This is a genomic window from Paraburkholderia tropica (genome assembly GCF_014171495.1).
Lineage (GTDB): Bacteria > Pseudomonadota > Gammaproteobacteria > Burkholderiales > Burkholderiaceae > Paraburkholderia > Paraburkholderia tropica.
In genome coordinates, this window is the sequence record NZ_CP049134.1 from 1,946,917 (window position 1) to 2,004,587 (window position 57,671).

48 protein-coding genes and 1 pseudogene (2 of these 49 only partly in view) are annotated in these 57,671 nt (G+C 66.8%); 17 read left to right on the forward strand and 32 right to left on the reverse strand.

All coding sequences use genetic code 11. The features are described from left to right. From rimP to G5S35_RS08830, 5 genes are all read right to left on the reverse strand, one after another. On the reverse strand, positions 1-307 hold the 5' portion of the coding sequence (rimP, locus tag G5S35_RS08810; RefSeq protein ID WP_065061251.1) for a ribosome maturation factor RimP. Its footprint begins 152 nt before the window's first position; 307 of the gene's 459 nt are visible here — the first part of the coding sequence; its start codon is at positions 305-307; the stop codon falls past the left edge of the window. 667 nt (positions 308-974) lie between these two features. Further along, positions 975-2,834 carry a 23S rRNA pseudouridine(2605) synthase RluB gene (rluB, locus tag G5S35_RS08815; protein ID WP_176081882.1) on the reverse strand — a complete coding sequence of 620 codons (1,860 nt, stop codon included), beginning with the start codon at positions 2,832-2,834 and terminating at the stop codon, positions 975-977. A 97-nt stretch (positions 2,835-2,931) separates the two neighbouring features. Next, on the reverse strand, positions 2,932-3,939 hold the full coding sequence (gene scpB, locus G5S35_RS08820; RefSeq protein WP_237181272.1) for an SMC-Scp complex subunit ScpB: 1,008 nt from the start codon (positions 3,937-3,939) through the stop codon (positions 2,932-2,934). Between the two features lie 324 nt (positions 3,940-4,263). Next, positions 4,264-5,532 (reverse strand): pyridoxal phosphate-dependent aminotransferase, encoded by a 1,269-nt coding sequence (locus G5S35_RS08825; protein ID WP_082992016.1) that lies wholly within the window; start codon positions 5,530-5,532, stop codon positions 4,264-4,266. Positions 5,533-5,737: 205 nt separating this feature from the next. Continuing rightward, entirely contained in the window at positions 5,738-6,661 is a 924-nt protein-coding gene (locus G5S35_RS08830; RefSeq protein ID WP_065061223.1) for a LysR family transcriptional regulator, read from the reverse strand. Between the two features lie 439 nt (positions 6,662-7,100). On the opposite strand from G5S35_RS08830, the pseudogene G5S35_RS08835 reads away from it, so the two are divergent. Together G5S35_RS08835 and G5S35_RS08840 are read left to right on the forward strand one after the other, a co-directional pair. Next, positions 7,101-7,496: pseudogene (locus G5S35_RS08835) on the forward strand (transposase); the annotation flags it as partial. Positions 7,497-7,850: 354 nt separating this feature from the next. After that, positions 7,851-8,150: a hypothetical protein gene (locus G5S35_RS08840; RefSeq protein ID WP_065061222.1), complete on the forward strand. Its 300-nt coding sequence runs from the start codon at positions 7,851-7,853 to the stop codon at positions 8,148-8,150. A gap of 298 nt (positions 8,151-8,448) precedes the next feature. Here G5S35_RS08840 and G5S35_RS08845 read toward each other — a convergent pair whose 3' ends face one another. Then, a complete protein-coding gene (locus G5S35_RS08845; protein ID WP_065061221.1) occupies positions 8,449-8,766 on the reverse strand; it encodes a hypothetical protein in 318 nt (105 codons plus the stop codon). Positions 8,767-9,081: 315 nt separating this feature from the next. Between G5S35_RS08845 and G5S35_RS08850 the strand changes: the two genes are divergently transcribed. The 3 genes from G5S35_RS08850 (at position 9,082) to G5S35_RS08860 (ending at position 10,747) form a co-directional block, all read left to right on the forward strand. After that, positions 9,082-9,780, forward strand: coding sequence for a YdcF family protein (locus G5S35_RS08850; RefSeq protein ID WP_074986303.1), 699 nt, complete (start codon positions 9,082-9,084; stop codon positions 9,778-9,780). Between the two features lie 171 nt (positions 9,781-9,951). Then, positions 9,952-10,188, forward strand: a complete 237-nt coding sequence (locus G5S35_RS08855) for a hypothetical protein (protein ID WP_183038215.1) — start codon at positions 9,952-9,954, stop codon at positions 10,186-10,188. Between the two features lie 298 nt (positions 10,189-10,486). Beyond that, the gene (locus G5S35_RS08860; protein ID WP_065061250.1) at positions 10,487-10,747 is read left to right on the forward strand and encodes a DNA-binding protein; all 261 of its coding nucleotides are present in this window, start codon (positions 10,487-10,489) and stop codon (positions 10,745-10,747) included. 110 nt (positions 10,748-10,857) lie between these two features. Here G5S35_RS08860 and arfB read toward each other — a convergent pair whose 3' ends face one another. Next, positions 10,858-11,262 (reverse strand): alternative ribosome rescue aminoacyl-tRNA hydrolase ArfB, encoded by a 405-nt coding sequence (gene arfB / locus G5S35_RS08865; RefSeq protein ID WP_183038216.1) that lies wholly within the window; start codon positions 11,260-11,262, stop codon positions 10,858-10,860. Between the two features lie 200 nt (positions 11,263-11,462). Between arfB and G5S35_RS08870 the strand changes: the two genes are divergently transcribed. Continuing rightward, positions 11,463-12,116, forward strand: a complete 654-nt coding sequence (locus G5S35_RS08870; protein WP_065061217.1) for a VC0807 family protein — start codon at positions 11,463-11,465, stop codon at positions 12,114-12,116. A 181-nt stretch (positions 12,117-12,297) separates the two neighbouring features. Beyond that, positions 12,298-14,751, forward strand: coding sequence for an FUSC family protein (locus G5S35_RS08875; RefSeq protein WP_183038217.1), 2,454 nt, complete (start codon positions 12,298-12,300; stop codon positions 14,749-14,751). A 22-nt stretch (positions 14,752-14,773) separates the two neighbouring features. Here the strand turns inward: G5S35_RS08875 and G5S35_RS08880 are convergent, their stop codons facing one another. Beyond that, positions 14,774-14,968, reverse strand: coding sequence for a hypothetical protein (locus G5S35_RS08880; RefSeq protein ID WP_183038218.1), 195 nt, complete (start codon positions 14,966-14,968; stop codon positions 14,774-14,776). Positions 14,969-15,088: 120 nt separating this feature from the next. Beyond that, complete coding sequence (locus tag G5S35_RS08885; RefSeq protein ID WP_167371424.1) at positions 15,089-15,547, reverse strand: Lrp/AsnC family transcriptional regulator; 459 nt, start codon at positions 15,545-15,547, stop codon at positions 15,089-15,091. 129 nt (positions 15,548-15,676) lie between these two features. Here G5S35_RS08885 and G5S35_RS08890 point away from each other — a divergent pair, with 129 nt between their 5' ends. Further along, positions 15,677-16,303 (forward strand): cysteine dioxygenase family protein, encoded by a 627-nt coding sequence (locus G5S35_RS08890; protein ID WP_110329344.1) that lies wholly within the window; start codon positions 15,677-15,679, stop codon positions 16,301-16,303. Between the two features lie 9 nt (positions 16,304-16,312). Here G5S35_RS08890 and G5S35_RS08895 read toward each other — a convergent pair whose 3' ends face one another. The 5 genes from G5S35_RS08895 to G5S35_RS08915 form a co-directional block, all read right to left on the reverse strand. Next, entirely contained in the window at positions 16,313-19,015 is a 2,703-nt protein-coding gene (locus G5S35_RS08895; RefSeq protein WP_408583666.1) for a mechanosensitive ion channel domain-containing protein, read from the reverse strand. Between the two features lie 117 nt (positions 19,016-19,132). Beyond that, positions 19,133-19,774, reverse strand: a complete 642-nt coding sequence (locus G5S35_RS08900) for an NAD(P)-dependent oxidoreductase (protein ID WP_124260809.1) — start codon at positions 19,772-19,774, stop codon at positions 19,133-19,135. A gap of 130 nt (positions 19,775-19,904) precedes the next feature. Beyond that, positions 19,905-20,372, reverse strand: coding sequence for an Rrf2 family transcriptional regulator (locus G5S35_RS08905; protein ID WP_074986307.1), 468 nt, complete (start codon positions 20,370-20,372; stop codon positions 19,905-19,907). 98 nt (positions 20,373-20,470) lie between these two features. Then, positions 20,471-21,067 (reverse strand): hypothetical protein, encoded by a 597-nt coding sequence (locus G5S35_RS08910; RefSeq protein ID WP_074986309.1) that lies wholly within the window; start codon positions 21,065-21,067, stop codon positions 20,471-20,473. Between the two features lie 2 nt (positions 21,068-21,069). Then, positions 21,070-21,609, reverse strand: a complete 540-nt coding sequence (locus tag G5S35_RS08915; protein ID WP_080180547.1) for a GNAT family N-acetyltransferase — start codon at positions 21,607-21,609, stop codon at positions 21,070-21,072. 86 nt (positions 21,610-21,695) lie between these two features. Here G5S35_RS08915 and G5S35_RS08920 point away from each other — a divergent pair, with 86 nt between their 5' ends. Together G5S35_RS08920 and G5S35_RS08925 are read left to right on the forward strand one after the other, a co-directional pair. Then, complete coding sequence (locus G5S35_RS08920) at positions 21,696-22,277, forward strand: DJ-1/PfpI family protein (protein ID WP_074986311.1); 582 nt, start codon at positions 21,696-21,698, stop codon at positions 22,275-22,277. 88 nt (positions 22,278-22,365) lie between these two features. Beyond that, on the forward strand, positions 22,366-22,692 hold the full coding sequence (locus G5S35_RS08925) for a hypothetical protein (RefSeq protein WP_065061208.1): 327 nt from the start codon (positions 22,366-22,368) through the stop codon (positions 22,690-22,692). Positions 22,693-22,736: 44 nt separating this feature from the next. Here the strand turns inward: G5S35_RS08925 and G5S35_RS08930 are convergent, their stop codons facing one another. Beyond that, a complete protein-coding gene (locus G5S35_RS08930) occupies positions 22,737-24,491 on the reverse strand; it encodes a sensor histidine kinase (RefSeq protein ID WP_110329347.1) in 1,755 nt (584 codons plus the stop codon). 439 nt (positions 24,492-24,930) lie between these two features. Here G5S35_RS08930 and G5S35_RS08935 point away from each other — a divergent pair, with 439 nt between their 5' ends. From G5S35_RS08935 to G5S35_RS08955, 5 genes are all read left to right on the forward strand, one after another. Next, positions 24,931-26,133 carry an ammonium transporter gene (locus tag G5S35_RS08935; protein ID WP_065061207.1) on the forward strand — a complete coding sequence of 401 codons (1,203 nt, stop codon included), beginning with the start codon at positions 24,931-24,933 and terminating at the stop codon, positions 26,131-26,133. Positions 26,134-27,050: 917 nt separating this feature from the next. Next, a complete protein-coding gene (locus G5S35_RS08940; protein WP_080180549.1) occupies positions 27,051-27,941 on the forward strand; it encodes an IclR family transcriptional regulator in 891 nt (296 codons plus the stop codon). Between the two features lie 412 nt (positions 27,942-28,353). Then, a complete protein-coding gene (locus tag G5S35_RS08945; RefSeq protein WP_183038219.1) occupies positions 28,354-29,724 on the forward strand; it encodes an MdtA/MuxA family multidrug efflux RND transporter periplasmic adaptor subunit in 1,371 nt (456 codons plus the stop codon). A 5-nt stretch (positions 29,725-29,729) separates the two neighbouring features. Further along, entirely contained in the window at positions 29,730-32,861 is a 3,132-nt protein-coding gene (locus tag G5S35_RS08950; protein ID WP_065061205.1) for an MdtB/MuxB family multidrug efflux RND transporter permease subunit, read from the forward strand. Between the two features lie 4 nt (positions 32,862-32,865). Beyond that, positions 32,866-36,174 (forward strand): efflux RND transporter permease subunit, encoded by a 3,309-nt coding sequence (locus G5S35_RS08955; protein ID WP_183038220.1) that lies wholly within the window; start codon positions 32,866-32,868, stop codon positions 36,172-36,174. 89 nt (positions 36,175-36,263) lie between these two features. Here the strand turns inward: G5S35_RS08955 and G5S35_RS08960 are convergent, their stop codons facing one another. The 5 genes from G5S35_RS08960 to G5S35_RS08980 form a co-directional block, all read right to left on the reverse strand. Then, entirely contained in the window at positions 36,264-36,512 is a 249-nt protein-coding gene (locus G5S35_RS08960; RefSeq protein WP_074986320.1) for a hypothetical protein, read from the reverse strand. A gap of 27 nt (positions 36,513-36,539) precedes the next feature. Next, a complete protein-coding gene (gene bamE / locus G5S35_RS08965; RefSeq protein ID WP_074986322.1) occupies positions 36,540-37,082 on the reverse strand; it encodes an outer membrane protein assembly factor BamE domain-containing protein in 543 nt (180 codons plus the stop codon). 290 nt (positions 37,083-37,372) lie between these two features. Next, a complete protein-coding gene (locus tag G5S35_RS08970) occupies positions 37,373-37,840 on the reverse strand; it encodes a hypothetical protein (RefSeq protein WP_183038221.1) in 468 nt (155 codons plus the stop codon). A 203-nt stretch (positions 37,841-38,043) separates the two neighbouring features. Further along, positions 38,044-38,607, reverse strand: a complete 564-nt coding sequence (locus tag G5S35_RS08975) for a peroxiredoxin (RefSeq protein WP_065061200.1) — start codon at positions 38,605-38,607, stop codon at positions 38,044-38,046. A 200-nt stretch (positions 38,608-38,807) separates the two neighbouring features. Further along, positions 38,808-40,076, reverse strand: a complete 1,269-nt coding sequence (locus G5S35_RS08980; protein WP_237181273.1) for an EAL and HDOD domain-containing protein — start codon at positions 40,074-40,076, stop codon at positions 38,808-38,810. A gap of 500 nt (positions 40,077-40,576) precedes the next feature. Between G5S35_RS08980 and G5S35_RS08985 the strand changes: the two genes are divergently transcribed. Continuing rightward, positions 40,577-42,544, forward strand: coding sequence for a putative bifunctional diguanylate cyclase/phosphodiesterase (locus G5S35_RS08985; RefSeq protein WP_074986327.1), 1,968 nt, complete (start codon positions 40,577-40,579; stop codon positions 42,542-42,544). A 48-nt stretch (positions 42,545-42,592) separates the two neighbouring features. After that, complete coding sequence (locus G5S35_RS08990) at positions 42,593-44,053, forward strand: HDOD domain-containing protein (RefSeq protein ID WP_065061247.1); 1,461 nt, start codon at positions 42,593-42,595, stop codon at positions 44,051-44,053. A 101-nt stretch (positions 44,054-44,154) separates the two neighbouring features. Here G5S35_RS08990 and G5S35_RS08995 read toward each other — a convergent pair whose 3' ends face one another. The 12 genes from G5S35_RS08995 to G5S35_RS09050 all read right to left on the reverse strand — a co-directional run. Then, positions 44,155-45,561 carry an EAL and HDOD domain-containing protein gene (locus G5S35_RS08995; RefSeq protein WP_183038223.1) on the reverse strand — a complete coding sequence of 469 codons (1,407 nt, stop codon included), beginning with the start codon at positions 45,559-45,561 and terminating at the stop codon, positions 44,155-44,157. Positions 45,562-45,916: 355 nt separating this feature from the next. Next, complete coding sequence (locus G5S35_RS09000) at positions 45,917-46,711, reverse strand: ABC transporter substrate-binding protein (RefSeq protein ID WP_065061197.1); 795 nt, start codon at positions 46,709-46,711, stop codon at positions 45,917-45,919. 279 nt (positions 46,712-46,990) lie between these two features. Then, positions 46,991-48,046: a succinylglutamate desuccinylase gene (gene astE / locus G5S35_RS09005; protein ID WP_183038224.1), complete on the reverse strand. Its 1,056-nt coding sequence runs from the start codon at positions 48,044-48,046 to the stop codon at positions 46,991-46,993. Further along, positions 48,030-49,394 carry an N-succinylarginine dihydrolase gene (gene astB / locus G5S35_RS09010; RefSeq protein ID WP_065061195.1) on the reverse strand — a complete coding sequence of 455 codons (1,365 nt, stop codon included), beginning with the start codon at positions 49,392-49,394 and terminating at the stop codon, positions 48,030-48,032. The genes astE and astB overlap by 17 nt, the downstream gene beginning before the upstream one ends. A gap of 9 nt (positions 49,395-49,403) precedes the next feature. Continuing rightward, a complete protein-coding gene (astD, locus tag G5S35_RS09015) occupies positions 49,404-50,867 on the reverse strand; it encodes a succinylglutamate-semialdehyde dehydrogenase (RefSeq protein WP_065061194.1) in 1,464 nt (487 codons plus the stop codon). Positions 50,868-50,910: 43 nt separating this feature from the next. After that, positions 50,911-51,942, reverse strand: coding sequence for an arginine N-succinyltransferase (astA, locus tag G5S35_RS09020; RefSeq protein ID WP_065061193.1), 1,032 nt, complete (start codon positions 51,940-51,942; stop codon positions 50,911-50,913). Beyond that, complete coding sequence (gene aruF, locus G5S35_RS09025) at positions 51,939-53,051, reverse strand: arginine/ornithine succinyltransferase subunit alpha (RefSeq protein ID WP_074986333.1); 1,113 nt, start codon at positions 53,049-53,051, stop codon at positions 51,939-51,941. The genes astA and aruF overlap by 4 nt, the downstream gene beginning before the upstream one ends. 31 nt (positions 53,052-53,082) lie before the next feature. Beyond that, entirely contained in the window at positions 53,083-54,300 is a 1,218-nt protein-coding gene (locus G5S35_RS09030) for an aspartate aminotransferase family protein (protein WP_074986335.1), read from the reverse strand. A gap of 286 nt (positions 54,301-54,586) precedes the next feature. After that, entirely contained in the window at positions 54,587-55,558 is a 972-nt protein-coding gene (locus tag G5S35_RS09035; protein ID WP_231957618.1) for a GlxA family transcriptional regulator, read from the reverse strand. Positions 55,559-55,691: 133 nt separating this feature from the next. Next, on the reverse strand, positions 55,692-56,480 hold the full coding sequence (locus G5S35_RS09040) for an ABC transporter ATP-binding protein (RefSeq protein WP_065061245.1): 789 nt from the start codon (positions 56,478-56,480) through the stop codon (positions 55,692-55,694). 50 nt (positions 56,481-56,530) lie between these two features. Next, positions 56,531-57,244 (reverse strand): ABC transporter permease, encoded by a 714-nt coding sequence (locus G5S35_RS09045; RefSeq protein ID WP_183038225.1) that lies wholly within the window; start codon positions 57,242-57,244, stop codon positions 56,531-56,533. A 19-nt stretch (positions 57,245-57,263) separates the two neighbouring features. Then, positions 57,264-57,671 carry the 3' portion of an ABC transporter permease gene (locus tag G5S35_RS09050; protein ID WP_065061188.1) on the reverse strand. Its footprint extends 282 nt past the window's final position, so the window shows 408 of its 690 coding nt (coding positions 283-690); its start codon lies off the right edge, out of view — the gene reads right to left on this strand; its stop codon occupies positions 57,264-57,266.

A 57,671-nucleotide genomic window follows, 5' to 3' on the forward strand; every position in this document is an offset into this window, starting at 1 on the left:
ATTTCCGTCCGTCCAATGGCTTTTTCAACGTGATAACCGCCTCGCAGCCCGCGAAGCGTTCGAAGTCCGCCAGCTTTTTCAGCGGCCGGTCGAGGCCGGGCGACGAGACCTCGAGACGTTCGTAGTCGATGTTCTCGACAAACAGAACGTGCTGCAGCTGACGCGTGACCTTCTCGCAATCCTCGATCGCGATACCCGCAGGCTGATCGATGTAGATGGCCAGCATGCCGCGCCCGGTGCGCTCGAGGTCGACCAGCTCGTAACCGAGCCCGGTGACCGTGGTTTCAATCAGTTCCGTCAGTTGCACAATGCCCACTCCAGATATTCGCGCAGCGAGCCGGCAACTTCCTGTTCCTGAGAGTCAAACGGGATTCGCGGGCCGCGCGCCAGATGAGCGCGCGCTCTTGCACCTACTTGCGCGTGACCCAGATGGCGAACCCACCCCGACGTGATGTCCGGCGATGCGATGCCCGGTTCTGCTGCCCGGGGGCTTCGACGTCGGATTCGACGCCTGCGCGATGGGTGTATTCGACTACTTTTTCACCGCACATCGCGCACTGCCTCGAAACCCGAAACCGTTACGAAACCGCTTCGATCACATACCGATCACATTCGGCCGAGCCAAAAAAAAATGGGCGAAACGCCCATCTTCTCACTTAGCCAGGTGGTCGCACCTGGGACGCAAATAAAAGCCGCACGCCCAGCGACTCCGAGATTGTAGCCTTTTTCCGGCTCTAACGCAAACCGCGCAAGGCGAACGGCCATGCGTTATGCACGGAATATGGGCCGCCCTGAGGCGTTTTCAAGGCGTTTTATGGCGATTTCCGCACTTTGCGCTTCGGGCGCCGTCGACGCGTGCGATACCGGCTATGTCACACGCATGTCGCATTCGCGCGACGGTCGTCGCCGTATCGACGAACGGCGGGGCACGGCGCGAGGACAGAGCCCCCGCGCCACCGACCCACGCCGTACGCTCAGTGCCCGCGCGTGCGGTTGCGCGGCGTGCCGCGCTGGCCGCCCCGGTTGCCCGGTGCGCGGTTGCCGCCGCCGTTGGCGTTCGCGTTGCCGCCCGGGCCACGGCGATTGCCGCCCGCACCGGCGTTGCCGCCCGCACGCTTGCCCGCTCCCGGTGCGCGATTGCCGTCGACGTCGCCACGGCCGCCGCGGTTGCCGTTGCCGCCGCCATTGCCGGCATTACCACCATTACCCCGGCCCGGACGATTGCCGCCCATGCCGCCGAAGTTACCCGAGCCGCCGCCAAAGCCACCCGCCGCCGCACCGCGGCGGCCTTGACCCGGACGGCCCTGGCCCTGACCCTGACGCGACTGTGCCATCGCACCATGCGAGCTCAGCACCGGCTCGCGGTTGATGAAGCCCATCGAGGTCTGCATCGGATCCGGCTGACGGCGCTCCTGCTCCTTGCCACCCCGGCCACCCTTCTCCTCGCTCGGCGCCTTCAGGCCAACCGACGCCATCAGCGCACGCACCTGGTTGTCCTCGAGCTCTTCCCAGCGGCCGCGCTTGAGGCCCTTGGGCAGCGCGATCGGACCGTGACGCGTACGGATCAGGCGGCTCACCATCAGGCCCGCCGCCTCGAACATACGGCGCACTTCGCGGTTGCGGCCTTCGGCCAGCGCGACGTGATACCAGTGATTCGTGCCTTCGCCGCCGCCGTCGCGGATGCGCAGGAAGCTCGCCGGGCCGTCTTCGAGCTCGACGCCCTTGAGCAGCTTCTGACGCATCCCTTCGCTCAGCTCGCCGACCACGCGCACCGCGTATTCACGCTCCACGCTGTAGCGCGGATGCATGAAACGGTTGGCCAGATCGCCCGAGGTCGTGAGCATCAGCAGACCTTCGGTGTTGAAGTCGAGACGGCCGACGGCCAGCCACTTCGCCGTCTTCATCGGCGGCAGGCGGTCGAACACCGAGGCACGGCCTTCGGGATCCGCATGGCTGACGATCTCGCCGGTCGGCTTGTGATAGATCAGCACGCGCGGCGGCTTGTTCTGCAGCTTGCGCTTGATCGGCTTGCCGTTGATGCGGACCTGGTCGGTCGGCAGAATGCGTTGGCCGATGTGCGCCGGTTCGCCGTTCACCGAGACGCGCCCGGCGATGATCAGCTCTTCCATGTCGCGGCGCGAGCCCATGCCCGCGTCGGCCAGCACCTTGTGCAGCTTCGGCGCGTCGTCGTCCGGGCTCAGCACGCGCTTGGGCTGCTGGGCGCGGCCACGGCGCAGCATCGGCGCGTTCACGCCCGAGCCCGCACCGTTGTCGGCGTCGAATGCCGGCGACGTCACGTACAGGAACAGATCGTCCTGATTGCCTTCGCCCGCAGCGGCCGCCGGCGCGTCGCCGCCAGCCTTGCGGCCACGGCCGCCCTTGGCGCCGGCCGTCTTGCCGCCCGCGCCGCCTGTGCTCTTGCCAGCCGGCTTGCCCGCCGGTGCATCCGCGCCGGCCTGTGCGGCGTTGGCCGGATTCGCGCGGCGGCCGGGCTTCTTCGCACCCGTCGCGCCGGTCTTGGCGCCCGCTTCCTTGCTGCGCGGCGCGCGCGCGGGAGCGGCGCTTTCCGGCGCGGCCTCGGCGCCCGTTTCGGCTTCGCCCGGCGCTGCTGCGCCTTCGGCGCCCTTGCCCTTGCCGCCAGCGCGGCGCCGGGCGATCAGGCTGCGCGGACCGCGGCGCAGGCCACGGCGCGGACGGTCCTCGCCGTCGGCCGAACCTTCGCCCGCGTGCGGCGCGGCGCTTTCGGCCGAGCGCGAGTCGTCGTCGCGCGTGGAGGACGCGCGACGCGCGGATTCGGACGCGTCGGCCGAATCGGTGTCGTGGATATCAGTCAAAACAACCTCGAAATGTCAGGTTGCGCGCCCGGCTGCGGGGGCGCGTCAAAAGTGTTCTTGCGTCAGACGCCGCGCGAGGCGGCTACGTTGTCCGTCCTCAGACGGGGTCGTCCTGCGCCGCGTCGCGGCGGTCTTCGTTTTCTTCTGCGGGCGTGCCGGCAAGGTGGCCGGCGGGCTCCGTGATGTGCGCGTCGGCGCGATCCGCGTGGACGGACGGCGTATGCGCCGCGTGTTCGTCCAAGGCATCGACGATGACGTCTGCCTCGGCGCCGGCTTCGTCTACATTCGCCGCGCTATCCATACTCTGCACGCCAGCTTGCGCTTCGGCCACGGCGTGGTCGCTGGCCGGCGCGTCCTGATGCGCCACCGCGATGTCATCCACCGCGTCTTCGACCGCTTCCACGCCGGCTTGCGCGTGTTCCACGCTATCCGGCGCACTTTCCTGCACGGACGCATCGGCCATGCCCGTTGCGTCCGCCGCGGCGGCTTGCGCCGCCTCGCCTTCGGGCGCACCCGCGGCGATCAGCTGTGCCACTTCGCTGTCCGGAAACTCGATCGCATGCTGCGCGAGCAACTGCTCGCCGAGCTGATTCGACGGATCGTCGAGCGGCGGCAGTTCTTCGAGCGACTTCAGGCCGAGATCGTCGAGAAACTGACGCGTCGTGGCATAAAGCGCGGGACGTCCGGGTACGTCGCGATGACCGATGACTTCGATCCAGTTACGGTCTTCGAGCTGTTTGACGACCTGCGTATTGACGGTCACCCCGCGAATCTCTTCGATATCGCCGCGCGTGACCGGCTGCCGGTACGCGATGATCGCGAGCGTCTCGAGCACCGCGCGCGAATAACGCGGCGGCTTTTCGGGATGCAGGCGGTCGAGGTAAGTGCGCATGGCCGGCTTGCTCTGAAAGCGCCAGCCGGACGCGAGGCCCACCAGTTCGACGCCACGCCCGGACCAGTCGTGACGCAGGTCTTCGAGCAGGTTACGGACCGTGTCGGCCGAAATATCGTCGGCAAACAGTTTGCGCAGATCGCCGATTTTCAGCGGCTCCTGCGTGCAGATCAATGCAGTCTCGAGGACGATTTTCGCCTCTTGGGTATTCATGCAGCCAGCTCAGACCCTAAGTAAGGTAAACCAGGTTCAAGGAACCGGATCAGACAGACAGAGACGAAGTGGAACTGGAGACGCGCTCGCCCGATTCTGATCGGTCATATTGATGGGAGCACGCACCGGGGGGCCGCAAACAACGCAGAAGCAGGCAAAGTGCCAGACCCAGCCGGACGGAGCAGCGAAATTCCCGCAGGGAATCGCGTGACTGAGCGCCATCTTACGCAAAAACGCCGGGTGCGTAAAGACGGCTTCAGGCGCGTTTTAACCCGTTTGCGTCAATAGCGTATCGAGCGATGCGACACGCATGACCGTGCAATTTCAGCGTGCGCCCTGCTGATCGGCACCGCGCTCCAGATACCGCGCGAGCCGTTCGACGCCCGCGTCGAGCCGCGCCGGATCGCAGGCGTAGCACCAGCGCACGAAACCTTCGCCTTGCGGCCCGAACGCGCTGCCGGGTGCGAGCCCGAGACCCGCCTCGCGCACCAGCGACTTGCACAGATCGAGACTGCGCTCGGCGCCCGCGAGCCGGAAAAACAGGTACATCGCGCCATGCGGCACCTTCACGTCGACGCCGGGCAGCCGCGCGAGCGCCGCCGCGAGATGGTCGCGCGACGCACGCAGATCGGCGACCAGCGCGCGCGTCGAGGCCTCGCCCTGCTCGACGGCGACGATGCCCGCCTGCTGCACGAACGACGGCGCGCACGAGGTGTTGTACTCGACCAGCTTGCCCAGATCGTCCATCAAGGTGCGCGGGGCGACCATCCAGCCGAGCCGCCAGCCGGTCATCAGCCACGCCTTCGAGAACGAATTCACGCAGATCAGGCGTTCGTCGCGCGAGGCCAGATCGAGAAACGACGGCGCGGCGAGTTCGCCCGCCTCGCCGTAGTAGAGCCGCTCGTAGACTTCATCGGCGACGATCCAGATGCCGTGGCGGCGGCAATGCGCCAGCACGGCCTGCTGCTCGTCGCGCGTCATCACCCAGCCGGTGGGGTTGTTCGGCGAGTTGATCATCAGCATCCTGGTGCCGGGCGTCAGTGCCGCGAGCAGCGCGTCGAGGTCGAGCGTCCAGCCGCGCTCGCCGTAGCCGAGCGAGACCGTCTCGACCGAGGCGCCCAGAATCTTCGGAATCTCAACGAGATTCGGCCACAGCGGCGTGACCGCCACGACGCGGTCGCCCGCGCCCACCACCAGTTGCGCCGCGAGCATCAGCGCGTTCACGCCGGCGCTCGTCACCGCAATGTTGTCGGCGGACGTCGGGCCGTGCAGCGCGCTCACGTAGCGCGCCAGCGCTTCGCGCAGCGGCGCGATGCCGAGGTTGTGCGTGTAGAAGGTGTCGCCGCGCGTGAGCGCCTGCGCGGCGGCCTCGCGGATGAACGACGGCGTCGTGCGGTCCGACTCGCCGAACCAGAACGGCAGCACGTCCGCGACGCCGAAACCCGCGTTGGCCACTTCGCGGATCTGCGAGGAGCGCAGCGCGCGCACGGCGTCGCGCGCGAGGCTCGATCCGGCGGGCGCTGCGGGTGCAGCGGGTGCGTTGTGCGGGGAGTCAGGCGAAACCGAAGCAGACGACGGGGACGAAGCGGACATCGAGCCTTCCTTGGCGGGTTGAAAGCGGACCACGTGCGAGCAGCCGGACCAGAACCGGATGCGGGCCGAATGCGAACCGGATGCGGGCCGGACGCGGCAGCGGGTAAAGCTCGACAGTGTAGCGCGCGATTTTTTTGAACGACGCCCCGCCCCGCCGCCATCTGCGCCGTTGTCCGCGAATCTATGCCCGTCTCTATCCCCGCCGCTATCCCGCCCCGCGCGACGCCTCCGGGCGGGCATCGAGTTCGCGGATCAGCGTCCAGACCGCCTCGGCGGCCGGCGACAGCGAACGCTCGCGCCGCCGCACGAGTTCGACGGTGCGCTCGGCGCGCGGCACGAGCGGGCGCGCCACCAGCGACGATCCCGAAGGCACCGGCAGCGCGAGCCACGGCAGCACGCTCACGCCCACGCCGGCCTCGACGAGGCCGAACACCGTCGCCGGATGGCCGAGTTCCTGCACGACGCGCGCGTGCACGCCCTGCTCGCGCATCACCGCGTCGATCAGCGGCCGGCTGCCGGACGCATGATCGAGCATCACGAGCCGCTCGCCGTCGAGCGCCTGCCAGCTCACCGCGTCGCGCTGTGCGAGCGCATGATCGTCGCGCACCACGACGCAGAACGAGTCGGTCGTCAGCAGCTCGGTTTCCAGATCGTCGGCGACCGGCTGGGCGCCGAGCGGCCCGATGATCACGCCGAAATCCACCTCGCCCGAGCGCACCTTGCGCACCACGTCGCTCTGCACGTCGTCGCGCAGGCCCAGCGTCACATACGGAAACCGCCGCCCGCACGCCGCCACCACCTCGGGCATCAGGCGGCACGCGACCGTCGGGCTCGCGGCCACCACCACGCGGCCGCGCCGCTGCTCGCCAATTTCGCGGATCTCGCGCAGCGCGTCGTCGAGGTCGCCGATCAGACGCGGAATGCTCGCGATCAGATTCGCGCCGACATCGGTGAGCTGCACCTCGCGCGTCGTGCGATCGACGAGCTTCACGCCCATCTCCGCTTCCAGCTCACGCACGCAGCGGCTCACCGCCGACTGCGTCAGGCCGATTTCATCCCCCGCGCGGCTGAAGCTGTGCAGGCGCGCGACTTCGATAAACACCCGCAACTGCCGCAACGTCACATTCATCTACCCGCCTCATTAATTGTTCGTATTCATGCAATTTTATGACAGCTTTGGCGAGGCGCGCCGATCGTTACCGTCGCGTGAATCTCACAGCCCATTATTCGACGCAGTGCAGCAATCGGCCTGGATCGCACGCCTGGAGGGCCTGTTTGCACAAGATTGGTGATTCTCCCGATTTCCCGACGATGCGTTTTCGAGTCTCATACGCCCCTGGCAAGCACCCGCGCGGGCTTGATGCCACGCGGCTTCGAGACGAAAGCGTGCGAGCTGGCACGCTTCTCGCATTAAGGCAGACACAGGATCGGCGGACGGTCCGTCGCTTTTCGAGATTAGCCCGTCCACAACCGATTCCGCCTGGTACTCCGCCAACCGGCCGGAAGTACATGAAGAGTGCGCAGCGCGGGGCAGCGCACCGGAGATAGCTTCGCTGAGGTGAAACATGATGCTGTTCGACGATTTGAGAGACAACGAGTGGGCGCTGGTCGAGGCATTGTTCTGTGCAGAACCGGCACGTAGCGAACGACGCGGACGGCCTCGCGTCGAGGCGCGTGCAGTGGTCAACGCAGTGCTGTGGGTGCTGTCGACCGGTGAAGGCTGGTCCAAGCTGCCGGGCCGCTACCCCTCGCCGCCTACCTGCCGCCGCCGTTTCGACGAGTGGCAAGCCGACGGCACGCTCGCCGAGATCGTGAAGCGCCTCGGCACGAGCGGTCGCGAAATTTCGCTGCGCGGACGCATTGGCGCCACCGCCACGAAGCCGCCGGCACCGCCGAGCCGCGATCGTCTGCGCGGCGCGTTCTGGACCAACCCGGAGTCGTGGCGCGCGCCCGTCAAGATGGCTTGAGCGCGCGCTGAGCCGCCCGCCTGCCGGAACCTGACCGGCACGACCTCCCGCTTTCTGCCGCCGGACGCCTCGCGCGTCCGGCGATTCATCCGCAACGGCGCCTGCCGCGGACTCCCTTCCTGAAACGCGACGTCGCGACTGCATCGAACCTGTTCGCTGCGGTGGATCGCGCTCGTCCCTCGCCTGCTTCGACGATCAACGCGCTCTCACGCACCCTCACGCGCCTTGCACGCCCGAAATCGGTGCGCGCGAAACATCTCTTTACCAATATTTACAGCGCGCTTTCGCCTCTGACGGTAGCGTAGGAGCATGTCTACAAACGTCAACAGCCCGTTCTGACGGGAGGCTGCCATGAAATCCATGATTCTGCGCAATCGGGGCGTCATGGTTTCGCTGTCCGCCCTTGCTCTGCTCGCGCCGCTGGTATCGACGACGCTCTCGTTGACCGCCACGGCCCAGCCACCGCGTCCCGGCGAAGCCAGTTGGGGGATCTCGCGCACCGGCGCACACGCCTGGCCGCCGGAAGCCGGCGGCGTGCCCGAACGCGTCAACGAACCTGTTCCGCGCGGCGACCTGCGCGGCGATATTGCCGACAACGCCCGCCGCAGCGGTCCGTCGCGTCCGGCGCAGGGCGGCGATTCGCGTCGCTGACGCATACCGCTGAGCGCATCGCTGAGCGGCATGCGAGCCCGACCGGAAGCGCGCAACAGCATTTCGCGCACCCGGCGCGCAAAGCTCGCGCGAAACAGGGAACCTCTTGTGCCCAAAACCGGTCTACTCCCATGCCATTAAGCACAGCGTGGCAGCAGTAATTCCGGTAAGCCCGTATCTTTCGATGCGGGCTTTTTTTTGGCTGGGTAAAAACGGGAACGCGGATGACGGCGACTGGCCTGTGCCGCAGTCGCGCCCGAGCGGGCAGGCAGCGTTGCCCGAAGGCGTGCGCCCGTGGCTAGGAACGCACTTCGGCCGCGGACGATTGCGGCGCGCTTTCGTCGACGTAATCGGCCATGCGCTGATCGGTCCAGTGGAGCGTGCGCTCGTCGCGGGCGAGGCGCGCGAATTCGGCGCGACCGCGGTCGGTCAGCACGGCGATATCGACGGGAGCGTGAAAACCGGGCGCCGGCGCGACGGTGCGCTGCCTGACGGTATCCATGAGACCGAGGTTGCGCAGATATTGAAAGACTTCAGGACGGCGCGCCCACGGGACCTGCCGATACTGCACCCGCCGCAGCGCTTCGAGTACTGCTTCGTTGGAATACGTGGTCATCTCACTTCTTTCTTAAAATGCAGTCCTGCGGCAATCCCGCCTGCTGCGGCGCGAAACAGGCGCGCTGCGAGGCGTGGAGCCGCGCGCGCCGCCGTGCCTTGCGCCGTGGCACGGACTGCAGGTTATTCGGGGCCCCGCGGAAAGCCTCAGCCGTACTTGCGGCCCGAAGCCCGCTGGCCCTCGCTTCCGGCGTGCCTGACGCGGCTGCCGCTGTCGCGGCGCACGCGCGCAATGCACGCTTCATCCCGAAAACAATACGTTACCTCATTCAAATTGATACTAATCGGATTATTTTTCCTGGTCATTGCGCTATTCGTGCTGTGGCGCAACGGACGCCGACTTGTCGCAGGCGTCGCGATTGTCCTGTTCGGACTCCTCGCGACCGGCTGGCTTGCGCTACCGCTCGTCGACCTGGCGCAGCCCTCGTCCTATCGTACTCCCTACGATCCGGCCGCGACGCCGCTTGAGGCATTCGGCGCGCGCACCGCGATCGTCATGCTCGGCGGCGGCACCGAAACCGGCGACGACGGCACGCTCGTGCCCAAGCACGACGTCTACGCGCGCATCGCGCTCGCCGCCTCGCTCGACGCGCGTTGCCGGGTCGCCGGACGCGTCTGCCGTGTGATCGTGAGCGGCGGCAATCCGCAACATCACGCCGCCAGCGAAGCCGACACCTACGCGCCCCTGCTGCTGCGCGCCGGCGTGCCGCCCGCCGACCTCGTGCTGGAAAACCGCAGCCTGACGACCTGGGAGAACGCCCGCAACGTCGCGCCGATCGTGCACGCCGAGCGCGCAGATACGCTCTTCCTTGTAACCTCCGCTTATCACATGCCGCGCGCGATGCTCGATTTCCACCGCTTCGAGATGGAGCCTGCGCCGGCCGTCTCCAGCGTGCGTCATGTGCGCGCGGGCATCCAGCCGCGCCTGACGAATCTTCAGGACGCGGAAGTCGCGCTGCACGAATTGATTGGGATTGCGCAGTTTTATGTCTATCGGATGATCGGCTGGTTCTAGCGCGTGGCCGCGTCGCGAAGGCCATGCGGCGGCAAGTGCAACATTGTGTAACAGATGCGCGCACGCTTTATGCGATGTCATCTGAAGCGACAACTTCGTCGTTAGAATGACATGCCAATCCTGCTCGGCAGGCTCCGGCTGGGTCCATAAACCACTCCTTTGGAGGTCGTGATGAAAAAAGTGTCCCTCGCAGTCCTGGTTTCGCTGTCCGCGCTGACGGGCGCCGCCTACGCACAAACGGAGAACGGCATCACGATGAGCACGGACCCCGCCCGGGCCTCGGACGTCGAGCAACGCGCGCAAGATCTGCAGTCGCGCCAGCAGGCCGCGGCCCAGTCGGAGTCCGAAGCGCCGATGAAGCACCACAAGAGGGGTGCGCATCCGCATCACAAGAAGCCGGCGCAGTAATGCGCAAGGCGGCCCGCGCCAGCGCATAGTCAGGCGCCGGATTGGCGGAAGCCCTCGCGGGCAGATCGCCCGGCTGCGCATGGGTGCTCTGCGCGACACGCTGCCGGGCGATTACCAGAATGCGCGGTGCGCGGGCCGCCAGCCAGACATATCGAGCCGAAGCCGGTCATCCGGCCTCGGCTTTTTTCATGGGACGAACGCCAATCGGCCTGCGAACCGGCCCGCGCGCGGGTTATGCTAAAGTCGCGCACCTCGAATTCACCCACTGTTAGTGCGCCCCACGCGCGGAGAAAAAACGATGAGCAACATCCAGCTCGACATCGAATGGACCGAAGCGGCATCCCGCAAGATCGAAAAGCTGATGCCGCGCGGCAAAGGCACCGAGGCGTTCCTCGCGCTGCCCCCGATCGAATGCATGCCGATGGAAGGCGACGTGCTGTTCCTCGGCCCGGAAGGCAAGCAGCAGCCGTTTATCGTTGCCGAACGTCAGTATCACCATGAAGGCGACGCCGACTGGACCATCGTCCTGATCCTCGACGTGCCCAGCACGGCACACTGATCGCCGGTCCGGCTGGTCCAGACGCTCGACGGGCGGCCCTTTGCGGCCGCCCGTTTCGTTTTCAGGCTCTACGTTTTCGCCCTGTGAGCGCTGACGCCTAAGAGCGCGCCTCACTCCTGCACGCGCCGCCGCCCTTCCTTGACGTCGCCTCGACGCGACTTGCCGTCGAGGCGACGCTGCTTCGAGGCGCGCGTGGGCCGCGTCGCCACCCGTGCCTTGCGCGTGACGCTCACACTGTCGATGAGCGCTTCGAGCCGCTCGAGCGCGGCTGCGCGGTTCTGCTCCTCGGTGCGGAATTCCTGAGATTTGATGACGACCACGCCCTCGTGCGTGACGCGCCGATCCGAGATCGCGAGCAGGCGCATCTTGAGCACGTCGGGCAGCGACGAGGCGCGGATGTCGAAACGCAGGTGAATCGCGCTCGACACCTTGTTCACGTTCTGGCCGCCCGCGCCCTGCGCCCGGACGGCGGTGAGTTCGATTTCGTGGAGCGGGACAGGCGGACGCGGAAACATGGCAAGTCGGTCAAGGATCAGCCCGCCAGTTTCGCATACGCGGGCGCACGCGATGCGATCCCGCGCAACCCCGAGCCCTGCACTGCCCGCGTCAGGCACACGATATGCGGCCCGCCAAACCGATGTCGGTGCGGCACGCGTTGCCGATCACCGGACATTTGCCGCATACTTTCCGCAACCCTCCAAGGAGCACGCACCTCATGAAGCTGCGTCCAGCATTCGTCGCCGAACTGGCGGTCAATCTGCTGCTGCCCTGGGTCGCTTACCGGCTCGCCCAACCGTACTGGGGCGAAATCGGCGGCCTGATAGCCTCAGCCATTCCCCCGCTCGCCTGGAGCGCCGTCGAACTCGTCCGCTTCCGGCGTATCGACGCACTCTCGGCCGTCATCCTGCTCGGCATTGTCCTCTCGCTCGCGGCCATGGCCTTCGGCGGCGGCACGCGTGCGCTGCTGATGCGCGAAAGCCTTGCCTCGGGCGCGATCGGCGTGGCCTTCCTCGGTTCGCTGTTCGCACGGCGCCCGCTGGTGTTCTATCTGACGCGCGCCACGGTCGCGCGCGAAACGCGCGAAGGCGTCGCGCGGCTCGAACTGCTGTGGAGCGAAAACCGCAGCTTCGGTGCCGCAATGCGTCTGCTCACGCTCGTCTGGGGCGCGGGCCTGTGCGCCGACGCGGCGCTGCGCACGTACCTCGCGGCGACCTGGCCAATCGAGCGCTTCCTGGTGGTCTCGCCGATCCTCGGCTACGTGGTGTTCGGCCTGCTGCTCGCGTGGACCTTCTGGTATCGCACGCGCATGCGCCGTATCCGCGGCACGCATGGACTGCTCGGCGATGCGTCGAGTCTGAGCGTCGATTAGTCTGCGTCCGCGTCTGCGCCGCTCGTCGGCCACGCCTCGTTCGACGCGCCCGCCCGTCGAGGCGCGCGTCCGCGTCGCGGGAAAGCCCGCATACAGAGACGGGCAGATCGCGCCCGAAATCCGATAAACTCAGCGCCACAGTCCGCGGCGCCCAGCCGCATTCGAACACCACCGGCAGTCGATGCGCTACTCCGTAGAAATCAGGAAATTCCTCTATAGCCAGTACTTCTACGGCGGTCTGCGCATCGCGGTCGGCATTTCGCTGCCGGCCATCCTGTGCCTGTTCGTTCTCGACAAGAGCGACCTCGGCTTCACGATTTCGACCGGCGCGCTCGGCGCCTGCGTGGTCGACATGCCCGGCCCGCTCAAGTACAAGCGCAACGAGATGCTCGCGTGCAGCGTGATCGGTTTTCTGTCCGCGTACGCTACGGGGCTCGCCACCTTCAGCCCGATCGCGCTCTGGGCCACGGTCGTGCCGCTCACCTTCGTGCTCTCGCTGATCGTGGTCTACGGCAATCGCTGGCCGCAGATCAGCTTCGCCACGCTGTTCATGATGGTGATGACGCTCGAGGAGCACTTCACGCCGCATCAGGCGCTCATCAACGCGCTGTGGATTCTGCTGGGCGGCCTCTGGTACACGGGCTGGTCCACGCTCGTCAGCAGGCTCATGCTCGATCGCATCGAGCAGCAGGCGCTCGCCGAAAGCGTGTTCGCCTGCGCCGACTATCTGCTCGCGCGCGCGCAGTTCTACGACCTCGACAACGATCTCGACGAGTGCTATCGCAATCTCGTCGCCAAGCAGATCGCGGCGGTCGAGCGCCAGGACGCGGCGCGCGACATCGTCCTGCGCAACCTGCCCAAGCTACGCAGCGGAAGGATCGACGCGCGCCGGGCGATGCACTTCAACCTCTTCATCAACACGGTCGATCTGCACGAGCTGTTCGTGGGCGCGCACACCGATTACCCGCTCGTGCGCAACACCTTCGGCGGCTCCGATCTGCTGGTGTTCTATCGCGACTTGATCCGCAAGGCCGCCGCCGATCTCGAAGACATCGGCCTCGCGGTGCTGCAGAACGAAGCGCCGCGCGCGAACGTCAACGTGAAGGCCGAACTGCGCGCGATCGAATACGAACTCGAACTGCTCAAGAAGCGCGATCTGCCCGCGAAAGATCCCGAAGCATACGCGGCGATCTCGGCCTCGTTCCGCCGCATCTGGAGCGCCACGCGCCTGATCGACCGCATGCGCCGCAGCCTCGCGAGCGAAGTGCCGACCACCGAAACCGAAGTGCGGATCGACGAGGCGCTCACGCGTTTCGTGACGAACCGGCGCGTCTCGTGGCTGCAGATCTTCTCGAATCTGACGATGGCGTCGCCGAGCTTTCGCCATGCGCTGCGCGTGACGATCGCCGTGGCCGTGGGCTTCTGGCTCGGCCGCCTGCTGCCGCTCACGAACGCGTACTGGATCGTGATGACGAGCATCATCATTCTGAAACCCGGCTACTCGCTCACGCGCCAGCGCAACGCGCAGCGTATCGTCGGCACGCTGATCGGCTGCGTGGCCAGCATCGCGCTGATCCTGCTCGTGAAGCAGCCGCTCGTGCTGCTCGTTTCGATGTTCGCGGCGATGGTGATGAGCTACAGCCTGCTGCTGTTCAACTACACGGCGAGCGTGGTCTTCACCTCGGCTTATGTGCTGCTGATGTTCCATCTGCTCGCGCCGGGCAGCATGCGCATCATCGGCGAACGCGCCATCGACACGGTGGTGGGCTGCATGATCGCAATCGGCGCGAGCCATCTGTTCCCGTACTGGGAATATCGCCTGATGGGCAAGCTCGTGCACGACATGATCGCGGCAACGCGCGGCTATCTCGAAGCCAGCTGGTGGCGCAGCGCGCGCAAGACTGCGCCACAGCCGGCCTTCGCGGGCGGCATGCTGACGGAGGCGTCGGCGCGCGTGGCGTCGGTCGCGACGGGCGGCAATGCGGCGGGCGCGGCCAACTCGCAAGCCTCCGAAGCGCTCGTGCTGGACGCCGACGACGCGTCCACCGCCAGCCAGCCTGTGGCCGCAGTGGGCGCGAAGGCCGCCGCGCAAAGCACCCAGACGTCGACAGCCGCGGCCGCCGTGCCCGCCCTCGCGCGCGACTTCCGTTACCGGCTCGCGCGCAAGAACGTGCACGTGGCGTTTGCGAATCTCGGCCAGGCGTTTCAGCGCATGATGCTCGAACCGAAGTCGGCGCAGAAGTTCGTGCCCGAACTCAACGACCTACTGGTGCGCAGCCACGAACTGGCCTCGCAGATCACGGCCACCGCCCCGCTGTTGCGCAGCACCGCGAATCTCGAAGCGGATGCGGCAGAAAACGTGAAGCTCGACGCGCTGGAACGCACGTTCGACTGCGTGCGCGAGAATCTCGTGGCTACCGAGGCGGGCACGGCCGTCCCCGAGGATCAGCTCGATATTTCAAAGCGCATGACGCGCGAACTCGACACCATGGTGGTCGACGCGGAGCGCGCGCTCGGCCCGGCCGCCGAACTCGTGCAGGATCTGAAGCTGCTCGCGCATCAAGGCAAGCAGATGCTCGCGGCGTCATGGCTGATCCGGCGCGACGCGAGCCTGATCCATCTGCCGGAGGCGTAAAACGGTTTTACCGCGCTTGGCGTTACTGCGTGGCGCTGCTCGCCTGCGAGGCAGTCGCGCTGGTGGCCGCGTGGCTCGCCTGCGCGCCGACGGTCTCGTCGTATTCGCGCTTGCTGCGCAGCGCATTGAACAGCACGGTGCCGATCACGAACAGCACCACCACCACGATCAGGACACCTACACCCAACGTGGGGTTCTTCTTGCGCGGCTCGTTCATGTAGCGTGCCCTGCCCGATGAGGTAAGGAAGAAGGAAGGGGCATTCTACGCCGCCGCGCCTTGCAGACGGCTTGCGACGCGGATGACGACCGGCACGACACGCGCAATGCTCGAACGCGTTCAGGTTCCGCGCACCGGCAACGCCGTCGAATACTTGATCTGCTCCATCGCGAAACTCGAACTCACGTCGAACAGCGGCACGGCGCGAATCAACTGCTTGTAGATGCGATCGAAATCGTCGATATCGGACACCACCACGCGCAGCAGGTAATCGGTCTCGCCGCTCATGCGGTACACCTCGACGATCTCGGGAAAATCCTGCACCGCGCGCGTGAAGTCCTGCGCCCACGCCTCGGTGTGCTGGTTGGTGCGCACGGCGACGAACACCGTCGTGCCAACGCCCAGCTTCTTCGGATCGCACAGCGCCACTTGCGCGCGGATCACGCCGGTTTCCTTGAGGCGCTGCACGCGTTTCCAGCACGGCGTCTGCGAGAGATTGACGCGCTGCGCCAGTTCGGCGACCGGCATGGTGGCATCCTGTTGCAGCAGCTCCACCAGCTTTTTGTCGATGATATCCATTCCCACCTACCCCGTCGTATAGAAATTTCTTCTATCTTACGCCGCAATGGGGAAAAAGAACGGAAACTCTTTCTCGGTGCCAATCGGTATAACTCTGTTGACGAGAACCACGCGACACGAGGCCCGCCGATGAATGCTCCCTTCGACCCCGCGCTGCTGGACGCCGCCCACGCCGATCACGCCGCGGCCGTCGCGCGCCTGTGCCGCGCGCTGGACGATGCGTTCGACGCCAGCGCCCATGCCCTCGATGCCGACGAGGCGAGCCACAGCAATCCCTCGCGCTGCGCGGCATTCGCGCAAGGCGTGCGCTTCGCGCTCGCCCAGGCGCTGGCCGACGCCGCGCTCGTCGCACCCGCGCAGCGCCTGCCCGCCGCAGGCACCGACATCGACACCTATCGCCGCCACCTGATCGCCGCCGATCCGCGCGGCCGTTATACGGTCGCCGCGCTGGTCTGGCAGCCGGGTCATGCGAGCCCGGTGCATGCGCATCACACGTGGTGCGGCTACGCCGTGCTCGACGGCACGCTCACCGAAACGCTCTACGACTGGAACGAGTCGCGCGGCGTCGCCGAAATCCGGCGCGCGCAGCAACGGACAACCGGCGCAATTGCGTTCGGCGGCCCCGGACGCAAGAACGTGCATCGACTCGCCAACGACAGCGCGGCGCAGACGGTTTCGCTGCATGTGTACGGGGTTGCGGCCGCGCGGATCGCGACGCACGTCAACGACGTGTTGTCGTTCGCGCTCGCGGTCTGACTGGCCGTTTCAGTTGCGTCCGGCGGTGGGAATCTGCGGCGGCGCGCCTTCGGGGCTGCCGGTCGGCGGCGGCGCGGGACGCGGTTCGTGCGAGGCGTCGCGCGTCACGCCGCGCGTCGCGATATCGCTGGCTGCCGCGGCTTGTTTCGATTCCGCCTCGGCGCGAGCGTGCGCTTCGTCCGGCATCTGCGGCGCGCCGTGCTCGTCGTGCTCCGCTGCGGTTTCGGGGCCGTCGCCCGGATCGCCGGCATCGCGCGCATCCTCGCCGCGCGGCGACATATGCACCTGCATCTGCGGCACTGGCATCTCGATACCCGCTTCGTCCATATGCCGCTTCAACCGCGCGTTGAACGCGCGCGCCACGCTCCACTGCTGCAACGGCCGCGTCTTGATCTGCCCTTTCACGACCATCCAGTTCGGATCGAAACGATCGAGGCCCCACACTTCCACGGGCCCGAGAATCTCGCGCCGATAGCGGAAATCCGCGACCAGCTCCGCGCCGGTTTCGCGGATCATGCGCGTGACCGTATCGAGATCGACGGAAAACGGCACGCGCACCTCGAACACCGCGAACGCAAAATCGCGCGACAGATTCTTGACGATCTTGATCTGCGAAAACGGGATCGCGTGAATCGCGCCCTGCCCGTCGCGCAGCCGCACGGTGCGAATCGACAGATGCTCGACGGTGCCCGCATGGCCGTTGTCGAGATCGATCCAGTCGCCCACCGAAATCGTCTCTTCGATGATGATGAACAGCCCCGTGATCAGGTCGGTCACGAGCGATTGCGCGCCGAAGCCGATCGCCAGACCGATCACGCCCGCACCGGCCAGCAGTGGCGTCACGTTGATGCCGAGATTCGCCGCCGTAACGATGCCCGCGATCGTGAGTATCGTCACGAGCAACGCGTTGCGCACCAGCGGCAGCATGGTGCGCGCACGCGTGCTGGGCGCGCGGCCCTTGGTGCGCGGGCCGCTCGGATTGAGCGCTTCGAGAATCGCCGTATCGAGCACGATCCAGACGAGCCACGCGAGAAACACGGTGAAGATAATCGCGAAGATCGCGTGGGCGATGCCGCGCGCGGCCACGTTCGCCTCGATGATCGCCGCGAGCGACACGTCCCAGAGGCGCGCGCACGACTCGAAATACGCGAGCCAGACGAACAGCACCAGCAGCGTGCCCGCGAAACGCAGCAGCCGGCGCAGATACGGCGAACGCCGCCGCACGCGCGTGAGGTCGGGCCGCGTGATGCGGAACACCACCGCCGAGAGGAAGAACGCGAGCACCAGCAGCAGCGCGGTGACGACAGAGATTTGCAGCACGTTTTCGTGACTGCTGATGCCGCCGAGCGTCGCCACGATCGAGGCCGCCGCGAGCAACAGCATCGGCAGCTGCCAGAGCGAGGCGAGCACGTCGAAGACTTCGGTCAGCGCCTTGTGGTCCTGACGCAGCTGATAACTGCGGTTGCGGATCAGATGCGCGACGGGTCGCCGGAAGCCGATCGCGAACACCGCCGTGAGGACGGCCGCCGTCATGTTCGCGCAGGTGGAGACGAGCGCGGCGAGATTGACGCCCAGTTCGCTCGCGACTTCGTAATTGGTGGCCGCGTCGCCGAGCGCGGCGAGCACGCCGATCGCCCACAGCAGCCGGCGCGCCTCGTGGATCAGCACGTTGACGGCCACGCGCCGATGCCCCGCGCCGAACAGCGAGAACATGATCAGACAGATCGACGAGAACACCGCGCCCGCGACGATCGCATAGGCGATCACCACGCCGATCGTGCGCCCGAGCGCCTGCGGCAGCGCACGCTCGACGATCAGCGCGCCGATGAACGCGACGATCCACGGCGCGACGCGATGCAGCACGAACACCAGCAGATCGATGGTGCTCGGATTAGGCCGCAGGCCCACCCGCACGGAAAAGCGGCGCAGCATGCGGCGTTCGAGCCAGCGCAGCGTCGCGGCGCACACGCCCCAGCCGAGCAGCATCGCCGCCATGTCGAAGAGAATGCGGCCGAGCGTCTCGCCCTCGCCGCCCGAGGCGATCGTGTACAGCTCGATGCCGGCGGCGTTGAAGCGGCCCGCCCAGTAATGCAGCGGGCTGGGGCCGCGGCGCGCGTCGGCTTCCACCGAGGCGAGGCCGGAGGCGATCGCGCCGAGCAGCCCGGACGCGTTCGCCGCCGCGCCCGAAGCGGGCGCAGGCGCGACGTTCTCGGACGCTGAACGCAGTTTCTTGAGCTGCGAGAGGAGCGCGTTGCGCTGCTTGTCGCTGTCGAGCGTGCTGATGACGCTGTCGAGCGAACGCGTGAACTCCGCCTGGCTCGCGGGCGACGGCGCCGACGCGGCGTCGGCGGCGGACGCGCCCGACGCAGTCGCGGGCGCGCCGGTAATGAGGCTTTGCAGCGCGGGGAGCACCGGCACGGCGGCCGGAGCGGCCGGCGCAGCGGGTGCAGCCGCTGCCGCTCCGGCGGCGAATGCGGGCGCGCACAGGCCGAGGCCGAGCCCCAGCGCGCTCACCAGCATGATGCCGATGACAAAGCGAATGCAGCGCGTCCACAGACCGCGCAGGTCGCGCGGGTCGCGCCGCGCGCCGACCGGTGCGAGTAAATGCGCGAGCGGGAAAGCCCAAAACAGAGCCAGCACGGAACCCGACGCGGACGGCCGCACGCGTTGCGGCGTCCCGCCCGCGTCGTCCCGTCCGAAGCATGGATTCATGGCGAAGGGGCGAAATCAGGACGCTCCAGTGTAGCCGCAGACGCCGCGGCCACGCCTCACGCGTGCGTAACAGAATGCAAGCGGGAGAAGGCAAGCGCGGCTCCACGCTGCGCCGCATCAATACGCGACCGTCGCGATCTGGCGCACGAAGTGCGCGTGCTCCAGTTCGTTCACGAAAGCGATGGCGTAATCCTCGGCGGAAATGCGGCTGTCACCCTTCGCGTCGGCGATCAGCGTGTTCGTGCCCGTGCGGAACGCGCCGGTACGCTCGCCCGGGGCGATCAGCGCGGCGGGCGCGAAGAAGGTCCAGTCGAGATCCGTCACCGTGCGGTAAAAAGCGAGTGCCTCGCGGTGCGCGAGCGCGATCGGCTTGTAGGCGTCCGGGAAGCCGTCCGTATCCACCAGTTGCTTGCCGGGCGCGACTTCGAGCGAGCCCGCGCCGCCCACCACCACGAGGCGCGTCAAGCCCGCGGCGCGCGTGCCGTCGACCAGTGCGCGGCTTGCGACCTGCAGATCGCCCAGTTGGCCCGACGGCGGCGCATAGGCGCTCGCCACCACGTCATGACCGCGCACCGCCGCCACGCTCGCGGCATCGAGCAGATCGGCCTTCGCGGCCTGTACGTTCGGGCCGGCGATGACGCGCTCAGGCTGGCGCACCAGCGCACTGACCTGATGGCCACGGCGTGCCGCTTCGGCGGCGATGCGCGAACCCACCATGCCGGTGGCGCCAAAAAGCGCGATTTTCAGGGATTGGCTCATGTTCGACTCCTGTCTGAAGTTAAGGCATTTATGTAACTAATTTAGTTACAGTTTTGGGGCTAAAAAACGGGGCTAAGCCCCGTCGGGTGAAATCCTGTCGCGTGCTGCGCGGCCCCGCTTTCCCGCCCGATCACGCCCGGCGCGGCACCTTCGGCGCACGCGTGCGTTCGAGCTTGCGCTCGTTGCGCTGCATGTCCTCGACCACGTCGGTGAGCGTGCGCGCCGCCAGCGAGGCTTCCATCGCGCGCTGCGCATCGTCGATCACGCCACGCAGCGACTGCTGGATATGCCGCCCCACCATGCAGGCCGGATTTGGCTCCTCGCGGTGCATCGCGAAAAGCTGCGCGTCGTCGACCGCGTGATAGATCTCGAGCAGCGTGATCGTACGCGGCTCGCGCGCCAGCAACGCCCCGCCGCCCGCGCCCAGCTGCGACGTGGTGAGCCCGGCGTTGGCCAGCATCGTCAGCAAACGGCGGATCAGCGCGGGATTCGTGTTCACGCTGCCCGCGATCATCTCCGAGGACAAGGGCTCGCCTTCCTGCAACGCCAGCAGCGCGAGCACGTGAACGGCGAACGCAAAACGGCTACTCGTATTCACAGCGAAGCGGCCGCAGCGCGTGCGGCAAGATAAAGTGTAACCATAATAATTACATTAATTCCGTTCGTCAAACGACGCGATGCGCCTGCTGCCCCGCGTCACTGGCTGGCGCCCGTCGACGAGCCCGCCGCCGCGCCGCTCGCGGCCCAGCGTTGCAGCGAATGGCCGGCGATCGAGAGACCCGTGCCGGTGGCCGCCGCCGCGTCGCCGAGCATCGCGTGCGCGGCGCTCGCCGCCTCGCGCCACTGGCCGCGCGCCTGAGACGCGAGTTCGGCGCTGGAGTCGCTGGCATTCTGGGCGATGGAGGCGCTCGCGTCGCTGGCGCGGTCGGCCTGCGACTGTATGTGCGAGTCGATGGTCGCCTGGGTCTGCGACGCCGCGTGATCGAGCTGACGCTGCGCGGAATCGAGTTGCTGATTCACGAAACTCGCCGCATGGCCGAGCGCCTGCGCGGCTTGCGCCTGCGCCTGGCTCGCCGCGGCCTGCACGGCTTGCTGCGCGGCGTCGGCGGACTTGTTGGCAAGATCGGACGCCGTCTGATCGTGTTTTTCGCAGCCCGCCAGCAGCGCGCAGACGAGCGCCGGCGCGAGGGCCATGCGTGCCACACGCGCAAGGGACGCAAGCGAGGCGTCGGCGTGCTGCGACAGGTCCTTCGCTACGTGCTTCGATACCCGCTTCGATACCTTCAAATACATGGTCATCCTGAAAAAGACACCGCACGCAGCGGCTTGCAAAGATGAAAACGCGGCAATGATACGCTGCCACGCCGCACCCGTTCTTCTGCAACGAGAGAAAAACCCGCGCGCTCGAACACGGGCCGCGCGAGCGCGCTGGCGTCGGTGTCGAGCGTGCTCGCCTCGGCCTCGCGCGCCAATGCCTCCAGCCGCGCGATCAGCGCCGACGCCAGCCCGCGCCGCGTCCATCCGGGCGCGACGTAGAGCATCTCCACATGGTCGACCGGAAAGAGCTGCGCGAACGCCACCGGCGCGCCCGCGTAATCGGCGATCAGCGTCACGCCGCGCGCCAGGCGCGCGTCGAACTCCGACAGATTGTCGGCGCTTGTCGACCAGGCGGCACGCTGCGGTGCGTCATAGTGCGACGCCGCCAGTTCATTGACGGCGGCGCGGAACACCGCGGCGAGCGACGCCGCGTCGCGGCCCGGCTCGTAGGTGCGCCAGCCGATGTCGGCGAAGGTGGGCGTGCCCGGCGCGCCGGGCTGTGCGAAATCGTCAAACATGCTGGAGTAGACTGCGTGAGACCCGTTTATGTTCCACGCTTGGCGTTTCACGTGCGCAAACCGCAACCCCACCGAGGAGGCAAGCCATGGCAGTCAAGAAGATCCTGTTTCTCACCGGCGATTTCGCCGAGGACTATGAAACGATGGTGCCGTTCCAGGCGCTGCTCGCGATCGGCCATCAGGTCGATGCCGTGTGTCCCGGCAAGAAGGCCGGCGAGCGCATCAAGACGGCGATCCACGACTTCGAGGGCGACCAGACCTACACCGAAAAGCCAGGCCATCAGTTCGCGCTGAATGCGAGCTTCGACGAAATCGATCCCCAGCACTACGACGCGCTCGCCATCGCCGGCGGACGCGCGCCCGAGTATCTGCGGCTGAATCCGAAAGTCATTGAAATCGTGCAGTACTTCGCGGGCGCGAACAAGCCGATCGCGGCCATCTGCCATGCGGCGCAGTTGCTGGCCGCCGCCGAGGTGATCCGCGGCAAGCGCATTTCGGCCTATCCGGCCTGCGCGCCCGAAGTGCGGCTCGCGGGCGGCGAATATGCCGATATCGCCATCGATTCCGCCGTGACCGACGCGCCCTTCGTGACCGCCCCGGCCTGGCCCGCGCATCCGGAATGGCTGCGCCAGTTCCTCGTGCTGCTGGGCACGCGCATCGAGCCCTAACTTATCTCGTTCGCCTGTTTAGGACCGGTCTGATGGTTTTTGTGCCAGGCACTCCCGACAATCCAGGATGGATTGCGGGAGTGCATCGATGGACCTGACAGACTGGATTGTGTTGCTCGTGATCGCCTTGATGGCGATCGCTTTCTTTTGCCGCCGCGCGCACCGTCGCGGCACGGCCGCCGAACGCGCCCGCCATCTGCGCGGCACGCGCATGTTGATCCAGGCCGCCATCGCGCTCTGGGGTGCGCTGCTCATGCTCGAACGCGCTTTCGTCTCTCCCGCCGGCATGCCGTTCGGCACATCGCTGAGCACGCACGCCGTGCTGGGCGTCGTCGTCGTGCTGGCCGTGGCGGGCTGTCTCTGGTCGATACGCGGTCACCAACTGCTCAAGACCCGGCGGATTTTCGCGTGCTGATTGCTTGACGTGCATCAACGCGTTACCGTTCTTCCCACCTCACGTCACACACCCGCCGCATCCGGCGGTCCGCCTGCCACGGCCAGCTTGCCCGTCGCCTTGAGCGCGCCCGGGCGCGCCGGCGGCTGCCCTTCGGCGCTCTCGTCGCCGCCGCGCAATTCCCGTTCATGCGCGGCCAGCAGCGCCGCCGCGTCGCCGGGCGCGGGCGGCACGACCGCCAGCGCATCGGGCAACGACAGATAGAACGTCGTGCCCTCGCCTTCCACCGACTCCACCCACACGCGCCCGCCGTGCCGCTCGACCATGCGGCGCACCAGCGCGAGTCCGATGCCCTCGCCCGGCGCAACGTTGCCGTGCATGCGCTGGAACGCCTGAAACAGCCGCGGCAGCGCCACTTCGGGAATGCCGAGACCGTTGTCGCGGACGTAGAAGATGTGCAGCGATTCGACGCCTGGCGGCGCATCGGCCGCGCCGATCTCCACGCGCCCTTCGCGCGCCGGATCGAGATAATTGAGCGCATTGCCGATCAGGTTCGCGAACACCTGCTCCAGCGCGGTCGGATCGCCCCAAACGGCGGGCAGCATGCGCACGCTCACCTGGGCGTTACGCGCGCGCACCGACGCGTGCATGGCGTCGACCACGCGCTGCACCAGCTCCTGCACGTTCACGCGCTGACGCCGGTACTCCACGCGCCCCACGCGCGCGAGTCGCAGCAGCGCGTCGATGATGTGCGAGGCGCGCAGCACGGCTGTCTGCAAATAGCGCAGCGCCTCGCCGATATCCTCGTTGATGATGCGCTCGACGCGTTCGCGCGCTTCGGCCGTCAGCGACGAATGCGCGACGCGGTCGCGCAGATCGTCGCAGGCGTGATGCAGCTCGCGCGAAAAGCCTTGCAGGTTGACCAGCGGCGCACGCAGATCGTGCGACACGCTATGGATGAACATCTCGTTTTCCTGCGTCTGCTGGCGCAGGTTTTCGTTAATGCGCGCCAGTTGCTCGGCGCGCCGCGCGAGATCGGCCTGGAAACCCACGCGCAGGCGTTCGGCTTCGACGAGCCGCTGGCTGATCTGATGCAGCGTCAGGTCGAGCTGGGCGATCTCGTCGTTGCCGCTCGTAAGCGGCGCGAGCGGCTCGTTGCCCGCGAGGCGCCCGGCATTGTCGGAGAGCGCGTCGAGCCGTCCGCGCACGCCGCGCGTGAACAGCCACACCGAGATCCCCACCAGCAGGATCGAGCCGATCACCGCCGTCACCACCAGCGACTCCTGCTGGGCGCGCGCCTGCTCGGCCGCCGTCACGCGCATCACGTCGAGACGGCGCTCCTCGGTCTGGAACGCGGAGACCTGGGTGCGCACGCGGTCGAGCACGTCGTAGTCGGTGAAGGTGCGAAAGCGCTCGACGAGATCGGCGCGACGGCCCGAATGCAGCAGATCCTGGATCCGGTCCGACCATTGCCGGTAGCTCTGCACGGTCTGGCGGATCTGCACCGCGCGCTCGACCTGGGGAGGATTGTCGGCGACCAGCTCGGCGAGCCGGTCGATACGGCGGTCGACGTCCATCCACAACGAGACCGGCGTGCTGAAGCTCACGTCGTTGGTTGCGACCGCGCCGCGCAGCCGCACCGACTCGACCAGCACCGGCTCCAGCACGCGGGACGCCTGCGCCAGCACGGCCTGACTATGCTGGCCCCAGCGCTCGGCGCCTTCCGCGTCCGCCTCGGCCTTCACGATGGCCGACAGCAGCGTCAGCTCGAAAACGGCGGGAATCGCGATCAGCAACAGCCCTTTGGTGGTGAGGCGCATTGTGTGGCGGCCTGGAGCGTGTGAACGGCTACGGTTCTTGATCCGCTCATTATGTCGGCGTTTGCGCCCCCAGTGCGGCGGAAATGCGCTGCGGCCGCCATTTTCCGGTTCGCTCCCGCCATCGAGGCGAACATTTCTAAATGCCGACAAATCGTTGATTCAGAAAGCGAAAACAAATAAATCGCCCTAAACTGGCGCGCACGCTCACCAACTTCGCGCGCGAGCACTGCTTTTGTGCCACCGGATCGTGCATGCGCCATGCGGCGGGCCCATCGTGCCCCGTTCTGACGCTCATCCAGCGCGGCGAGCGGGGCCGCGCCGGTGCATGCGCGCACCGCTTCAATGCCTCGCGCGAGCGTGCTTTCACCAGTTTGGCGCGAAGCTGGCCCACATCTTGCTCATAACGCGCTCCTATTTTGGGCAAACGCAGGACGCAAGGATGGACACTCTCAAGACCGGTACCGACACGCTCTTTCTGCTGCTGGGCGCCGCCATGGTGCTCGCGATGCACGCAGGATTCGCGTTCCTCGAACTCGGCACGGTGCGCAAGAAGAATCAGGTCAACGCGCTCGTGAAGATCCTCGTCGACTTCTCGGTCTCGACGATCGCGTACTTCTTCATCGGCTACACGATCGCCTACGGTGTGCAGTTTTTCTCGCCGGCCGATCTGCTCGCCGAGCACAACGGCTATCAGCTGGTGCGCTTCTTCTTCCTGCTGACCTTCGCGGCGGCGATTCCGGCCATCGTGTCGGGCGGCATCGCGGAGCGCTCGAAGTTCAATCCGCAACTATTCGCCACATTCGTGATCGTCGGCTTCATCTATCCGTTCTTCGAAGGGATGGTGTGGAACAACCGGCTGCACTACCAGGACGCGATCACGCACGTGTTCGGCGTGCCGTTCCACGACTTCGCGGGCTCGGTCGTCGTGCACGCGTTCGGCGGCTGGGTCGCGCTGCCCGCCGTGATCCTGCTGGGCGCGCGCCATGGCCGCTACTCGCGCGACGGCCGCATCGCCGCGCATCCGCCCTCGAACATTCCGTTCCTTGCGCTGGGCGCGTGGGTGCTGGCCGTAGGCTGGTTCGGCTTCAACGTGATGAGCGCGCAGACCATCGACAAGATCAGCGGCCTCGTCGCCGTGAACTCGCTGATGGCGATGGTGGGCGGCACGCTCTCCGCGTGGCTCGCGGGCCGCAACGACCCGGGCTTCACCTATAACGGGCCGCTCGCCGGTCTCGTGGCTGTGTGCGCGGGCTCGGACATCATGCACCCGCTGGGCGCGCTCGCGACAGGCGCGGTGGCGGGCGTGCTGTTCGTCTATATGTTCACGTGCGTGCAGAACCGCTGGCGCATCGACGACGTGCTCGGCGTGTGGCCGCTGCACGGCCTGTGCGGCGCGTGGGGCGGGATCGCCGCGGGCATTTTCGGCGCGCGCTGGGCGGGCGGCATCGGCGGCGTGTCGCTGGGCGCGCAGATCGTCGGCACGCTGAGCGGAATCGTGATGGCCTCGCTCGGCGGCTTCGTCGTGTACGGCGCGCTGCGTGCGGTCGTGGGCCTGCGCATCGATCAGGAGGACGAGTACAACGGCGCGGACCTGTCGATCCACAAGATCACCGCGACGCCGGAGCGCGAGTCGGTGTCCTGATCGCGCACGATGTCACGCCGATGGCGTCGACAAAAGTGAAAAGGCCGGCGCAATGCCGGCCTTTTTTATTGCGCGAAACGCCGCACGCAAGCGTTTGAAAAACGGTTGCAGCGTGCTCGCGCGTAATCGCCCGTAACCGTTGAGCGCGCATCCATCGCGCGCTGCCCACACTGTGCGTCAACGCGAAACATGCGCACAGCGTTCCTGTTTTTCCGGCAGACTGATGCCGGACGTGCGCTAGCGCACAGCAAAAAAAAGCGTCACGTGTGAACGTGACGCTTTGAAAAGTTCTAGCCATTCCGAGGGCCGTGCTAGAACCTGAGAGCCGGTATTCGACAAGAACTGCGCAAGTACTGCGCAATTACCGCGCGACAAAAACAGCGAACGAGGACTGCGCTTGTCTGATCTTCATTCATCGCACATTGCACGCCGCAGCGACGCTCGCGCGGCGCGGACAATGGAGACGTTTATCAAGCCCGTTAATACGGTGCGCGGAGGTTTGTGCCCAGCCGCGAATTTATGCGAATTGCATAACCCGAGCGACATAAAAACCCCGCAAGGCCGCGGGGTTCTTTGCTCAGGCAAAAACGCGTTACCTGGCTTGCATCCAACCCGCCTTCGATTACCTGACATAACGTTTGCGCGCGCAAACGTCTCGAAGTCCTGTCGAAATCAGGTTCCATTTTTTATCCAGACGCTGACTAAGTCAAGCAAAATCTAACCAAAATACGCGAACTATCAAACCCCTCTTGCGCACGGCGAAATGCACCCGCCGTCAGCCGCTTTCCCCGATGTAGCCTGACTTTCGTCCGATGGATCGGTACTTCCGAGGCACAAAAATCGGGGTCGATTTAAGCGTTAAAACTCGCATCTCGCGCAAACAAAATTGAAATAGCGTTTCGGAAAATCCCACGCTCATGACCACCGCCCCCGATCACCGCGCTTCGCCCGACACGCCCCGCGACCGAGACGGCAGCGCCGAAGAAGTTACCGCGCTCGCGCGCGGTCTCGCCGTCCTGCGCGCCATCGCCGCCGCCGACACGGCGCTCGGCAATCGCGAACTGACCGAGCTCACCGGCATCCCGAAGGCGACGCTCTCGCGTCTGACCGGCACGCTCGTCTCCACCGGTTTCCTGGCGCGCCTGCCCGACAGCGAGCGCTTCGTGCTCACCTCGTCGGTCCTCGAACTCTCCAACGGCTTCCTGCGCAATTCCGACCTGCGCGCCCGCGCCCGGCCCTTCCTCACCCGCCTCGCCGAACGCACGGCGCTGTCGGTCCATCTGGCGGTGCGCGACCGCCTCGACATGGTCGTGATCGACGCCATCCGCCCGCGCTCGGCCGTGCTCGTCTCGCGGCTCGAAGTCGGCGCGCGTATCGACATGAGCCGCACCGCCGTGGGCCGCGCCTACCTCGTCTCGCTCGAAGCGGCCGAGTGCGCCGAACTCACCTCCGCCCTGCAGGCCGCCGCCGGCAACGACTGGGGTTTCGTCAGCAGCCGTCTCGACGCGGCGCTCGCCGAAACCGCCGAGCAAGGCTACGGCATGGCGATCGGCGAATGGTACGAAGGCCTCAACGCCATCGCCGGCACCTTCTTCGGCCCGGGCGGCGAGCTTTACGCAATCAACTGCGGCGGCGCCGCCCAGCAATGTCCGCGCGACTGGCTCGTCGCGCACGCGGTGCCGCTGTTGCGCGAATCCATCGAGCGCATTGTTGCCGAAATCGGCGGGACCGCCTGCCTGCCGCCCCCGCCTCACGTCACCGCGGCCTCGACGGCCGCCCCAGCCGCGAATCCCGGCCGCTCATCCTGACAGATAAATGACACAGCCGGTAACGTTCGTAACGTCTCGAAAGATACGGTACTGGACTGTAACGAAGGCAGCGACGTAGCATCATGCTTTTTGGCGGCGTAAGCCGTCTGTACGCCGTCGCACGCGCCGGCGCGGAATCAGCACGCATCGCGCGCCCAGCCGCGCTGGCCCGGGAATACAACCGCATCACGCCGCGATACTTCGCGCGACGTCAGGCCGACCGCGCCTCCCGCCAGCCATGCGCAGCACGCCAGCCAGCGCGGCGGCACCTGACATCAAGCTTGCGCGCGCCTCGCGTAGCATCGGCAGTCCGTGCGGCTTGCGCCGCCCGCCCCGATGCCGCCGGGCCGCCGCGCGCGGCCAATCCGCTCAACCGACACGCACGTCACCGACCTCGTAACCGACCTGACCGATGGATCAACAAGAAAAGCGCCCGGATTCCCCTCGTCGAGACACGCCGTCCGCCACCGCCACGCCGCCGTCGGGCGAGGTCCGGCGCAGGAGCCGGGGCAAGCTCATCGCGTTCGTGATCGTGTTGATCGTCGTGCTCATCGTGCTGCTGCGCTGGCAGCCCTGGAGCAAGACGCCCAATGGCGGCGCGGCGGCGCCCGGCGGCGCGAGCGGCGCGCATTCGCGCCGCGGCGGACCCGGCGCGTTCGCCAACATGCCGCAGCCCGTGAGCGTGGCGACGGCCAGGGCGGGCGACATGCCCATCGTCATCACCGCGCTCGGCACGGTCACGCCGCTCGCCGACGTCACGGTGCGCACGCAACTGTCCGGCACGCTGCAGAGCGTGAACTTCGAGGAAGGCCAGATGGTGAAAAAGGGCGACGTGCTCGCCCAGATCGACCCGCGCCCGTACCAGATCTCGCTCGCCAACGCCGAAGGCCAGCTCGCGCGCGACCAGGCGCTGCTCGCCACCGCCCGCCTCGACCTCAAGCGCTACCAGACGCTGCTCGCGCAGGACTCGATCGCGAGCCAGCAGGTCGACACGCAAGCCTCGCTCGTGAAGCAATATGAAGGCACGGTGAAGTCGGATCAGGCCAACATCGACACCTACAAGCTCGACCTCACCTACGCGCGCATCACCGCGCCGGTCTCGGGCCGCGTGGGCCTGCGTCAGGTCGATCCGGGCAATTACGTCACGTCCGGCGACACCAATGGCATCGTCGTGCTCACGCAGTTGCAGCCGATCAGCGTGATCTTCACGACTTCGGAGGACAACCTGCCCGCGATCATGAAGCAGATGCGCGCGGGCACGAAGTTGTCGGTGACCGCCTACGACCGCAGCAACACCACGATGCTCGAAGGCGGCTATCTGCAAACGCTCGACAACCAGATCGACACCACGACCGGCACCGTCAAGCTGCGCGCGAGCTTCAAGAACGACGACGAGTCGCTGTTCCCGAACCAGTTCGTCAACGCGCGCCTGCTGGTCGACACGATCCACAACGCCGTGATCGTGCCCACCTCGGCGGTGCTCAACGGCTCGCAGGGGCAGTACGTCTACGTCGTGAAGCCGGACAACACCGTGACCGTGCGCGTCGTCAAGGTCGGTCCGATCGACGCCGAACGCACCAGCATCGCCTCGGGTCTCGCCGTGGGCGAGCGCGTCGTGATCGACGGCTCGGACCGCCTGCGCGAAGGCTCGAAGATCACGATTCCCGCCGAGCGTCCGAAGCATGCATCGGGTGCGTCCGGCGCATCGGGCGCGTCGTGGGCCGGCGCCGCCTCGGGCGCTCACCGCCATCGCCGTCACGCCTCTGAAGCTTCGAGCCAGTAAGCCGCATGAATCCTTCCCGCGCTTTTATCCTGCGCCCGGTCGGCACGGCGCTGCTCATGGCGGCGATCATGCTGGTCGGTCTCGTCGCGCTGCGGTTTCTGCCGCTCTCGGCGCTGCCCGAAGTCGACTATCCGACCATCCAGGTGCAGACCTTCTATCCGGGCGCGAGCCCGGACGTGATGACGTCCTCGGTCACCGCGCCGCTCGAGCGCCAGTTCGGGCAGATGCCGTCGCTCAACCAGATGTCGTCGCAAAGCTCGGCGGGCGCCTCGGTCATCACGCTGCAGTTCAGCCTCGACCTGCCGCTCGACGTCGCCGAACAGGAAGTGCAGGCCGCCATCAACGCGGCCGGCAACCTGCTGCCCTCCGACCTGCCCGCGCCGCCGATCTACGCCAAGGTCAATCCGGCCGACGCGCCGATCCTCACGCTCGCCATCACCTCGAAAACGCTGCCGCTCACGCAGATTCAGGATCTCGCCGACACGCGTCTCGCGCAGAAGATTTCGCAGGTCGCCGGCGTGGGTCTCGTGAGCCTGTCGGGCGGCCAGCGTCCGGCCGTGCGCATTCAGGCGAACCCGCGCGCCCTCGCCGCCTACGGCCTGAATCTCGACGATCTGCGCACCAGCATTTCGAACCTCAACGTCAACACGCCGAAGGGCAACTTCGACGGCCCGACGCGCGCCTACACGATCAACGCGAACGATCAGCTCACCGACGCCGACGCCTATAAAGACGCCGTGATCGCGTACCGCGACGGCCGTCCGGTGATGCTCACCGACGTGGCGAACATCGTGCAGGGCGCGGAGAACACCAAGCTCGGCGCGTGGGTGGACAACACGCCCGCGATCATCGTGAACGTGCAGCGCCAGCCGGGCGCGAACGTGATCGCCGTGGTGGACAGCATCAAGGCGCTGCTGCCGCAACTGCAGGAATCGCTGCCGCAGGCGCTCGACGTGCAGATCGTCACCGACCGCACCACCACGATCCGCGCCTCGGTGCGCGACGTGCAGTTCGAGCTGCTGATGTCGGTCGTGCTGGTCGTGCTGGTGATGTATCTGTTCCTCGCGAACGTCTACGCCACCATCATCCCGAGCCTGTCGGTGCCGCTCTCGCTGATCGGCACGCTGGCCGTGATGTATCTATGCGGCTTCTCGCTCGATAATCTTTCGCTGATGGCGCTGACCATCGCGACCGGCTTCGTGGTCGACGACGCCATCGTGATGATCGAGAACATCGCGCGCTATGTGGAGGACGGCGACCCGCCGCTCGAAGCCGCGCTCAAGGGCTCGAAGCAAATCGGCTTCACCATCATCTCGCTCACGGTGTCGCTGATCGCGGTGCTCATTCCGCTGCTCTTCATGGGCGACGTGGTCGGCCGCCTGTTCCACGAATTCGCGATCACGCTGGCCGTGACCATCGTGATTTCGGCGATCGTCTCGCTCACGCTGGTGCCGATGATGTGCGCGAAGATGCTGCGCCACACGCCGCCCACCGAAAGCCGCCGCTTCGAGACGCGCGTGCACGCGTTCTTCGACTACGTAATCGGCCGCTACGGCGTCGCGCTCGAATGGGTGCTCGCGCGCCAGCGGCTCACGCTGCTCGTGTTCGCGGCCACGCTCGTGCTCACGGGCGTGCTCTACGTCTACGTGCCGAAGGGCTTCTTCCCCGTGCAGGACACGGGCGTGATCCAGGCGATCACGCAGGCGCCGCAATCGGTCTCGTATGCGTCGATGGCCGAGCGTCAGCAGGCGCTCGCCACCGAGATCCTCAAGAACGAGAACGTGGAAAGCCTCACGTCGTTCATCGGCGTGGACGGCCAGAACATTACGCTCAACAGCGGCCGCATGCTGATCAACCTGAAGGCGCGCGACGACCGCAGCGAGACCGCCAGCCAGATCATCCGCGACCTGCAGCAGTCGACCGCGCATATTCCCGGCGCGACGCTCTACATGCAGCCCGTGCAGGATCTGACGATCGACTCGACCGTGAGCCCGACGCAGTATCAGTTCATGCTCACCACGCCGAACATCCAGGACTTCACGACCTGGGTGCCCAAGCTCGTGCAGCGTCTGCAACAGCTGCCCGAACTCGCCGACGTGGCGACCGACCTGCAGGACCAGGGCAACTCGGTGTTCATCGAGATCGACCGCGCGAGCGCGGCGCGTTACGGCATCACGCCCGCGACCGTGGACAACGCGCTCTACGACGCCTACGGCCAGCGCATCATCTCGACCATCTTCACGCAGTCGAACCAGTACCGCGTGATTCTGGAAGCCGATCCGGTGATGCAGCATTACACCGACTCGCTGAACTCGATCTACCTGCCCTCCTCGACCTCGACGACGGGCCAGGTGCCGCTGTCGGCCATCGCGAAGTTCCACGAGCGGCCCGCGCCGCTGCTGGTCTCGCACCTCTCGCAGTTCCCGGCCACCACGGTGTCGTTCAACCTCGCGCCGGGCGCGTCGCTGGGCGCGGCGGTCAAGGCGATCCAGCAGGCGGAGAAGGACGTCGGCCTGCCCGGTTCGTTCCAGACGCGCTTCCAGGGCGCGGCGCTCGCGTTCCAGGCGTCGCTCTCGAACGAGCTGTTCCTGATCCTCGCGGCGATCGTGACGATGTACATCGTGCTGGGCGTGCTCTACGAGAGCTTCGTGCATCCCATCACGATTCTCTCGACGCTGCCCTCGGCCGGTATCGGCGCGCTGCTCGCGCTGATGATCACCGGGCACGATCTGGACATCATCGGCATTATCGGCATCGTGCTGCTGATCGGCATCGTGAAGAAGAACGCCATCATGATGATCGACTTCGCGCTCGACGCCGAACGCAACGAAGGCAAGCCGCCGCACGAGGCGATCTATCAGGCCTGCCTGCTGCGCTTCCGCCCGATCATGATGACGACGATGGCGGCGCTGCTCGGCGCGCTGCCGCTGATGCTCGGCACCGGCGCGGGGTCGGAATTGCGGCGGCCGCTCGGCATCGCGATCGCGGGCGGCTTGATCGTGAGCCAGGCGCTCACGCTTTTCACCACGCCCGTGATCTATCTCGCGTTCGATTCGATCGCGGCGCGCCTGCGCAAGCGCTTTGGCGGCGACTCGCAGCCGACGCCGCCCGCGCCCACGTCCGGCCCGGAGCACTGACGCGATGAATCTCTCGCGCCCGTTCATCTCGCGCCCCGTCGCGACCACGCTGCTCGCACTCGGCATCGCGCTCGCCGGCCTCTTCGCGTTCACGAAGCTGCCGGTGGCGCCGCTGCCGCAGGTCGATTTCCCGACGATTTCGGTGCAGGCCACCTTGCCGGGCGCGAGTCCGGAAACGGTGGCGACCAGCGTGGCGAGTCCGCTCGAACGCCACCTCGGTTCGATCGCCGACGTCACCGAAATGACCTCGCAGAGTTCGGTGGGCAGCACGCGCATCACGCTGCAATTCGGCCTGAACCGCGACATCGACGGCGCCGCGCGCGACGTGCAGGCGGCCATCAACGCCGCGCGCGCCGACCTGCCGACGAGCCTGCGCTCGAACCCCACGTATCACAAGGTCAATCCCGCCGACGCGCCCATTCTGATTCTCGCGCTCACCTCGCCCACGTTGAGCGCCGGGCAGCTCTACGACTCGGCGGCCACGGTGCTGCAACAGTCGCTCTCGCAGGTGGACGGCATCGGCGAAGTGGACGTGAGCGGCTCGGCCAATCCGGCCGTGCGCATCGAGCTGGAGCCGCATGCGCTGTTCCATTACGGCATCGGTCTCGAAGACGTGCGCGCGGCGCTCGCCTCCGCGAACGCGAACAGCCCGAAGGGCGACATCGAGTTCGGCCCGCAGCGCTACCAGCTCTACACCAATGACCAGGCGAGCAAGGCGAGCCAGTACAAGGACCTCGTGATCGCCTACCGCAACAACGCGGGCGTGAAGCTCTCGGACGTGGGCGAAGTGGTCGATTCGGTGGAGGATCTGCGCAACCTCGGCCTCGCCAACGGCAAGCGTTCGGTGCTGGTGATCCTGTACCGCCAGCCGGGTGCGAACATCATCGAGACCGTCGACCGCGTGATCGAGATGCTGCCGCAACTGAAGGCCTCGCTGCCCGCCGACGTCGACGTGATTCCCACCTCGGACCGCTCGGTCACCATCCGCGCCTCGCTCAAGGACACCGAGCACACGCTGATCATCGCCGTGGCGCTCGTGGTGATGGTGGTGTTCCTGTTCCTGCGCAACTGGCGCGCGACGCTGATCCCGAGCGTGGCCGTGCCCATCTCGATCATCGGCACCTTCGCGGCCATGTACCTGATGGGCTTCTCGCTCGACAACCTTTCGCTGATGGCGCTGACCATCGCGACAGGCTTCGTCGTCGACGACGCCATCGTGGTGCTCGAAAACATCTCGCGCCATATCGAAAGCGGCGTGCCGCGCATGAAGGCCGCGCTGCTCGGCGCGCGCGAAGTGGGCTTCACCGTGCTCTCGATCAGCGTCTCGCTGGTTGCCGTGTTCCTGCCGATTCTGCTGATGGGCGGCATCGTCGGACGTCTGTTCCGCGAATTCGCGCTGACGCTCTCGCTCGCCATCGCCGTCTCGCTCGCGGTTTCGCTCACGCTCACGCCGATGATGTGCTCGCGCCTGCTCGAAGAAGCGCACGAGAAGAAACAGGAAGGCCGCTTTTCGCAGTGGCTCGAACGCGGCTTCATGCGCATGCAGAACGGCTATGAGCGCACGCTCGGCTGGGCGCTCGCGCACCCGCTGCTGATCCTGATGGTGCTGCTCGCGACCATCGCGCTCAACGTTGTGCTCTACGTGATCGTGCCGAAGGGCTTCTTCCCGCAGCAGGACACCGGGCGGCTGATCGGCGGCATTCAGGCCGACCAGGCCACCTCGTTCCAGGCGATGAAGGTGAAGTTCGCCGAGATGCAGCGCATCGTGCAGGCGAACCCGGCTGTCGATTCGGTAGCCGGCTTCACGGGCGGACGCGCGACCAACGCGGGCTTCATGTTCGTCTCGCTCAAGCCCAAGAGCGAGCGCAAGCTGTCCGCCGACGAAGTGATCGCGCAACTGCGCGGGCCGCTCTCGAACGTCGCGGGCGCGCGCACCTTCCTGCAATCGGTGCAGGATATTCGCGTGGGCGGTCGGCAATCGAACGCGCAGTATCAATTCACGCTGCTCGCCGACAACACCGCCGACCTCTACAAGTGGGGGCCGAAACTCACCGAAGCGTTGCAGGCTCGCCCCGAACTCGCGGACGTGAATTCCGACCAGCAGCAAGGCGGCCTCGAAGCGATGGTCACGATCGACCGCAAGAGCGCGGCGCGGCTGAACATCACGCCTTCGCAGATCGACAATACGCTCTACGACGCGTTCGGCCAGCGCCAGGTCTCGACCATCTACAACCCGCTCAACCAGTATCACGTGGTGATGGAAGTCGCGCCGCAATACTGGCAGAGCCCGGAGATGCTCAAGCAGATCTGGGTCAGCACCTCGGGCGGCACCGCGAGCGGCGCGCAGAGCACCAATGCGACGGCGGGCACGGTCACGTCCACGGCCACGACGAGCGCGTCGTCGGGCGGCACGGGCGGCACCTCGTCGTCGAGCGCCGCGACCATCGCTGCCGACTCCGCGCGCAATCTCGCGATCAATTCGATCGCGGCCAGCGGCAAGTCGAGCGCCTCGTCGGGCGCGGCCGTGTCGACGGCGCAGGAAACCATGATCCCGCTCTCGGCCATCGCCTCGTTCGGGCCGGGCACGACGCCGCTCTCGGTGAATCACCAGAGCCAGTTCGTGGCGTCGACGATCTCGTTCAACCTGCCGCCGGGCAAGTCGCTCTCCGACGCCACCCAGGCCATCTACGACACGATGGCCGAGATCGGCATGCCGCAGACCATTCACGGCAGTTTCCAGGGGACGGCGCAGGCGTTCCAGCAATCGCTCGACAACCAGCCGATCCTGATTCTCGCGGCGCTGCTGGCCGTCTATATCGTGCTGGGCATTCTCTACGAGAGCTACATCCATCCGCTGACGATTCTCTCGACGCTGCCTTCGGCGGGCGTGGGCGCGCTGCTCGCGCTGCTGCTCTTCAAGACCGAGTTCAGCATCATCGCGCTGATCGGCGTGATTCTGCTGATCGGCATCGTCAAGAAGAACGCGATCATGATGGTGGACTTCGCGATCCAGGCCTCGCGCGAGGGCCTGAGTTCGCACGACGCGATCCGCCAGGCGTGTCTGCTGCGCTTCCGTCCGATCATGATGACGACCTGCGCGGCGCTGCTCGGCGCGCTGCCGCTGGCGTTCGGGCGCGGCGAAGGTGCGGAACTGCGCGCGCCGCTGGGCATTTCGATTGTCGGCGGCCTGATCGTCAGTCAGATGCTCACGCTGTACACGACGCCGGTGGTCTATCTGTACATGGACCGGCTGCGCGTGTGGTGGGATACGAAGCGCGGCAAGCTGGAGCCGCCCGCGCGCGTGGTGGAATAAAAAAAGGCGGCTGAGTTTGACGCTCAGCCGCCTTTTTTAATGCGCTTTCCGCTTTGAAGCGGCGCTGAATGTGCCGCTTGATTTCCTGCTCACCTCGCCGCTCGCCTCAAAGCGACCGGCAGGCACGCCACCATCAGATGCAGCAGCACCGGCACGACGATCCCATCGTCGACAACGCCGACGAGCGGCAGCGCGATATTGAACGGCGCGAGCGCATAAAGCGTGAGCAACGCCGCCGAGGGCACCAGCCACGCCGGCCGGTTCGGTTGCCGCAGCGCAAACCACAGGACGCGCGCATCGCCCCTCACGATTTTCAACAGCCAGGCCAAACGCTTCATCTCAACCTCCTCGTCCGTCAGCACGCCTCAGTGCTGTTCGTGCCCCGGCGCGTCCGAGCGCGACGTCCGGATCACCAGGCCATCCGGCGAAAAATGCGCATTGAACATGCCGTCGCCGGCGACGCCGCCTTCGGCCCAATGCCAGCTCCACACTTCCTCGTGGCTCAGCGCGTACTTCGACACCGTCGCCGGCTTGCCGAGCAGCTTGCGCACGTCGTCCTGCGTCATGCCGGGCACCACCTGAGCGATATTCAGCGCCGTCAGCGCCTGGGTCATGGCGACGAGTTTGCCATCCGCGTCGAAATCCAGCATCCACGTATTCAGTCCGTTCGGACCACGCGGGTATTCGAGGCGTTCCGTGCCGTCGTCGTTCTGCCAGACGATTTCGGGTTTGCCCGCCGACGCGCGCACGTCCTCGACCGTCGACACGCCGATCTTGAGCCCGCCGAACGCCATCGCGTCGGGCTTGACCGCGTTGACGGCGTCGGCGACCTTCTGCTGGTCGCAGGCAGTCAGCAGCGTGCCGCAAGCGGCGGCGAGCGCGAGGGAAACACTCAGGGTTCGGAACATGGCAATCGTCGGCGTAAGAAAATGTGGGGGCGCGCGGCCAGGCTTCAAGACGGCCTCGGGGGATCGCATGAATCGCATAAATCGCATAAATCGCGGGGATTCGCAGGGATTTCGCGGATCGCCCGGCCCGCGCGGCTGGCGTGCGAGTATGCCACCGTCGCGCGACGCATCAGCGGCGTTTGCGCGCCGTTTGCCTACGCGCGAGACACACGATTGCGTCTGGTTTGTCCGCGCGCAAGTTCATGAACGACTGCAACGTCAAGCGCTTCGTCACGCGCTTAGAACCGCCCTCAAAGCCGCTGCACGATCGCCAGCGTAAAGATGCGCGCCCAGCGTTTCGCTTCGCCCTCGCCGGGCATCGGCAATTGCCAAAGCGGGTGTTTTGCATCGCTGACACGCAGCGCAACGTGCCAGCCGTTGGCGTCGCGTTGCGCCTGCGCGTCGTGCAGATCCGCGAAGATATAGGCGCCGTGCGCGCCCTCGCACGTGATTTCGCACAGCCGCTTGCCCGCCGCGAGCCGCGCCTCGCCCCAGGCGCCCGAGACACGGTGCGTCCAGTCGCCGTCGCCGCGCAGATTGGGCGCAACCGCTTGCCGACGACGCCACCAGCGCGCGACCAACGCCACGATCGCCACCGCGACCCCCACCGCCACGCCCACGGCCACGCCGAGTCCGAAGCGCGCGGCGAGCGCATGAAACGACCACACCGCGCCATAGACGAGCGCGGCGAACGCGAAGAGCAGAACGAGAATCGGCATGCGGGAAACGGCAAAAGCAAAGAGAGAGGAAGCACAGCGAAGGCGGCGTCGCCGGCACACGGCGGGCGACGCGCAATGACACAGCGGACGAAGCAACGCACATAACAACGCACATAACAACGCACGAAACAGCGCACGAAACAGCGCGCAAAACAGCGCATCAACCGGCGCGCGCTGCCTTCACGCCACGCGCGCCGCGCGCCTTATTGCTGCGGATGCTGCGCGGCCCATTCCTTCACGGCGCGCAGCGTGTTTTCCACGTGCTGATCGGGCGAGAGACTCGTGTACTCGTAGATCACCTTGCCGTCCGGCGCGATCACGTACGAGACGCGGTTGGCCATCGACTCGTGCATCGGCATCGAGGCGTCGTAGGACTTGATGATCTTCGAGTCTTCGTCGGCGGCGACGGGGAACTTGCTGCGGCACTCGCTCACCGAGAACTTCGTGAGCGTGCCGATGTTGTCGTGCGACACGCCGATCACGGTCGCGCCGTACTTCTTGTACTCGTCGACGGCTTCGGCGAATTCGTGCGCTTCGATCGTGCAGCCCTTCGTGAACGCGGCCGGATAGAAGTACACCACCACCGGTCCCTTCTTGAGCTCGGAAGCGAGCGAGTACGTGTAGGTTTTGCCGCCCAGCGACGCCTGGGTCGTGAAATCGGGCGCGGCGTCGCCCGGCTTGAGCGTGGCCTGCGCAGTCAGGGCGAACAGCGACAGGCCGGCGCACACGAGCGCCGCGGCGCCGGCCGCGAAATACCTCGGTTTCATAGCGGATGTCCTCGGATGTCCTCGATGGGGCACGAATGGAGCGCCGGGACCGCGGCCCGCGACGGACCGCCACGGGTCTTCGGCGCCGCCCCTATTGGACCACAGTCCGCGCGTGCACGCAGAGCGCGCATGCAGCCACGTGCGGCGAACGCGAACGAGCAATCCGCATGCCCTTACACGCGACTTTCAACGCGCGCGGATCAACCGTCCGCGTAGGCCGAGAACCACGCGCCCGCCCACAGATTGAGCTCGCCAAGCAGCGGCGGCGTGAGCGTGGAGAAGCGCCCGCCCGCTTCGGCGATGAGCGTCTGCGCCCGGGTCTCGTCGCCGCGTTCGCACGCATGCGCGACGCGCAGCAGCATGCCGAGTTCGCCATGCTGGCCGTCGACGGCCGCGGTGATCTCGCGCGCGAGGCCGAGGCCTTCGAGCGTATCGGTGGCCGTCGAGCCGACCAGCACGTGCACGAGCGAGAAGATCCCGGTCATGAACGCGGCATCGGCGAAATCGGGGTCGTTCGGCGCGAGACTGCGCGCGGCGAGTTCCATGAAGTGCGAGCGCGTGCCCGCGAGTTGCACGAGCGGATCGGACGCCCACGGCAGATCGCGTCCGCTTGCGTAAAGCAGCAACTGCGCCCAGCGCGCGATCTGGCGCGTGCCCGCAGCCAGCACCGCCTCGCGCAGCGACGAGATCGGCCGCCCCGGCGCATACGCGCTCGAATTCACGAGGCGCAGCAACTGCACCACCACGCCCGGATGACTGCGCAATTCATGTTCGAGCGCGGCCACGCCCACGTCGCTCGCGACCAGCGCGAGCAGACGCACGAGCGCAAGACGCGACGCGCGCATGCGCGGCGCGCGCAGCATCTGCGGACGCGCGAAGAAGTAGCCCTGGAACAGCTCGAAGCCGAGGTCGCGCGCGTACTCGAAGTCCTCGCGCGTCTCGACCTTTTCGGCGATCAGCGTCTTGCCCGCGGCGGAGATGGCGGCGGCCAGCGCGGGCAGTTCGGCGCGATCGGTCTGCAGCAGATCGACCTTGATGATGTCCGCGTAAGGCAGCGCGCGGCGCAGGTTGTCGGTGAGCGCGCTCACGTCGTCGAATGCAATGCGATAGCCCACGCGGCGCAACTGCGCGAGACGTTCGAGCACGGCGACATCCAGGCCCACATGTTCGAGCACTTCGAGCACGAAGCGGCCCGGCGGCAGCAGATGCACGATGTCGTCGAACAGCAGCTCGCGGCTCATGTTGACGTAGCCGTGATGGCGCCCGAGCACGGCGGGCACGCCGAGCTGGCCCATCGTGCGCGTCATCACCTGAGCGGTGGCATGGCGGTCGTCGAAGACTTCGGCGCGATTTTGCGCGCCGCCGCGAAACAGCAGCTCGTAGGCGTTCAGCGCGCCGTTGCGGTCGAGGATCGGTTGCCGCCCGAGATAGACGAACGGCTGCCCACCGAGGCCCGCTGCGTGTTGCATGGGCTCCTGGCCGCCTGCGCTGGCCCCGTGTTCCGGCCTGGCGGACGATGACGATGAATCTGACATGGCGGATGACTGGAGCGGATAATCCCGGACAGCAGGTCCCGACGGTAGTGGTAATAACCGGTAAGAAATTTGTCCCTGCGGACAGGCTCTCAACGGACCTTCGCTCCGGATGCCTGGCCGCTCAGACAAGCCTCCGGGCGCGGCGAGCGTATGCATCGCGCATCGGCGCGGGCAGGCTGCCGGCGCCACTTTAACCGAAACTGCGTGCGCTGACACCGCTCGATGCCGCGAGTTCGCACACGGGTCGAAATTTCCGTTGTGTTTCGGTTTTGACACTAAAGATTTTGCGCGCAAGGTCGATATCACGGTCTGATGGGCGTGTTCAGCCGGATGCCGATGCGCCCGCCGACCGGACCACCGCGGCCTCACGCTCTGGCGTGCCGCCTGGAGAACCGGCGCAACAACGATCAGATCAAGGGTTGCCAGCGATACACATGGAAGCGAACAGGATCACCGCGCCCCGCCCGGGCTGGCTGCGCTCGGTCATCGGCCGGCTGCGCACGCGCGCCGGGCTGCCTGTCGAAGCCGGCGTCCCGCTCGCCTCCACGAGCGGCGCGCCGCTGCTGCCTGACGCGCATGACGCGCCGCACGACATGACGCTGGCCGCGCGCATGCTCGAAGCGCCGTCCGACGCTGTCTCGCGTTCGTTCGAACACACGGCGGCGGCCGTCGACTTCCTCGTGCACGTGGACCGCAACCTGCGCTTCCTCTATGTCTCCGATGCGAGCCTGCGCTTCGCCGGTTATCACCGCGAGTTCCTGCTCGGCGCGACGCTGCACGACCTCGTGGCGCCCGAACATCAGACGCGGCTCAGCGAGCTGTTCGCGCGCGCGCTCGACAGCGGCGCCGTCGAGAAGGACACTGTCGACCTCGTCAAGGCGCTCACCTACCCGCTCGCCGTGGAGCTGCGCGTGCAGCGCGCGGCCTATGCGGGCATGGACGGCTTCGCGGTCGCGGGCTTCGATGTCTCCGCATGGCAAGGCGACGCCGCACGCCTCACGCACGCGCTGCATCACGACCCGCTGACCGGCTTGCCGAACCAGGCGGCGCTCGGTCCCGCGCTCGAAAGCGCCCAGGCCGAAGCCGACCGTCACGGCCTGCCGATCGCGCTGCTGCTGCTCGATCTCGACGACTATCAACGCGTGAACCGCGCGCTCGGCTACGACGCCGGCGACGAACTGCTGCGCGAAACCGCGCGCCGCCTCACGCATCTCGCGCTGCAAGGCGAGCTGATCACCCGCATCGGCAGCGACGAGTTCGCGATCCTGATCACGCCGCAGCTCAACGCGAGCCCCGGCGATCTGCGCGTGACCGCCGAAGCGCTCGCGCGCCGCCTGCTCACGTCGATCCTGCAGCCCTATACGTTCCGCGACCAGCCCGTGCATCTCTCGGCAAGCATCGGCATTGCGTTCTATCCGGACCAGCGCGCGCAAGGCGGCCTGCCCGGCATCCTGCGCGAAGATCCGCACGAGACCGCGCACGACCTGAACGATATCCAGGCCGACAGCACGCCGCTGATCCGCCGCGCCGACCAGGCGCTGCAACAGGCCAAGGCGGCGGGCGGCAACACGATGATGTTGCACGTGCCCGACGACGATCCGACCGACGCGATGCTGCTGAAGCTGGAGTCCGATCTCTACGACGGCGTGCGCAACGGCGAGTTTTCGCTGCACTATCAACCCATCACAAGCAGCGCCACGCGGGGCGTCGTGGGGGTCGAGGCGCTGATCCGCTGGCAACATCCATTGCATGGGCTCGTGCCGCCCTCAACATTTATTCCCCTTGCGGAATCCGTCGGCCTGATTAATTATCTCGGCAACTGGGTTTTGAAAGCGGCCTGCATGCAGTTGACGCAATGGGACGAGCAAGGCATCTCCTTGCAGTACATTGCGGTCAACGTATCGCCGCAGCAGTTCCGCAATCCGAGATTCAAGGACAGCGTTCAGGAAGCGATCCAGCTCACCGGGCTCGATCCGCGCCGACTGGTGTTCGAGATTACCGAAAGCCTGCTGATGCAGGACCCGCAGCACGCGGTCAAGCTGCTCGAAGAGCTGACGGGCCTCGGCATCCGCTTCGCCGTGGACGACTTCGGCACGGGCTATTCGAGTCTTGCGTACCTGCAGCGGTTTCCGCTTTCGAAACTGAAGATCGACCGCAGCTTCGTGGAGAACCTGCTCACCTCGCGCAACGATCAGGCGATCGTCAACGCCGTGGTGGGCCTTGCGCGCACGCTCGAACTCGAACTCGTCGCCGAGGGCGTCGAAACCGAGGCGCAGCGCGAATTGCTCACGAAGATGGGCTGCGACCACATCCAGGGATGGCTCGTCTGCAAGGCGTTGCCATCGGAGGAACTCTCGCAGCGGTTCGAGTCGCGCAGTCTGCACCTTCACGGAGTGCACTGATGGCGACACCGATATACGCTGGGCTTTTGCGAAATTGACATGGTTCAGATGGTAAAGGCAGTCCTGCTCGACCGGCTCTGGGCTCGCATGAACGAGCGCGGCGACTTCCCCATGCTGTCGCAATCGCTGCGCACGACGGTCGCGGCCATGACCAACGACGACTACGACTTCGGCGCGCTCGTGAAAGTCGTGCTGTCGGACTTCGCGCTCACGCAAAAAGTGCTGCGCCTCGCCAACTCGGCCATGTACATGGCCTTCGGCGGCAACATCACGACCGTCACGCGCGCGCTGATGGTGCTCGGCATGGACGCGGTCGGCCATCTCGTGGTCGGCCTGAAGATCGTCGATCACTTCCATCACAGCGCGCCGCGCCGCATCGACGCCAAACTCGAACTGAACCGTACCCTGCTGTCCGGCTGCGTCGCGCGCAAGCTCACCGAGCGCGGCGACCTGCGCGCGGGCGAGGAAGCCGTGGTCTGCACGCTGATGCGCCAGGTCGGCAAGCTGCTCGTGGTGTTCTATCTCGAACCCGAGTGGGACCAGATCCGCCGCGAATGCGACGCGGGCACGAGCGAGGACGAAGCCTGCATCGACGTGCTCGGCGTGACCTTCGCCGAAATCGGCCAGGACGCGGCCGCGCGCTGGCGCCTGCCCGAGGCCATCCGCGAAGGCATGGGCGAGTACGACCCGGCCGGCACCGAGTCGCGCCAGGTGCAATGGCTGCGCGCCATCACGAACTACTCGACGGAAGTCGCGCGCGTGCTGACCACGCCCGGGCTGACCGACGAAGTGCGCGAGGAGCACATCGCCGAACTCGCGCAGTACTACGGCCGCGCGCTCAACACCGATCCGGAAACGCTGGTGCAGATGAGCCTCGCGCTCGCCAACGAGGAAGCCGACGACGGCGTGATGCGCGAGATCGTCGAACTGCGCGCGAACGCGGACGCCATCGCGCGCGAGGCGCTCGACCCCGAGGCGCGCATCGCCGCGGGCGTCGAGGATCTGCGCGCCCTGCCGCCCGACAGCGCGCTCTCGGCGGCGCTCACGCTCGCCACCGAAACCGTGCTCGCGGGCCTCGGCTTTGCGCGCACGGTCGTGTTCGTGCGACGCGGCGCGAACATGTTCGAAGCGCAGCGCGGCTTCGGCCCCGACGTGGAAGACGGTCTCGACAAGCTCACGTTCAGCGCGACTTTCCAGCCCGATGTATTCCATCTGGCGATCGCCAACTCGGTGGGGATCTTCATCGAGAATGCCCAGGACCCGAAGATGCTCACGCGTCTGCCGGGCTGGTATCGCGCCCGTTTCGACGACACCCGCGCCTTCGTGCTGCTGCCGGTGGCCGCGCAGGGCGAACCGCCCGTCGCCCTGCTCTACGGCGACTGGATGACGAGCCAGGAACCGCGCCGCATCTCGCAGAAGGAAATGAGCGCGCTCAACGAGCTCGCGCACGAACTCGCGCGCTTCTTTGCCGGCGATGCGGTGAAGACCCTGGCGAAAACCTCGAGCTGATCTCGACTCGCGAGCGTCGTCGCCAGGCGGCGTTGTCGTTCTAAAGCAAAACGGGGCGCCTGGCGCCCCGTTTGTTTTTCTGCGTGAATAACCGTGCGCCCTTACTCCTCGACTTGAACGAGCCCCTGCGCTTGCGCATCGCGCTCGGCCATGCCCGCCCATTCGGCCGCCTGCAAGGCCAGCGCCGACACCGCGCCCGCGTCGAGCGGCGCGAGATGTTCGCACGCCGCATCCACGGCGGACCAGTCGCCGCGCTCCAGCGCCTCGCTCGCATTGAGCAATTGCCCAAGCACGCCTTCGCGGCGCAGGATCGCCGCGCGGATCGGCTTGGCGAGACGCAGCACTTCGAGCGCGCCTTCGATCGGGCCGCCGAACACGGCATCGACGAACGAGAACACGCCCACGAGAAACGCCGAATCTTCTTCGGTCGGACCGGCTTCGGGCAACACCGCCGCCGCCATTTCCATGAAGCGCGCGCGCGTGGCCGCGAGTTGCAGCATCGGGTCGTCTTCGAGGGAAATCTTGCGGCCGTCCGCGTACAGCAGCAGTTGCGTCCAGCGCGCGATGCGGTTGGTGCCGGTGGCGTTGATTGCCTCGCGCAGCGTGGTGACCTTGCGGCCGGGCGCGAAGCTGCTCGAATTCGCGAGCCGCATCAGATGCATCACAAGCACGGGATTGAGCTTGAGCTCCGCTTCGAGCTGCATCACCATGGGCTCGGAGGCGAGCAGTTGCAGCAGGTTCAGCAGCGCCTGGCGCGAGGCGCTCGCGCGGCGCGCGCCGCCGTGCGGCTTCGTGAAGTAATAGCCCTGAAAGCGGTCGAAGCCGAGCGCATGCACGCGTTCGTAGTCGTCCTTGTTTTCGACGCCCAGCGCGACGAGCAGCTTGCCCGCCGCCTTGAGCACGCTCGCGAACTTCGGCAGCATCGTGGCCGCGATGTCGCGAATGTCGATCTTGATCGCGTCCACGTAAGGCAGCAGCTTCGCGAACGATTCGTCGGCCTTCGTAACGTTGTCGAGCGCGAAGCGAAAGCGCTTGCCATGCAGCTTGACGATGCGCGCGATCACCTCGGGGTCGGCGCCCACGTCGATCGGCAATTCGAAGGTGACGCGATCGGCGGGCAGACGCAGCAGCGCGTCGTCGAACAGCATCTCGCGCGTCACGTCGATCCATGCCGGATGGCCCGTGAGCGCGGCGCGCAGCGCGGGCCGCGTGAACGCCTCCACGAGCACGGCGGCCTGTGACGGCGGCGCGAGCGTGAGCCCTTGCATCGCGTTCGCCGCGTTTGCGGGGTCGGCGGGCGTGTGACTGTCGGCCGGTTCGCCTTCGCGCGCGACGATGCGCGGCAAGGTTTCGTAGGCGCACAACATGCCGTCGCGATCGAGCAGCGGCAAGCGCGCGAAATACACTTCGACGGAATCGGCCCGGTCCTGCGTGGCGCCGGACGACGCGCCCGAAGGCGTGCCGGCCACGGCACCCGAGGTGTGCTGGTCTGCGGTATTGAAGCTCATGGGTCCCCCGCGTGGCGCCACGTTTTTCGTCGCGCCCGTCTGGTCTCTCTTCGTTCGACTTCTTCTTGCTCGCCTGCGGACCGCGATGCGGCGCCGCGGCGCATTCCCGTTTCCACCTTTAATTCTTACTCTTTCTTACCCGCAAAGATTTTATCCTGGCGGATACGTCCAGCCTATGAAGCGGACGCTCAATTCACGAAAATAATCGCCATGTTACGCGTTCAATGCCGCGCGCGCAGGGCCAGATACAGCGGCGGGCGCGGCCATTATTCCGGATTCCGAATTATTGGCGCGTAAAAAATACCGGCCGGTGTCAACCGGCCGGTCGGGCGCTACACGATGACACCGCGTGCGCTTACTTCAGCACGACCTTCACGTCGAAGTATTTGGCGGCGATCTTGTCGATCGTGCCGTCGGCCTTCAGTTCCTTCAGCGCGCCGTTGAGCGCGGCCTTGAGCGCCGCGTCGTTCTTGCGCACGCCGTAGCCCACGCCCTCGCCCAGCAGCTTGGCGTCGACGACCTGCGGACCCGCGAACGCGAAGCCCGCGCCTTGCGGCTTGTTCAGAAAGCCCTTCGACGCGGCTTCGGCGTCCTGGAACGCGGCGTCCAGACGACCCGAGGCGAGATCGGCATAGATCTGGTCCTGCGTCTGGTAAGGCACGACGTCGACGCCCGCGGGCGCCCACTTGGCCTTCGCATACGACTCCTGGATCGTGCCTTGCAGCACGCCCACGTGCTTGCCCTTCAGCGATGCCGGCGTCGGCAGCAACGGGCTGCCCTTCTTCGCGATCATCTGGTTCGGGATCGCGTAGATCGGATCGGTGAAGTCGATCGCCTGACGACGCTGGTCGGTGATCGTCATGTCCGAGTTGATCGCGTTGAACTTGCGCGCTTCGAGCGCCGGAATCAGGCCGTCGAACGAGTTTTCAACCCACACGCACTTCGCCTTGAGCTTCGCGCAGACGGCGTTGCCGACGTCGATGTCGAAGCCCTGCAGTTCGCCGCTCGGCGACTTCGATTCGAACGGCGCATAGGACGCCTCGACGCCGAAGCGGATTTCCTTGATATCGGCAGCGTGCGCCGCGCCGGCGGCCACGGTGACGGCCGCGCAGAGCGCGAGGCGGGCCAGCTTGTTCCAGTTCATGTTCATCAGTGTCTCTTTCCAGTCGGTTTACAGCGCGCTCCGGTGGTCTCCGTCGCGCTTGGGGCAGGATCGCTGCGCCAAAAAAGCGGCTCAAACGGCCGCATCGTTTCTGATGCGCCGCAGCAACCGCGAGGGCGCGATTGTACCGCGCCCGCACACGCGCTCCGAAAACGCCCCTACGCCGTCGGCGAGCCGGACGGCGCGGGGCGAAATTGCAATTGGATGTCGTGGATGCGCAAGCGGCGGACGGCGACGGGCGTGCGCCGCCCAAGCGCCGGACGCGGCTTAAACGAGCGCGGCGAGCGTTGCGCCGGTCGTCTCGACAACGAGCAGACCCGCGCGCAAACCCGGCTTCACGGACGGATTAGGGAACACGATGCGCTCCTCGTTGTGCGCGACGACATAGCGATACGCGCCGTCCTCGGCGAGCACGGTGCCGCGCGCGAACGGCGTGAAATTGGCGACGTCGGCGGCCACGTGCAGTTGCAGCGCGTCGCTCTGCTTCGTGATCTGGCCGATCACGGTGAAGACGCGCGGCATTGGCGCATCGGCATCGGCGTGCGCGCCCGAGACGAGCCGTCGGATCGCCGCGTCCGCGTGCGCGAAACGCGCGAGGTCGTTCTGGCCGAACGGACGCACCTTGCCGAGTTCGAGCGTGCAGGCGGTCGCGCCGCACGCGTCGGCGGTGAACGACGAATACGTCGCACCCTTTTCCGTGTGGATCAGCACGGCGGCGATGCGTGCGTCGGCGAGCCAGTCGAACATCGCGCGCGCGGGCGCGCCGCCCGTGTACGGCAAGAGCGCGAACTGCTCGAACGCCGAGGCGCGGATCGCCGTGTGCAGGTCGAGGTGCCAGCGCGTGCCGGCGGCGGGCGTGGCTTCGAAAAAGCGCTGCGCAGCCTGTTCGAGCGCGATCGCGCGCGGCGCTTCGCGGCTCTGCGGCACGCGCGCGTGGCGGCCGCCGAACAGGCGGTTGAGGTCGTCGTCTTCGTAGCGCGTGGCGGCGCGCATCGCGGCCGCGTTGCCGAGGACGACGAGCAGACGGCACGCGAGCGGCAGACGCCCCGCCGCGATGTCCGCGACCATCTGCGAAAGCAGCTCGATGGGCGCGGTTTCGTCGCCGTGCACGCCGGCCGAAATCAGCACGCTGCGCGCCGGGGCATCCTTGTCGGCATCGCCATGCACAGGTTCGAGCAACAGCACGCCTTCGTCCTGCCACTGCCAGCGCACCGCGCCGTTCGCGCACGCGCCCGCATTTGCGTCGTCGTGCACGGGACGCCGGCCTGCCAGCGTCGCGGCGAGAAAATCGGCGAGCACGGCGGAATCAGCGCTGGAAGTCATAGAGCGAGCCGAGGCCGAGAATCTGCGTGAGTTCGTCGAGCGCCGTGCGCGACTCCGCGAGCAGCGCCGGATCGGTGAGATCCTGCGGCGCGAGGCGGTCGCGATAGTGCTTTTCGATCCACGCGTCGAGGCGCGCGAACAGCGCGTCGTTCATCCACACGCCGGGCGCGACGGCGGCGCGCTCCGCTTCGCTGAGCACCACGCGCAGACGCAGGCACGCGGGACCGCCGCCGTTCTTCATGCTCTCGCGCAGATCGAATACGAGCACGTCGTCGATCGGACCGGGCTTCGCAACCAGCTCTTCGAGCCAGATCGCCACGCGCGGGTTCTCGCGGCATTCCTGCGGCACGACGAGCACCTGCTTGCCGTCCGCGCCGCTCAGCAACTGGCTGTTGAAGAGATACGACGTGACCGCGTCGGCGACGCTCACCTGCGCGTCCGGCACCTCGATCACGTCGAACGCCGCGCCCTGCGCCGCGAGCTTCGCGCGCAGTTCGTCGTAGACCTTGCCCTGCTCGACGAACGCGCGTTCGTGGCAGAACAGCGTCGTGCGGTTGCCCACGGCGATCACGTCGTTATGGAACACGCCCGCGTCGATCACGTCGGGATTCTGCTGCGCGAACACGGCGATGTCGTCGCTCAGGCCGTGGCGCTGCGCGATCGCGCGGCTCGCCTCGAAGGTCTGACGCGCCGGAAAGCGCTTCGGCTCCGGTCCGCGACGGTATTCGCTGCGGCCGTAGACGAAAAATTCCACACCGCGCTCGCCGTACTGCGCGCAAAAACGCGTGTGATTGGCCGCGCCTTCATCGCCGAGCGCGGGCGTGCCGGGCAGCGCTTCGTGCACCACGAAGTGCGACGGATCCGCGAAAATCGCGCCGAGCGTGCGGCGCGTGTACTCGTGCTCGATCGCGCGATGCAGCTTGCTGCACAGGTTCGCGGGCGTGAAATGCACGCGCCGGTCGGGCGTGTCGGCCGACGGGCTCACGGTGGCCGCGTTCGCGGTCCACATGGCCGACGCCGAGCTGGCCGCCGCGAGCAGTTCGGGCGCGTCCTTCGCGGCGCGCGCGATCGCGTCGGTTTCCTTGCCGCTGAAACCCAGTTCGCGCAGCAGACGGATCGACGGCCGCTCCTGCGGCGGCAACACGCCCTGCGCGAAGCCGAGATCGGCGAGCCGCTTCATCTTGCGCAGACCTTGCTGCGCGGCGGCGCGCGGATTCGCGACCGACTTCTCGTTGTTCTGCGACGCGACGTTGCCGAACGACAGCCCCGCGTAGTTGTGCGTGGGGCCAACGAGTCCGTCGAAATTGGCCTCCAGGGTGGCCTTGGATCCGGTTGCGGAATGGCTCATCGTCGATCCTCAGAATTGAAGGCCCGGCGAAACGCTCGCGGGCATCTGCAGTTGTGCGCTTTCCACCGAGGCCATCGGCCATGCGCAGTAGTCGGCTGCGTAGTACGCGCTCGGACGGTGATTGCCCGAGCGGCCCGGACCGCCGAACGGCGCGCCGCTCGACGCGCCGTTGGTGGGCCGGTTCCAGTTGACGATGCCCGCGCGGATCTCGCGCGAGAAGCGCTGCCAGAGCGCGGCATCGTCGGCGAGCAGACCGGCCGAAAGACCGTAGGCGGTGTTGTTGGCCTGGGCGATGGCGTCGTCGAAACCGGCGTAGCGCACGATCTGCGCGAGCGGGCCGAAGTGCTCCTCGTCGGGCAGATCGGCCACGCCGGTCACGTCGAGAATGCCGGGCGTGACGAAGCCGAGCGCCGGGTCGCGCTGCGTCATTGGCAGCAACGCCTTCGCGCCGCGTTCGAGCAGCATGGCTTGCGCTTCCATCAGCTTGCCCGCCGCGCGCGCCGAGATCACCGCGCCCATGAACGGTTGCGGATCGGCGTCGTACTCGCCTACCGCGATGCGCGACGACACCTCGACGAAGCGCGCCAGAAAGCGCTCGCCGAACCCATCGGACGGTACGAGAATGCGGCGCGCGCAGGTGCAGCGCTGCCCCGCCGACAGAAACGCCGACTGGATCGCGTGATGCACGGCGGCATCGACGTCGTCGACAGGCGCGACGACGAGCGGATTGTTACCGCCCATCTCCAGCGCGAGCACGATCTCGGGCCGGCCACCGAACTGGCGATGCAGATGCGTGCCGGTGTTCGAGCTGCCGGTGAAAAACAGCCCGTCGATCTGGCGATGATTCGCGAGCGCCACGCCGGTATCGCGCTCGCCCTGCACGAGGTTCATCACGCCCGCGGGCAGTCCGGCGTCGCGCCAGATTTCGACCGTCACGCGCGCAACATCGGGCGCGAGTTCAGAAGGCTTGAACACGACCGTGTTGCCGGCGATCAGCGCGGGCACGATATGGCCGTTGGGCAGATGGCCCGGAAAGTTGTACGGACCGAACACGGCCACCACGCCATGCGGACGATGACGCAGCACGGCCACGCCGTCGGCCATGTCGCTGCGCTTTTCGCCGGTGCGCTCGTGGTAGGCGGTGATCGAGATCGCGACCTTGGCCGCCATCGACGCCGCTTCGGTGCGCGCCTCCCAGAGCGGCTTGCCGGTTTCGCGGCCGATGGCCTGGGCGAGCTGCTCCTTGCGTTCGGTGACGAGCGCCGCGAAGCGCTTGACGATCTCGCAGCGCGCCTCGAACGGCAGATTCGACCACGCCGGGAACGCTCGGCGCGCGGCGCTCACCGCGCGCTCGACGTCGCCCTCGTTGGCGGCGTTGCCGCTCCACACGATCGCGCCCGTGCCCGGATTGCGCGACGCAAACGCGGCGCCCGAGGCCGCGCACCATTGCCCATCGATGAAAAGCTCGTTCATGACTCGTCCTGTTATTTTGCTCGCGCGTGCTGCCTGTTCACGTTCACGCGCCCTGACGCCGCGCGGCGCCCAGCACGCGCACCGGCTCGCCTTCGCGCACGCCGAGCGCGGCCGCTTCCTGCGCGCTCAGCGTGAACGCGCCGTCGCTGACGACACCCGGCGCGAAACCCACGCGAAAATCCGCGAGCGAGGTGTTCGAGACCAGCGAGCGCACGCCCTCTTCGGCCGTCTGCGCGCCGATGCGCACGGGCACCACCACACTCTCGCGCACCGTGCGCAAATCGGCGATATGGCATTCGAGCACGGGGCCCGCATCGAAAATATCGACGTGATTCTCGTAGCGCAGCCCTTCGCCTTCGAGCATGCGGCGCGCGGGCACCGTGTCCGCGTGCGTGAGGCCCACGCACGCCTGCGCCTCCTCGGGCAGCAGTTCGACGTAGACGGGATAGCGCGGCATCAGCTCGGCGAGAAACGCCTTGCGGCCATGCGAACTCAGATAATCGGCGGCATTGAAATCGATCTGATAGAAGTGCGAACCGACCGCGCGCCAGAACGGCGAGGTGCCTTCGTCGTCGAAATGGCCGCGCAATTCGGCGCAGATGCGTTCCGGAAAACGCTCGCGGAACTGCGCGATGAACATGAAGCGCGAGCGCGACAGCAACCCGCCCATGCCGCCCGTGCGATGGCGCGGCGAGAGGAACAGCGAGCACACTTCCGCATAACCGGTGAGGTCGTGCGAGATGTTGAGCGCGCGCATGCGCGTCCAGATGCCGAGGTCCTGGCTCGCGTGCACCACCGTGCTCACGCGATAGTTGTAGAACGGCTGCGTGAGGCCCACGGCCGCTTCGATGCCGCAGACGCCCGCCACGTCGCCGCTCGCGGTGTCTTCCATCACGAAGAAGTAGCCCGCCTCGGCCGGCGCGGCTTCGCCCGCGAGCGTGCGCCGCGTGCGCTCGATGCGCGCGGCCAGCGCCTCGCGGTCGGGCTTGAAGGTCGTGAGACCGGGGCCGGTTTCCTGGGCCAACGCGACGAGCGCGTCCACATCGCCCGTCTGCACGACGCGTACCACGATCATTGCGCTTCTCCCATCGAATTGTCGTTGTCGGGCGTCTCGCGATACAGCGGCGCGCAGCGCACGCGCGCGCCGTCCTGCACGTTCAGCGCCGCGCGCGTGGCGGCGTCGAGCGGCGCGTCGGCGACGAGGGCCAGCGGTGCGTGTGGCGCATGCGGCGCGTACGTCGACGCTTCCTGCACCGGCAGCGTGGCGAGCACGCAGCGGAACTCTCCGCCTTGCTGGCTGGCGACCAGATAGGTTTCAGAAACCTCTGCGTTCGCGGATGCGCTTTCCCGCACCACGCGCGTCGCGTTGCCCGCAACCGACGCCGTGCGATCCACCTGCGCCGTGAGCACCGGACCCGCGTCGAAGATATCGACATAACGGTCGGGCTCGAACCCTTCTTCGAGATGAATCTCGTACGCGAGCAGCGCACGCGGATCGGGCTCGCCGAGCACGCGCTGCGCCGCTTCCGGCAACAGCGGCACGTAGAGCGGATACGCGGGCATCACTTCGGCGATGAAGGTGCGGCTTCTGCCGCCCGAGGCCATTTCGATGTCCTTGAAATCGCGCCCGAAGAACTTGCGGCCCACCGCTTCCCAGAACGGCGAGGCGCCCGCGTCGTCGGTCACGCCGAGCAGCAGCGAGAACACCTCGGGCGTGAAACGGCGGCGGTTCATCGCCACGTACATCATGCGCGCGCGCGACATCAGATGCGCCGCCGCGTCGCCGCGCAGCGCGGGATCGATATAGAAGCCCGCGAGGCGGCTCTTGCCCGTGAGTTCGTGCGACATCGTGAGCGCGTGAATCTTGCGGTTCACGTGCAGCTCGCGCGAGGCGTGGATCAGCGCGTCGTTGCGGAACGCGTAGAACGGCTCCGAGTAGCCCGCCGCCGCGATCAGGCTCGACGTGCCGACGAGCCGGCCCGTCGCCGAATCTTCGAGCACGAAGAGATAGAACTCCTCGCCCGGAAAGTCGACGTCCGCGCGAAACGAATCCTCGGACAGCGCGATGCGCGCTTCCAGCGCCGCGCGGTCGTGCGGCAGCGAATGCAGCACGGGCTGCGCGGTGCGGGCCATGTGCGCGATCGCGTCGAGATCGGCAAGCCTGGCGGGGCGAACGAATAGCATCGTCGGTCCTGTTATCGAGAATGAACGCCGGTCAGCGCGCGCCGACCACGTCTTCGAACGCCTGTTCGAGGCGCGCGAAGCCCTCGTCCAGATCGGCCGCCGGCATGATCAGCGAAGGCGCGAAGCGCAGCACGTCCGGGCCCGCGATCAGCATCATCACGCCGCGGTTCGCCGCCGCGCCGTTGAAGTCCTTCGCGCGGCCCGCGAAACGTGCGTTCAGTTCGGCGCCGATCAGCAGACCCTGGCCGCGCACTTCCTTGAACACGTCGAAGCGCGCGTTCAAGTGCGCGAGCTTCGCGCGGATCGTCTCGCCGCGTGCGCGCACGCCCGCCAGCACCGCCGGGTCGCTGATCAGCTCGACGACCTTGTGCGCGATGGCCGCGCCGAGCGGATTGCCGCCGTAGGTCGTGCCGTGCACGCCCACCTTGAAGTGCGCCGCGATGGCTTCGGTCGTGAGCATCGCGCCGATCGGGAAACCGTTGCCGAGCGCCTTCGCCGTGGTCAGGATGTCGGGCGTCACGCCGGTCTGCTCGTAGGCGTAGAAGGTGCCCGTGCGGCCCACGCCGGTTTGCACTTCGTCGAAAATCAGCAGCGCGCCGTGCGCGTCGCAGGCCTCGCGCAGCGCGCGCAGGAAGGCCGGATCGGCGGGAATCACGCCGCCTTCGCCCTGCACCGGCTCGACGATCACCGCGCAGGTTTGCGGGCCGATCGCGCGCTTCGCGGCGTCGATGTCGTTGTACGGCAGATGGATGATGCCTTGCGGAATCGGACCGAAGCCTTCCGAATATTTCGGCTGGCCGCCCACGCTCACCGTGAAGAAGGTGCGGCCGTGGAACGACTGCGTGAACGAGACGATCTCGGCCTTCTGCTCGCCGTGGCGGTCGAAGGCGACGCGGCGCGCGAGCTTGAGCGCGGCTTCGTTGGCTTCCGCGCCCGAGTTGGCGAAGAACGCGCGATCGGCGAACGTCAGCGATTCGAGCTTCTTCGCGAGGCGCAGCACCGGCTCGTTAGTGTAGCCGTTGCCGATGTGCCAGAGCTTGCCGCCCTGCTCGTGCAGCACCTTGAGCAGTTCCGGATGCGCGTGGCCGAGCGAGGTCACGGCGATACCGCAGGCGAAGTCGATGTAATCGCGCCCGGCGGTGTCCCACACGCGCGAGCCTTCGCCGCGGTCGGGCACGAACGGCGCGGGCGAGAAGCACGGCACCATCACTTCGTCGAAGGTCTGGCGGCTCACAGTCTGGTCGTTCATGGCGAATCCTTGTGGTCTCGAATCGGCGTGCCGATTCAGGTTCTCGATTCAGGCTCGTGCCGCGCGAGGCGCGATTAGGGTACGAACCGGATGCTAATGGGCTCAATCGAGCGAGTATCGGTTGCAGTGTAGGCAACCGCGCTGCAAACGTCTTGCGCAGGCGCGACGCGTTTTTTCGTCAGCGGCGGCGCGGCGGGGTTTTCCGTCCCGAATGAGCCATTTTCGTGCGCCGGGTCAGGCGAGCGCGCCCGCTTCCACGACGGCTCGATCACGCTTCAATCACGCTTCAATCACGCTCGGGCGGCTCCACCAGCGCCCCGGCGCGCGGCTCGGGATTCGCGCCGCCGTGCTGGCGCTCGATCCAGTTGCGGCGATCCTCGCGCGGCGTCACGCCGAAGCGCTCGCGATACGCGTTCGAAAAATGCGCCGCCGACGAAAACCCGCACGCGAGGCTGATCTGCACCACCGACTTGCTGGTGCGCTGCAACTGCGAGCGCGCCTTCGCGAGCCGCAGGCCGAGGTAGTACTTCGACGGCATCGCGTTCAGATACTGCCGGAACAGGCGTTCGAGCTGACGGCGCGAGACGCCCACGTGCCCGGCGATCTCGTCGGTCGTGAGCGGATCCTCGATGTTCGCTTCCATCAGCATGAGCGCGTCGTTCAGGCGCGGATGGCGCTCGCCGGGCGCGGTCACGAACGGAATGCGCTGACGCTCGTCGCCGCCGCGCAGCGTGCTCGCGCCCATCGCGTCGGCGATGCGGTCCACGAGTTCGGGGCCGTGCTCGCGACCGATCATCGCCAGCATGAAGTCGAGCGTCGCCTGGCCGCCCGCGCAGGTCGCGCGATCGCGGTCGATCTCGTAGAGATGCTGCGTGACGATGGTGCGCTCGAACTGCTCGGCGAACTGCTGGTACGTCTCCCAGTTCACGGCCACGCGATAGCCCTGCAACTGCCCGGCCATCGCGAGCCACCAGACGCCGTGATGAATGCCGGTGACGAGCGGCGTGCGCGGCCCGAGGCGCGCGAGGCTCGCGAGAAACAGGCGATAGTCGGCGAACTGCTGATAGCGCTCGGTCACGACGATCAGCCAGTCGCACGCGAGCGCGTCGCCGAAGGTGCCGTCGGCGGGCCACTGCGCGCCGCCCGCGAGCGGCACGGGCCGGCCGTTCCACGAGTACATCTGCCAGCGGTAGAGCGCGCGGCCGTCGATCTCGTTGGCGAGATTGAGCGCGTCGACGATCGGGCCCACGCCCGACATCGACACCGGCGGCAGCGCGACGATCGCCACCTGCGTCGTGCGGTTCGCGCGCGCGACGGCTGGCGTGGTCGATGCCACCGAAGCGGCGGATGCGTTCCCTTCCTGGTTCATGCGCGAAGACGCCGTGCGTCGCTTATTTCAGACTGCCCGACAGAAACTGGCGCAGGCGCTCGCTCTTCGGCGCGCCGAGCACGTCGGCGGGCGCGCCCTGCTCCTCGGTGCGGCCCTGATGCAGAAACATCACGTGATTCGACACATTGCGCGCGAAACCCATTTCGTGCGTCACGACGATCATCGTGCGGCCTTCCTCGGCGAGCTTCTGCATCACCTTGAGCACTTCGCCGACGAGCTCGGGATCGAGCGCCGACGTCGGTTCGTCGAACAGCATCACGTCCGGATGCATGGCGAGCGCGCGCGCGATCGCCACGCGCTGCTGCTGGCCGCCCGACAGATGCGAGGGATACTGCTTTTCCACGCGCGGGGCGAGCCCGACTTTCTCCAGATACTCGCGCGCGCGCTCCTCGGCTTCCTTGCGCGGCACGCCGAGCACGTGCAGCGGCGCTTCCATCACGTTCTCGATCACGTTCATGTGCGACCAGAGATTGAAGTGCTGGAACACCATCGCGAGCTTGGTGCGGATGCGCTGAAGCTGCTTGTGATCGGCCACTTCGAGGCCGCCGTCACGGGCCGCTTTCGTGCGCACCGTTTCGCCATCGACGACGATCTCGCCCGCGTTCGGCTTCTCCAGGAAATTGATGCAGCGCAGGAACGTACTTTTGCCCGAGCCGCTCGCGCCGATGATGCTGATCACGTCGCCCTTCTTCGCGTCGAGCGAGACGCCCTTGAGCACTTCGTTGTCGCCGTAACGCTTGTGGATGTCGCGCGCGATCAGCTTGCTCTCGCCCGCAGGCGTCGTTTGCATCGTCTGAGCCAAGATGGTCTCCAAAAAATGTCGCGTCAGTGCGAGGCGATTCAGCGCGTGCGCACGGCCAGATGGCCGAGCCAGCGCTTTTCCGCGCGGCGGAACAGCGCCACCAGCACGCACGATACCGCACAGTAGATCAGCGCCGCGAGGCCGAACGACTCGAACGAGCGATACGTGGCCGAGTTGGCGTCGCGCGCCACCTTGAGCAGATCGGGCACCGTGGCCGTGAACGCGACCGTGGTGGCGTGCAGCATCAGGATCACTTCGTTACTGTACAGCGGCAGCGCGCGGCGCAGCGCCGAAGGCAGAACGATGCGCCAGTACATCGTGAACGGGCTCATGCCGTAGGCGCGCGCCGCTTCCACTTCGCCGTGCGAGGTCGCGCGGATCGCGCCGGCGAAAATCTCGGTGGTGTACGCGCAGGTGTTGAGCGCGAACGCGAGGATCGCGCAGTTCAGTCCGCTGCGAAAGAACGCGTCGAGAAGCGGTTCGCTGCGCACGAAGGCGAGACTGTACACGCCCGTGTAGATCAGCAGAAGCTGCACGTAGAGCGGCGTGCCGCGAAACACGTAGGTGTAGAAGCGCACCGGCATCGACAGCCAGCGCCGCTGCGAAACGCGCGCGACCGAGAGCGGCACCGCGCATACGAAGCCGAACGCCACCGACACCACGAGCAGCCAGAGCGTCATGGCGAGGCCGGAGACGTGCTCGCCGTCCCAGTAGAGAAACGCGCGGCCAAATTGCTGAAGGATTTCGTTCATCGCTTGTGCCCTTGCGGTGTCAGAGTTGCGCGTGGCGCACGCCGGCCGAGTAGCGGCGTTCCAGCCAGATCAGCGCGAAGTTCGAAATCGTCGTGATCGCGAGATAGATGAGCGCGGCGATCAGCAGGAAGAAGAACAGGTTGAAGGTGCTGCGGCCCGCGTCCTGGGCGGCCTTCACGACATCGGCGAGACCGATGATCGACACCAGCGCCGTCGCTTTCACGAGCACCTGCCAGTTGTTGCCGATGCCCGGCAGCGCGAAGCGCATCATCTGCGGAAACAGGATGCGGGCGAACACGCGCGCGCCGCTCATGCCGTAGGCGTAGCCCGCTTCGAGCTGGCCGCGCGGCACGGCGAGAAACGCGCCGCGAAAGGTCTCGGTGAAATACGCGCCGTAAATGAAGCCGAGCGTGAGCACACCCGCCAC

Excerpts from the sequence above, each read along its gene's own strand:
- scpB (WP_237181272.1), bottom strand. The coding sequence starts at position 3,939 with ATGAATACCCAAGAGGCGAAAATCGTCCTCGAGACTGCATTGATCTGC.
- G5S35_RS08825 (WP_082992016.1), bottom strand. The coding sequence starts at position 5,532 with ATGTCCGCTTCGTCCCCGTCGTCTGCTTCGGTTTCGCCTGACTCCCCG.
- G5S35_RS08830 (WP_065061223.1), bottom strand. The coding sequence starts at position 6,661 with ATGAATGTGACGTTGCGGCAGTTGCGGGTGTTTATCGAAGTCGCGCGC.
- G5S35_RS08840 (WP_065061222.1), top strand. The coding sequence starts at position 7,851 with ATGAAATCCATGATTCTGCGCAATCGGGGCGTCATGGTTTCGCTGTCC.
- G5S35_RS08845 (WP_065061221.1), bottom strand. The coding sequence starts at position 8,766 with ATGACCACGTATTCCAACGAAGCAGTACTCGAAGCGCTGCGGCGGGTG.
- G5S35_RS08855 (WP_183038215.1), top strand. The coding sequence starts at position 9,952 with ATGAAAAAAGTGTCCCTCGCAGTCCTGGTTTCGCTGTCCGCGCTGACG.
- G5S35_RS08860 (WP_065061250.1), top strand. The coding sequence starts at position 10,487 with ATGAGCAACATCCAGCTCGACATCGAATGGACCGAAGCGGCATCCCGC.
- arfB (WP_183038216.1), bottom strand. The coding sequence starts at position 11,262 with ATGTTTCCGCGTCCGCCTGTCCCGCTCCACGAAATCGAACTCACCGCC.
- G5S35_RS08870 (WP_065061217.1), top strand. The coding sequence starts at position 11,463 with ATGAAGCTGCGTCCAGCATTCGTCGCCGAACTGGCGGTCAATCTGCTG.
- G5S35_RS08875 (WP_183038217.1), top strand. The coding sequence starts at position 12,298 with ATGCGCTACTCCGTAGAAATCAGGAAATTCCTCTATAGCCAGTACTTC.
- G5S35_RS08880 (WP_183038218.1), bottom strand. The coding sequence starts at position 14,968 with ATGAACGAGCCGCGCAAGAAGAACCCCACGTTGGGTGTAGGTGTCCTG.
- G5S35_RS08885 (WP_167371424.1), bottom strand. The coding sequence starts at position 15,547 with ATGGATATCATCGACAAAAAGCTGGTGGAGCTGCTGCAACAGGATGCC.
- G5S35_RS08890 (WP_110329344.1), top strand. The coding sequence starts at position 15,677 with ATGAATGCTCCCTTCGACCCCGCGCTGCTGGACGCCGCCCACGCCGAT.
- G5S35_RS08895 (WP_408583666.1), bottom strand. The coding sequence starts at position 19,015 with ATGAATCCATGCTTCGGACGGGACGACGCGGGCGGGACGCCGCAACGC.
- G5S35_RS08900 (WP_124260809.1), bottom strand. The coding sequence starts at position 19,774 with ATGAGCCAATCCCTGAAAATCGCGCTTTTTGGCGCCACCGGCATGGTG.
- G5S35_RS08910 (WP_074986309.1), bottom strand. The coding sequence starts at position 21,067 with ATGTATTTGAAGGTATCGAAGCGGGTATCGAAGCACGTAGCGAAGGAC.
- G5S35_RS08915 (WP_080180547.1), bottom strand. The coding sequence starts at position 21,609 with ATGTTTGACGATTTCGCACAGCCCGGCGCGCCGGGCACGCCCACCTTC.
- G5S35_RS08920 (WP_074986311.1), top strand. The coding sequence starts at position 21,696 with ATGGCAGTCAAGAAGATCCTGTTTCTCACCGGCGATTTCGCCGAGGAC.
- G5S35_RS08925 (WP_065061208.1), top strand. The coding sequence starts at position 22,366 with ATGGACCTGACAGACTGGATTGTGTTGCTCGTGATCGCCTTGATGGCG.
- G5S35_RS08930 (WP_110329347.1), bottom strand. The coding sequence starts at position 24,491 with ATGCGCCTCACCACCAAAGGGCTGTTGCTGATCGCGATTCCCGCCGTT.
- G5S35_RS08935 (WP_065061207.1), top strand. The coding sequence starts at position 24,931 with ATGGACACTCTCAAGACCGGTACCGACACGCTCTTTCTGCTGCTGGGC.
- G5S35_RS08940 (WP_080180549.1), top strand. The coding sequence starts at position 27,051 with ATGACCACCGCCCCCGATCACCGCGCTTCGCCCGACACGCCCCGCGAC.
- G5S35_RS08945 (WP_183038219.1), top strand. The coding sequence starts at position 28,354 with ATGGATCAACAAGAAAAGCGCCCGGATTCCCCTCGTCGAGACACGCCG.
- G5S35_RS08950 (WP_065061205.1), top strand. The coding sequence starts at position 29,730 with ATGAATCCTTCCCGCGCTTTTATCCTGCGCCCGGTCGGCACGGCGCTG.
- G5S35_RS08955 (WP_183038220.1), top strand. The coding sequence starts at position 32,866 with ATGAATCTCTCGCGCCCGTTCATCTCGCGCCCCGTCGCGACCACGCTG.
- G5S35_RS08960 (WP_074986320.1), bottom strand. The coding sequence starts at position 36,512 with ATGAAGCGTTTGGCCTGGCTGTTGAAAATCGTGAGGGGCGATGCGCGC.
- bamE (WP_074986322.1), bottom strand. The coding sequence starts at position 37,082 with ATGTTCCGAACCCTGAGTGTTTCCCTCGCGCTCGCCGCCGCTTGCGGC.
- G5S35_RS08970 (WP_183038221.1), bottom strand. The coding sequence starts at position 37,840 with ATGCCGATTCTCGTTCTGCTCTTCGCGTTCGCCGCGCTCGTCTATGGC.
- G5S35_RS08975 (WP_065061200.1), bottom strand. The coding sequence starts at position 38,607 with ATGAAACCGAGGTATTTCGCGGCCGGCGCCGCGGCGCTCGTGTGCGCC.
- G5S35_RS08980 (WP_237181273.1), bottom strand. The coding sequence starts at position 40,076 with ATGCAACACGCAGCGGGCCTCGGTGGGCAGCCGTTCGTCTATCTCGGG.
- G5S35_RS08985 (WP_074986327.1), top strand. The coding sequence starts at position 40,577 with ATGGAAGCGAACAGGATCACCGCGCCCCGCCCGGGCTGGCTGCGCTCG.
- G5S35_RS08990 (WP_065061247.1), top strand. The coding sequence starts at position 42,593 with ATGGTAAAGGCAGTCCTGCTCGACCGGCTCTGGGCTCGCATGAACGAG.
- G5S35_RS08995 (WP_183038223.1), bottom strand. The coding sequence starts at position 45,561 with ATGAGCTTCAATACCGCAGACCAGCACACCTCGGGTGCCGTGGCCGGC.
- G5S35_RS09000 (WP_065061197.1), bottom strand. The coding sequence starts at position 46,711 with ATGAACATGAACTGGAACAAGCTGGCCCGCCTCGCGCTCTGCGCGGCC.
- astE (WP_183038224.1), bottom strand. The coding sequence starts at position 48,046 with ATGACTTCCAGCGCTGATTCCGCCGTGCTCGCCGATTTTCTCGCCGCG.
- astB (WP_065061195.1), bottom strand. The coding sequence starts at position 49,394 with ATGAGCCATTCCGCAACCGGATCCAAGGCCACCCTGGAGGCCAATTTC.
- astD (WP_065061194.1), bottom strand. The coding sequence starts at position 50,867 with ATGAACGAGCTTTTCATCGATGGGCAATGGTGCGCGGCCTCGGGCGCC.
- astA (WP_065061193.1), bottom strand. The coding sequence starts at position 51,942 with ATGATCGTGGTACGCGTCGTGCAGACGGGCGATGTGGACGCGCTCGTC.
- aruF (WP_074986333.1), bottom strand. The coding sequence starts at position 53,051 with ATGCTATTCGTTCGCCCCGCCAGGCTTGCCGATCTCGACGCGATCGCG.
- G5S35_RS09030 (WP_074986335.1), bottom strand. The coding sequence starts at position 54,300 with ATGAACGACCAGACTGTGAGCCGCCAGACCTTCGACGAAGTGATGGTG.
- G5S35_RS09035 (WP_231957618.1), bottom strand. The coding sequence starts at position 55,558 with ATGTCGGGCGTGGGCCCGATCGTCGACGCGCTCAATCTCGCCAACGAG.
- G5S35_RS09040 (WP_065061245.1), bottom strand. The coding sequence starts at position 56,480 with ATGCAAACGACGCCTGCGGGCGAGAGCAAGCTGATCGCGCGCGACATC.
- G5S35_RS09045 (WP_183038225.1), bottom strand. The coding sequence starts at position 57,244 with ATGAACGAAATCCTTCAGCAATTTGGCCGCGCGTTTCTCTACTGGGAC.